This window comes from Bacillus sp. RB3 (assembly GCF_030164735.1).
In the GTDB taxonomy this organism is placed as follows: Bacteria; Bacillota; Bacilli; order Bacillales; family Bacillaceae_G; genus Bacillus_A; species Bacillus_A cereus.
This window is the reverse complement of sequence record NZ_JASNGE010000006.1, coordinates 57,672-115,342: the sequence shown is the minus strand read 5'-3', so window position 1 is coordinate 115,342 and position 57,671 is coordinate 57,672. Positions and strand designations below refer to the sequence as shown.

The following is a 57,671-nucleotide window of genomic DNA, read 5'->3' as shown; positions in this document are numbered from 1 at the left end:
GATTCTATTATGATCAAAATGTTCTCGCGTGACAAAGAAGATATTCCAATGCTGCAATCCTTGAAAAAAGGAATGTGGGTGAAAGCGCGTGGTTCTGTTCAAAACGATACATTCGTTCGAGATTTAGTAATGATTGCAAATGATATTAATGAAATAACAGGACCGTCTCGTAAAGATAAAGCACCAGAAGGCGAAAAACGAGTAGAGCTGCATCTCCATACTCCGATGAGTCAAATGGACGCTGTCACTCCAGTTTCTAAGCTTGTTGCTCAAGCTGGTAAATGGGGACATGAGGCTATTGCGGTTACAGATCATGCCGTGGCTCAGTCCTTCCCAGAGGCGTATTCTGCAGGGAAGAAGGCTGGTGTTAAAGTTATATATGGTGTAGAAGCAAATCTAGTTAATGATGGTGTACCGATAGCGTATAACGAAGCGCATCGTTTACTTGCAGAGGAAACGTATGTTGTTTTCGACGTTGAGACGACAGGTTTATCAGCTGTATACGATACAGTCATTGAGTTGGCTGCCGTAAAAGTAAAGGGTGGCGAAATTATTGATCGCTTTGAATCTTTCGCAAATCCACATCAACCATTATCAGCGACGATTATTGAATTGACAGGTATTACGGATGATATGTTAACTGATGCACCTGAAGTGGACGAAGTGTTTAAAAAGTTTGAGGAATGGATGGGCGACCATACACTTGTTGCCCATAACGCGAGCTTTGATATGGGCTTTATTAACGTAGGTTTTAAAAAGGCTGGACTAGAAAAAACGAATAATCCAGTTATTGATACGTTAGAACTTGCACGATTTTTATTCCCAGAAATGAAAAATCATCGATTAAATACGATGTGTAAAAAACTTGATATTGAATTAACACAACATCACCGTGCGATTTATGATACAGAAGCGACGGGATATTTACTTGTGAAAATGTTGAAAGACGTAATTGAAAAGGGATTTGAATATCACGATCAATTAAATGATAGCATGGGACAAGGGGATGCGTATAAGCGTGGCCGTCCAAGTCATATGACGTTACTTGCCACATCAGATGTTGGATTGAAAAATTTATATAAACTTGTTTCATATTCTCACCTTAATTACTTTTACCGTGTACCACGTGTGCCGAGATCACTATTAAAAAAATATCGTGAAGGGATTTTAGTAGGAACGGCTTGTGATAAAGGTGAAGTGTTCGAGGCAATGATGCAAAAGGCACCTGAAGAGGTAGAAGAAATTGCCCAGTTCTATGATTACATTGAAGTAATGCCTCCAGAGGTGTTGCGTCATTTAGTAGAACGTGAGCTTGTTCGAGACGAAGGTCAATTAAAAACAATTATTTCTAACTTAGTAAAACTAGGTGAGACGTTAGATAAACCAGTTGTTGCTACAGGAAACGTGCATTATTTAGACCCTGAGGATGCGATGTATCGTAAAATTTTAGTCAGTTCGCAGGGCGGAGCCAATCCGTTAAATCGACATTCATTACCGCCAGTACATTTCCGTACAACTGATGAGATGTTAGAATGTTTTTCATTCTTAGGTGAAGACAAAGCGAAAGAAGTTGTTGTAACAAATACACAAAAGATTGCGTCATTAATTGGTGATGTGCATCCAGTAAAAGACGATCTATACACACCGAAAATTGAAGGTGCTGATGATGAAACGCGTGATATGAGTTATAAAATGGCGCGTAGCATTTATGGTGAAGAGCTACCGGAAATTGTAGAAGCACGTTTAGAAAAAGAATTAAAAAGTATTATTGGGCATGGATTCGCCGTAATTTATTTAATTTCACATAAGCTTGTGAAAAAATCGTTAGTAGACGGATATCTAGTAGGTTCGCGTGGATCGGTAGGGTCATCATTTGTTGCAACGATGATGGAAATTACAGAAGTAAACCCATTACCACCACACTATGTATGTCCGAAGTGTAAGCAATCAGAATTCTTTAATGATGGTTCTGTAGGTTCTGGTTTTGACTTACCAGATAAAGAATGTCCTGCTTGTAATATTCCATATGTAAAAGATGGACATGACATTCCTTTCGAAACGTTCCTTGGATTTAAAGGAGATAAGGTGCCCGATATCGATTTGAACTTCTCCGGGGAATACCAACCACGTGCCCATAACTATACGAAAGTACTGTTCGGTGAAGACTATGTATATCGTGCAGGAACGATTGGTACAGTTGCGGAAAAAACTGCTTACGGATATGTAAAAGGTTATGCAAATGATCATAACTTAACGATTCGAAATGCAGAGATTGATCGCTTAGTAGCAGGGTGTACCGGTGTAAAACGTACAACAGGACAGCATCCAGGCGGTATTATCGTTGTGCCAGATTACATGGATATCTTTGATTTCTCACCAATACAGTACCCAGCTGATTCAATTGGTGCTGAATGGAGAACAACGCATTTTGATTTCCACTCGATTCATGATAATTTATTAAAACTTGATATACTAGGACACGATGATCCGACCGTTATTCGTATGTTACAAGATTTAAGTGGTATTGATCCGAAAACAATCCCAACGGATGATCCAGAAGTAATGAAAATTTTCTCTGGTCCAGAATCGTTAGGGGTAACGGAAGAGCAAATTAACTGTAAAACAGGTACACTTGGTATACCAGAGTTTGGTACAAAATTCGTAAGACAGATGTTAGAAGAGACAAAACCGACGACATTCTCAGAGTTAGTCCAAATTTCTGGACTATCACATGGTACTGACGTATGGCTTGGTAATGCAAACGAGTTAATTTATAACGGTACATGTACGCTGAGCGAAGTTATCGGTTGTCGTGATGACATCATGGTATATTTAATCTATCAAGGTCTAGATCCATCATTAGCCTTCAAAATCATGGAGTCGGTTCGTAAAGGTAAAGGTGTACCGGAAGAATGGGAAGAAGACATGAAAAATAATAATGTACCAGGTTGGTATATTGATTCATGTAAGAAGATTAAATACATGTTCCCTAAAGCCCATGCGGCTGCTTACGTACTTATGGCTGTACGTATCGCATACTTTAAAGTACATTTTGCACTGTTATTCTATGCCGCATATTTTACAGTTCGTGCAGATGATTTTGATGTAGAGGCAATGGCGAAAGGTTCAGCATCTATACGTGCAAGAATTGATGAAATTGCTCAAAAAGGATTGGATGCAGCGCCGAAAGAGAAAAGTTTATTAACAGTACTAGAAATGGCACTTGAAATGTGTGAGCGTGGATACTCATTCCAAAAGGTGGATTTATACCGCTCACATGCAACAGAATTTATTATTGATGGAGACACATTAATTCCTCCATTTAATGCGGTACCTGGTCTTGGTACAAACGCAGCTTTAAGTATTGTGGAAGCACGTAAAAATGGAGACTTCTTATCAAAAGAGGACTTGCAGCAGCGTAGTAAGGTTTCGAAAACAATTATTGAGTATTTAGATAGTCAAGGTTGTTTAGGAGATTTACCGGATCAAAACCAGTTATCACTGTTCTAGTAGGTAGGAAAAGTCTTTGCAAATCAACATTTCCTATGATATACTATTAACCGAGATAACCATGTCATGTATATTGTGTAAAGAAAAGAGTGGGGAAACCCACTCTTTCGTGTTACTATCTATGTTTTCTCTACGTAGATAGGTAAAAGATTTCTGTCGTATATACATATTTTGTTACAAGTTTTACTTCTTAAATTTGGTAATACTAAGACAGATAATCCCTGCTGAACAGCAGGGGCTTTTGTTAGCTAACGAGAAAGAATAAGATAGACCGTTTTTAAAGTGGCGGGGTCTTCTTCTTTTAAATGGTACATGACGGCAGGAAGGAGGCTGTTTATGGATAAGAAAGTCACAGAAGTTGTAGAAGCATTTGCGCAGCCGATCGTTGAAGAGTTAAATCTTGAACTTGTAGATGTAGAGTATGTGAAAGAAGGACAAGACTGGTTCTTACGCGTATTCATCGATTCTGAAAAGGGAGTCGACATTGAAGAATGCGGTGCGGTAAGTGAACGTTTAAGCGAAGCTTTAGATAAAGAGGATCCAATTCCTCATCTTTACTTTTTGGATGTATCATCTCCTGGAGCGGAACGCCCATTAAAGAAAGAAAAAGACTTCCAGCAAGCGGTAGGAAAACAAGTGGCAATTAAAACATATGAGCCGATTGATGGTGAAAAGATGTTTGAAGGAAAACTGCTTTCTTACGATGGTACAACAATAACATTATTATTAACAATTAAAACACGTAAAAAAGAAATCCAAATTTCGATGGATAAAGTCGCAAATGCGCGACTTGCTGTTACGTTTTAGTTAGAAGGGGGATCTTCATGAGCACTGAGTTATTAGATGCTTTGCTCGTATTAGAATCTGAAAAAGGCATTAGCAAAGACATTATTATTGATGCGATTGAAGCAGCTTTAATCTCTGCTTATAAGCGCAATTTTAATCAAGCACAAAACGTTCGTGTGAGCTTTAACCCAGAAGTGGGAACAATTCAAGTTTTAGCACGTAAAGACGTAGTAGACAATGTGTTTGATCCACGTCTTGAAATTTCTGTAGAGGAAGCAAGACAAATTAATCCAAACTACCAAGATGGTGACGTACTAGAAATTGAAGTAACACCAAAAGACTTTGGTCGTATTGCAGCACAAACTGCAAAACAAGTTGTCACACAACGAGTGCGTGAAGCAGAGCGCGGTGTTATTTACTCTGAGTTTAGTGACCGTGAAGAAGATATTATGGTAGGTATTGTACAACGTCAAGATGCTCGTTTCATCTATGTAAGCTTAGGAAAAGTAGAAGCTTTATTACCTGTAAGTGAGCAAATGCCTAATGAGCAATACAAACCACATGATCGTATTCGCGTATTCATTACGAAAGTAGAAAAAACGACAAAAGGACCACAAATTTACGTATCACGTACACATCCTGGTCTTTTAAAACGTTTATTCGAAATGGAAGTTCCTGAAATCTATGATGGAACTGTAGAAATTCGTTCTGTAGCACGTGAAGCTGGCGATCGCTCTAAGATCTCTGTATATGCAGAGAACACTGATGTTGATCCAGTTGGTTCTTGTGTAGGACCAAAAGGGCAACGTGTACAACGCATTGTAGACGAATTAAAAGGTGAAAAAATTGACATCGTCCGCTGGTCAAATGATCCAGTTGAATATGTTGCAAATGCATTAAGCCCATCACAAGTTGTTAAAGTACTTGTAGATGAAGAAGAAAAAGCGACAACAGTAGTTGTTCCAGACCACCAGTTATCATTAGCTATCGGTAAGCGTGGACAAAATGCACGTCTTGCAGCTAAATTAACAGGCTGGAAAATTGATATTAAGAGTGAGTCTGATGCGAAACAACTTGGTATTGTAACAGAAGAAGATAGCGTAATCGCATTTGGATTCGATTCAGTGGAAGACGAAATCGAATAGAGGTGATGAGTATGAGCAATCGAAAAGTTCCGTTACGAAAATGTGTTGCAACGCAAGAAATGAAATCAAAACGAGAGCTCGTTCGCATTGTTCGTTCCAAAGAGGGAGAAGTGTCCATTGATTTAACTGGGAAAAAATCAGGACGAGGTGCTTACTTGTCGAAGGACAAGGAGAGCATTCTTCAAGCTCAAAAGAAAAATGTTTTGGAACATCATCTAAAAGCGAAAATCGACGGTTCTTTATATGAAGAGCTTCTTGAGCTTGTTGAGAAGGAGTCGAAATAAGTGTCCGATTGGAAATCGTTTTTAGGACTAGCAAACCGGGCTCGGAAAATTATTTCGGGTGAAGAACTCGTTTTAAAAGAAGTACGAAGTGGCAAAGCAAAACTTGTATTGCTATCTGAAGATGCGTCAGTAAATACTACAAAACGCATCACAGATAAAACTACGTACTACAACGTACCAATGAGAAAGGTCGAAAATCGACAACAATTAGGGCATGCGATTGGGAGAGATGAGCGAGTCGTTGTAGCTGTGTTAGATGTAGGCTTTGCGAAAAAGCTGCGTAGCATGCTCGATACAAATTACCGGGGGTGAAGGTATGAGTAAAATTCGAGTGCATGAATATGCAAAAAAACATAATATCTCAAGTAAAGATCTTATGACAAAACTAAAAGAAATGAATATCGAGGTTTCGAATCATATGACAATGTTAGACGATGAAGTAGTAAATAAATTAGATAATGAATATCAAACTGAAAAACCTTCTGTTGCAGATGAGTTTGAAGTAGAAGAAAAAGTTGTTCGCAGTAAAAAGAACAGCAATAAGAAAAAGAAAAAAGGCAAAGGAAACGAAGACAAACGTCAAGAGAACTTTGCTGGTAGACAACAAACTCAAATTGTAGAAACACCAGATAAAATTACTTTCTCTGGAAGCCTTACAGTAGGAGATCTTGCTAAAAAATTAAGCAAAGAGCCATCTGAAATTATTAAGAAGCTCTTCATGCTTGGAATTATGGCAACAATTAACCAAGACTTGGATAAAGATACAATTGAGTTAATTGCTAACGACTACGGTATTGAAGTAGAAGAAGAAGTAATTGTAAGCGAGACTGAGTTTGAAACATTCATTGATGAGCAAGATGATGAAGAGAACTTAAAAGAACGTCCAGCTGTAGTTACAATCATGGGACACGTTGACCATGGTAAAACAACATTACTGGATTCTATTCGTAACTCAAAAGTAACTGCAGGCGAAGCGGGTGGAATTACTCAGCATATCGGTGCATATCAAGTTGAAGTAAACGATAAGAAGATTACATTCTTAGATACACCTGGTCACGCAGCATTTACAACGATGCGTGCTCGTGGGGCACAAGTAACGGATATTACAATCCTTGTTGTTGCAGCGGATGACGGTGTTATGCCACAAACGGTTGAAGCAATTAACCATGCGAAGGCAGCAGGAGTACCAATTATTGTTGCTGTGAATAAAATGGATAAACCAGCTGCAAACCCTGATCGCGTAATGCAAGAACTAACTGAATATGAATTAGTTCCAGAAGCTTGGGGCGGAGATACTATTTTCGTACCAATTTCTGCAATTCAAGGCGAAGGCATTGACAACTTACTAGAAATGATTCTTCTTGTAAGTGAAGTAGAAGAATATAAAGCAAATCCAAACCGCTATGCAACTGGTACAGTAATCGAAGCACAGCTTGATAAAGGTAAAGGAACTATCGCGACATTACTTGTTCAAAATGGTACGCTTCGAGTTGGAGATCCAATCGTTGTTGGAACTTCATTCGGACGTGTTCGTGCAATGGTAAGTGATATTGGTCGTCGTGTAAAAGTTGCTGGTCCATCAACTCCTGTTGAAATTACTGGTTTAAACGAAGTACCACAGGCTGGAGATCGTTTCATGGCATTTGCTGATGAGAAGAAAGCTCGTCAAATTGGTGAATCACGTGCACAAGAAGCGTTAGTTGCACAACGTGGTGAGAAATCTAAATTAAGCCTTGAAGATTTATTCCAACAAATCCAAGAGGGCGATGTAAAAGAAATTAACTTAATCGTAAAAGCAGACGTACAAGGTTCTGTTGAAGCGATGGCAGCATCACTTCGTAAAATTGATGTTGAAGGCGTAAAAGTTAAAATCATTCACACTGGTGTAGGTGCGATTACAGAATCTGATATCATTTTAGCTTCTGCATCTAATGCAATTGTAATTGGATTTAACGTACGTCCAGATGTGAACGCGAAGCGTACAGCTGAATTAGAGAACGTTGATATTCGTTTACACCGTATTATTTATAAAGTAATCGAAGAGATTGAAGCAGCTATGCAAGGTATGCTTGATCCAGAATTCGAAGAAAAAGTAATCGGTCAAGCAGAAGTTCGTCAAACGTTTAAAGTAACAAAAGTTGGAACAATCGCAGGTTGTTACGTAACAGACGGTAAAATTACGCGTGATAGTGGCGTACGTATTATCCGTGACGGCGTAGTAATTTTCGAAGGACAACTTGATACGTTAAAACGTTTCAAAGACGACGTAAAAGAAGTTGCACAAAACTATGAGTGTGGTATTACAATTGAGAGATATAATGATCTTAAAGAAGGGGACATCATTGAAGCGTACATTATGGAAGAAGTGAAGCGATGATTATCGCTTCACTCTCATTCGAGTGTATTATTTACGATGTGCATTCTTTAAAAGAGAAACGTGCAATTTTACAACGTGTGTTAACTCGTGTAAAACAGCGCTATAATGTAGCTGTTTCTGAAGTTGGGCACCAAGATGTATGGCAACGTACAGAAATTGCAATTGTTTCCGTATCCTCAAATCGTGTTATCTGTGAGAAAGAAATGAATCGTGTACTTGAGTACATCGATTCATTTCCTGAAATTGAACGTACAATAACACATTTGGAATGGTATTGAATGAGGTGAAGAGTTATGAAATTACGTGCGAACCGTGTGGGCGAGCAAATGAAAAAAGAATTAGGCGACATTATCAGTCGTAAAATTAAAGACCCACGTATTGGATTTGTTACAGTAACTGATGTACAAGTGAGTGGTGATTTACAAATTGCTAAAGTATATATTTCTGTTTTAGGTGATGAAGAACAGAAAGAAAATACTTTAAAAGGTTTAGCGAAGGCAAAAGGCTTTATTCGTTCAGAAATTGGCCAACGTATTCGTCTTCGTAAAACACCAGAAATTACCTTTGAGTTTGATGAGTCTATCGGATATGGTCATCGAATTGATACACTTTTACATGAAATTAATAAAGACGGTAAACGTGAAGAATAATGGATAGACATTTGTCTATCCATTTTTTCAATGCAAAATAAGTTTTGGATATTTACTACGAGAGAATTATGATGAGGTGAACATATATGGAAGGTGTAGTATTATTACATAAGCCAAAAGGCATGACATCACATGATTGTGTATTTAAATTAAGAAAGATATTGCGAGAAAAGAGAATTGGTCATACGGGAACATTAGACCCTGATGTAACAGGAGTATTACCAATTTGCGTTGGAAGAGCAACGAAAATTGCACAATTTTTAACAAGTGAAACGAAAACATATGAAGGTGAAGTAACATTAGGGTTTTCAACGACAACTGAAGATGCTTCTGGTGAGGTTGTTGAAACGAAAAATGTAGATCGTACTATTACTCGTAAGGAAGTAGAGAAAGTCCTTGCGGAATTAACAGGCACGATTGAACAAATGCCACCAATGTTCTCGGCTGTAAAAGTAAACGGGAAAAAATTATACGAATATGCAAGAGCAGGGCAAGAGGTGGAACGTCCAGTTCGTACAATTATAATTCATGAATTCATATTACTTGATGATCGTGAAGTTTTTGAAGGAGAAAATGTTTCATTCCGTTTCCGTGTAACGTGTAGTAAAGGAACATATGTAAGAACGTTAGCTGTAATGATCGGGGAAAAACTTGGTTTCCCATCACATATGTCGCACCTTATAAGAACGGCATCTGGTGAATTTTTATTAGAAGATTGCATATCATTTGAAGAAATTGAAGAAAACGTGCAAAATGGAACAGTAGAGTCTATCTTCATTTCAATTGATGAAGCATTAAGTAAGTTTCCAAAAATGGTTGTAGATGAAAAGCAAGCAGAGAAAATAAAGAATGGTATGTTCTTAAAAAATGAATTAGAAATAACAGCACCATTTATTACAGTGTTTGATAAAAATGATCGTTGCTTAGCAATTTATGAACATCATCCGAAACATCCTGGTATGTTAAAGCCGATGAAAGTACTTGTGAATAATCAAGAACTAAAGCTATAATGAATTATTGGAAGGATTATTACAGAAAAAGGTGAATTCAAGCGTGAAACTTATTCATTTAACTCATCCACATGAACAAAATAAATTAGAATTACCACCTACTGTAATGGCATTAGGATTTTTTGATGGCATTCATTTAGGACATCAATGTGTAATTCGAACTGCGAAAAAAATAGCGGACGACCGAGGATATAAAAGTGCAGTTATGACATTTCATCCTCATCCATCTGTTGTTTTAGGAAAAAAGGATGCGCATGTGGAGTATATTACACCGATGCGCGATAAAGAAAAAATAGTCGAAAGCTTAGGAATCGATATATTATATGTAATTAAATTTGATGAATCATTTGCAGGGTTATTACCGCAACAATTTGTAGATGATTATATTATTGGTTTAAATGTAAAGCATGTAGTAGCAGGGTTTGATTATTCATATGGACGTTTAGGAAAAGGAAAGATGGAGACTTTACCATTTCATGCAAGAGGGGAGTTTACACAGACTGTGATTGAAAAAGTTGAATTTCAAGAAGAGAAAGTAAGTTCTACAGCATTACGAAAGTTAATTCGAAATGGCGAAATGGAGCAAATTCCATCTATTTTAGGTAGAGCCTATACTGTAGCGGGAACAGTTATACACGGCGACAAACGTGGACGTCAAATTGGTTTTCCAACAGCTAATGTAGGTTTAAGTGATGAGTATTTATTGCCACCTGTAGGTGTTTATGCAGTGAGATTAAAAGTTCACGGTGAATGGTACGATGGTGTATGTAATATTGGATATAAACCGACTTTTAAAGAAGATGAGCGTCAATTATCAATTGAAGTGCATTTATTTGAATTTAACAAAGATATATACGATCAAAATGTTACAGTAGAGTGGCATATGCGTATAAGAGCAGAAAAGAAATTCAACGGTATTGATGAGTTAGTTGAACAAATCGCAAAAGATAAGAAAACAGCCCAAGAATATTTTGTGAGCGAAAAGAATATACTTGCTTTTTCAAATGAAAAGTAGTATTCTATGTTATGTACTTTATGACAACCATTGCTTGGCATTGCGACTCACCGACGCTTGCTAGGTAATTGGGGGTTTAATTAATAGGAGGTGAAATAGGATGGCTTTAACACAAGAGCGTAAAAATGAAATCATTGCACAATTTAGAACTCATGAGACTGATACTGGTTCTCCAGAGGTTCAAATTGCTGTCCTAACGGAGCAAATTAACACTCTAAACGAGCACTTACGTACTCACAAGAAAGATCATCATTCACGTCGTGGTCTATTAAAGATGGTTGGTAAACGTCGTAACTTACTAACTTACCTTCGTAATAGCGATATCACACGTTACCGTGAATTAATCACAAAGCTTGGCTTACGTCGATAGTCAAAGAAGCGGGAATATTCCCGCTTTTTTGTTAGGTAAAAATATATCTTCTACGCTTTATAGCTTACTTAATTTTAGGCAATACTAGAGGTAGAATATTGTGATATACTATCCATTTACATAGAAGAATTGAATACTTTAAATTGAGAGGGGTACTTAAATGAGTCAAGAAAAGCAAGTCTTCTCGATAGATTTAGCTGGTCGCCAGCTAACAGTTGAAACTGGTCAGCTTGCAAAACAAGCGAACGGAGCAGTATTAGTAAGATATGGCGATACAGCGGTTCTATCTACAGCAACTGCATCAAAAGAAGCAAAAAATGTAGATTTCTTCCCACTTACAGTAAACTATGAAGAGCGTTTATATGCAGTCGGAAAAATTCCTGGCGGTTTCATTAAACGTGAAGGTCGTCCAAGTGAAAAAGCAATTTTGGCAAGTCGTTTAATCGACCGTCCAATCCGTCCACTTTTCGCAGATGGATTCCGTAACGAAGTACAAGTTGTCAGCATCGTAATGAGTGTTGATCAAGATTGTTCTTCTGAAATGGCAGCTATGCTTGGTTCTTCATTAGCGTTATCGATTTCAGATATTCCATTTGAAGGTCCAATCGCGGGTGCAACAGTTGGTCGTATTAACGGCGAATTCGTTATCAACCCAACAGTAGAACAGCAAGAACAAAGTGATATTCACCTTGTTGTAGCTGGTACGAAAGATGCAATTAACATGGTTGAAGCAGGAGCAGATCAAGTGCCTGAGGAAACAATGTTAGAAGCAATTATGTTTGGTCATGACGAAATTAAACGTCTAATTGCATTCCAAGAAGAGATTGTACAAGCTGTAGGTAAAGAGAAATCAGAAGTGAAACTTTATGAAGTTGACGCTGATCTTAACCAAGCTGTACGTGAAATGGCTGAAGAAGATATGCATTCAGCAATTCAAGTACATGAGAAACATGCACGTGAAGATGCAATTAACGAAGTGAAAAAGCGTGTTATTGAGCATTACGAAGCGCAGGAAGCTGACGCTGATACATTAGGACAAGTAAATGAGATTTTATATAAAATTGTAAAAGAAGAAGTACGTCGTCTTATTACAGTTGAAAAAATCCGCCCAGATGGCCGTAAAGGTGACGAAATCCGTCCATTAGCATCAGAGGTTGGCATTTTATCTCGTACACACGGTTCTGGTTTGTTCACTCGTGGACAAACACAAGCATTAAGTATTTGTACATTAGGTGCATTAGGCGATGTGCAAATTTTAGATGGTCTTGGTGTAGAAGAATCAAAACGCTTTATGCACCATTACAATTTCCCATCATTTAGTGTTGGTGAAACTAGACCAATGCGTGGACCAGGTCGTCGTGAAATCGGTCACGGTGCACTAGGAGAACGCGCACTTGAGCCTGTAATTCCATCTGAAAAAGATTTCCCATACACAGTACGTCTTGTATCTGAAGTTTTAGAATCAAATGGTTCTACTTCACAAGCAAGTATTTGTGGTAGTACTTTAGCAATGATGGATGCTGGTGTTCCACTTAAAGCTCCAGTTGCAGGTATTGCAATGGGTTTAGTTAAAACTGGTGAGCATTACACAATTTTATCTGATATTCAAGGTATGGAAGATCATTTAGGTGATATGGACTTTAAAGTAGCAGGTACAGCACAAGGTGTAACTGCACTACAAATGGACATTAAAATCGATGGTCTATCTCGTGAAATTTTAGAAGAGGCATTACAACAAGCGAAAGTTGGTCGTGTGCACATTCTAAATCATATGTTATCTGTTATTCCAGAGCCACGCACTGAATTATCAGCGTACGCTCCAAAGATTATTACAATGACAATTAATCCAGATAAAATCCGTGACGTTATCGGACCGAGCGGTAAACAAATCAATAAAATTATTGAAGAAACTGGCGTTAAAATTGACATCGAGCAAGATGGCACAGTATTCATTTCTTCAATAAGCCAAGAAATGAACGACAAAGCTAAGAAAATTATCGAAGATATCGTTCGCGAAGTACAAGTAGGTGAAATCTACGAAGGAAAAGTGAAACGTGTTGAGAAATTCGGTGCTTTCGTTGAATTATTCAGCGGTAAAGATGGATTAGTTCACATTTCTGAACTTGCACTTGAGCGTGTAGGTAAAGTAGAAGACGTTGTAAAAATCGGTGACGTAATTACGGTTAAAGTTATCGAGATTGACAAGCAAGGTCGTGTTAATCTATCTAGAAAAGTATTGCTAAAAGAAGAGCAAGAAAAAGAAGCTGCTAAAGAAGAAAACAAACAAGAGCAGCAATAAGCGAAAGCCAGTTTAACTGGCTTTTTTTGTTATGTAAAAATATGATTTATATATATTTTTATGTCAGTATAGGTATAGTTTTCATTATAACGCTCAAATTAACAAAGATAAGAAGAAAAATGTTTTTTTATATAGTTAATTTGGGAGGGTTTATATGAAAGTTCGTATATTGGCATACATATGTATATTTTCTTTATATGTCAGTTTAGGCTCTTATTCTGTTTTTGCACAGGATAACTTATATGAAGAAATTCAAAAGCATGCAAAACAATATGAGATTGCACCTCAAAATGCGATGATTGATAAGATATGGAAAGCAACACCAGGATATAATGGAAGACAAGTTGATATGGAAGCATCCTATAACAATATGAAGAAGCTAAAGGAATTTGATCAAAAACACCTTGAATTTAAGGAAGTATCACCGAGTGTCCACTTAGAAGATTTATCACCTGCTCCAATTTATAGGGGGCATCCGAATAAAAAGATGGTGGGATTAACAATAAATGTGGCATGGGGAAACGAGTATTTGCCTCGTATATTAGAAATATTGAAAAAGCATGATGTGAAGGCGACTTTCTTTTTAGAAGGACGTTGGGTGAAAGAAAATTTACGATTTGCAAAAATGATTGTCGATGCAAATCAAGAAGTCGGAAATCATTCTTATACGCACCCTAATATGAAAACGCTATCGTCTGATGAAATACGAGAGCAGTTACAAAAAACAAATCGAATGATTGAAGCTGCTACGAATCAAAAGGTGAGATGGTTTGCCCCGCCGAGTGGAAGTTTTCGGGATGAAGTCGTGAAAATCGCTGATGATTTCCAAATGGGAACGATTATGTGGACTGTCGATACAATCGATTGGAAGCGACCTGAGCCAGATGTACTATTGCAGAGAGTAATGAGAAAAATACACCCAGGTGCTATCGTATTAATGCATCCTACTTCGTCAACGGCAGAAGCATTAGATACAATGATTAAAAAATTGAAGGAACAAGGATATAAAGTAGGGAATATAACAGAATTACTGGATGAAAAACGTGTGGATTAAATACATTTGCATGACATTCATCCTTAAACTTGTTATCATTAAATAATAGCACTTATTTAGAGAAACTGGCAGTAGGAGGAAAGTTTTTGATTAAAAAATATACTTGTAAAAATGGTGTAAGAATAGTTATGGAGAATATACCAACTGTAAGATCGGTTGCGATTGGTATTTGGATCCATGCGGGATCAAGAAATGAAAATGAAAAAAATAACGGGATTTCTCACTTTTTAGAGCATATGTTCTTTAAAGGGACAGAAACACGTAGTGCACGCGAAATTGCAGAATCATTTGATAGTATTGGTGGGCAAGTGAATGCTTTTACTTCAAAAGAGTACACTTGTTACTATGCAAAAGTGCTAGATGAACATGCTAAATATGCTTTAGATGTATTAGCTGACATGTTCTTTAATTCAACATTTGATGAAGAAGAATTGAAAAAAGAGAAGAATGTCGTATGTGAAGAAATTAAAATGTACGAAGATGCTCCAGACGATATTGTGCATGATATGTTAACGAAAGCAACATATGAAACGCATCCGCTTGGATATCCTATTTTAGGAACAGAAGAAACACTTGATACGTTTACAGGTGATACGCTACGCCAATATATTAAGGATCATTATACACCTGAAAATGTAGTTGTTTCAGTTGCAGGAAATATTGATGAAGCCTTCTTACAAACGGTAGAGCAATATTTCGGTAGTTATGAAGGAACAACAAACCGTGAACAAGTACATAGTCCAATTTTCCATTTTAACAAAGTAGCACGTAAAAAGGAAACAGAACAAGCTCATTTATGTTTAGGATATAAAGGCTTACAAATGGGACACGAAGATATTTATAACTTAATTGTATTAAATAACGTTTTAGGCGGTAGTATGAGTAGCCGTTTATTCCAAGAAGTACGTGAGCAACGTGGGTTAGCTTACTCAGTATTTTCTTACCATTCTTCTTATGAAGATACAGGTATGTTAACACTGTATGGTGGAACAGGTAGTCAACAATTAGATACACTGTATGAAACAATGCAAGAAACATTAGAAACATTGAAAAATACAGGTATTACAGAAAAAGAGCTTATTAATAGTAAAGAGCAATTAAAAGGAAACTTAATGTTAAGTTTAGAAAGTACGAATAGTCGTATGAGCCGTAATGGTAAAAATGAATTGCTACTTCGTAAGCATCGTTCACTTGATGAGATTATCGAAAGTGTAAACACTGTAACAAAAGAAAATGTAGATGGGTTAATTCGTAACATGTTTACAGATGAATTCTCTGCAGCATTAATTAGTCCAGATGGAAAACTTCCAAAAGGAATAAAACTATAATCAACTTTTACGATGTATCTGAAAATAACCTTCTCTCTTTTTAAATGAGAGAAGGTTATTTTTTTTATACATATAGAATAGGTACTAATTATAGACAATGCAAATGAAAAATTTAGTAGGGGAGTGGAGTGAGTATGCGATTAAGTGAATTAAGCGGTAAAGAGGTTGTAGATATAGAAAAAGCGGAAAAAATGGGAGCCTTAGGTTATATGGATTTAGAGATTAATGAGAAAGACGGACAAATACAAACACTTATAATACCTGTAGGGAAGTGGGGAGGTTTTAAAAAGGAACCACAAGAAGTAAGAGTGGCATGGAGTCAAATAAAGAAAGTCGGACACGATATGCTTCTTTGTGATAGTATAGATCGTTCAAATTCGGAGTGAAGGATGGCCATTTTGGTCATCTTTTTTTGTATCTACATAGAAACCTGATAAATCATATGTGCATTTGGATTTTCAATCACCATAAACTCGTACATTACATATGATGTGGAGGAAAAAGAAAAAGTAGGCACTTTTCTTATAAATGACAGAAAAAGAAGGTGAATTAGGGAATGTTGACTGAGATGCATATTGCTGTCATAGGAGGAGATGCAAGGCAGCTAGAAGTAATTCGTAAGCTAGTTGAATTGGATGCGAAACTTTCTTTGATAGGTTTTGATCAGTTAGATCATGGTTTCACAGGGGCAGCAAAAGAAAGTATACAAAATTTAGATTTCACTTCTGTAGACGCAATTATTTTGCCGGTTGCCGGTACAAATGCCAAAGGAGAAGTAGATACTATTTTTTCAAATGAAAAAGTTTCAATAACGAAAGAACAAATTGAAAATACACCAGAACACTTTACTATATATTCAGGTATTGGTACACCTTACTTGGAAAATCTCGTATCTACTACGAATCGAAAACTTGTTAAATTATTTGATCGTGATGATGTAGCAATATACAATTCTATTCCAACGGTAGAAGGTACATTAATGATGGTAATTCAACATACCGACTATACAATTCATGGGTCCAATGTAATGGTTCTAGGATTTGGGAGAACAGGAATGAGTGTTGCGAGAGCGTTTCAATCATTAGGAGCCCATGTCAAAGTTGGAGCAAGACGATCTGAACATATTGCACGTATTACAGAAATGATGTTTTCTCCTTTTCATATGCAAGACATAGAGAAAGAAGTAGGAAATATCGATATTGTAATTAATACGATTCCGCATCTCGTTGTAACAGCGAATGTTATTGCAAAAATGCCAGCTCATACGTTAGTGATTGATTTAGCTTCTAAACCAGGCGGTACCGACTTTAGATATGCGGAAAAAAGAGGAGTCAAAGCATTGCTAGCACCTGGATTACCAGGTATTGTTGCCCCAAAAACGGCTGGGCAAATTTTAGCAAATGTTCTTTCTCAGTTATTAGCAGCAGATGCAATTACAAAGGAGGAGGAAAAGAAATGAGTTTGAAGGGGAAACGAATTGGTTTCGGATTTACAGGTTCACATTGTACGTACGAAGAAGTAATGCCTCATTTAGAAAAATTAATTGCTGAGGGAGCAGAAGTACGTCCTGTTGTTTCTTACACTGTTCAATCAACAAATACTAGATTTGGAGAAGGAGCAGAGTGGATTAAGAAGATTGAAGAAATAACAGGTTTTAAAGCAATTAATTCAATCGTTGGTGCAGAACCACTAGGACCTAAAATTCCACTAGATTGTATGGTAATTGCACCACTAACAGGGAATTCTATGAGTAAATTTGCAAATGCAATGACAGACTCTCCAGTATTAATGGCAGCGAAAGCGACGTTAAGAAATGGCAAGCCTGTCGTATTGGCTGTTTCGACGAATGATGCTCTAGGGCTTAATGGAGTAAATCTCATGCGCCTAATGGCAACAAAAAACATCTACTTCGTCCCATTCGGTCAAGATGCACCAGAGAAAAAACCAAACTCAATGGTAGCTCGTATGGAGTTACTGGAAGATACAGTATTAGAAGCGCTGCAAGGGAAGCAATTGCAACCGGTGGTCGTAGAAAAATTCAGATATATGAATTAAAAAACGAAAAAAAACGGACAATTTTTGATGAAACCATCATTCTTACTGTAGAATATGATAAAATTAACGTTATTAAGATTAGAAGGGGTATTGTATACTCCTTCTGATTCTAAGTTATAGAAGGATTGGTATCTAGAAAGGGGCATAGTGATGGAAAAGCAAAAAACTTTTCATGTCGCTGTAGTTGGAGCAACCGGCGCAGTTGGTGAACAAATGTTAAATACTTTAGAGAAACGAGAATTTCCAATCGGGAAATTAACGTTACTTTCATCTAAACGATCTGCAGGTAAGAAACTTGTATTTAAAGGCGAAGAATTTACAGTTCAAGAGGCAACTCCTGAAAGCTTTGAAGGAGTAGATATCGCACTATTTAGTGCTGGTGGATCTGTATCGAAACAATTAGCGCCAGAAGCAGCAAAACGCGGTGCGATTGTTGTTGATAATACAAGTGCATTCCGTATGACAGAAAACGTGCCACTTGTTGTACCTGAAGTAAATGAAAACGACTTAAAAGAACATAATGGTATTATTGCAAATCCAAACTGTTCTACAATTCAAATGGTAGTAGCTCTTGAGCCAGTTCGTCAGCAATATGGTTTAAAACGAGTAATCGTTTCCACATATCAAGCTGTATCAGGTGCTGGTGCGGCAGCTATTGAAGAACTGCATGAACAATCACAAGCAATCTTAAATGGCGAAGAAGTTAAGGCAAATGTTCTTCCTGTATCAGGTGATAAGAAGCATTTCCCAATTGCTTTTAATGCGATTCCACAGATTGATAAATTCCAAGATAATGGATTTACGTTTGAAGAAATGAAAATGATTAACGAAACGAAAAAAATTATGCATATGCCTGAATTAGAAGTAGCGGCAACATGTGTACGTTTACCAGTTGTATCAGGACACTCTGAGTCTGTTTACATCGAAGTAGAAAAAGAAGGCGTAACAGTAGCAGAATTAAAGAGCTTACTTGCAAATGCGGAAGGTATTGTTCTGCAAGATAATCCAGAAGAGCAGTTATATCCAATGCCAGCTACTGCAGTAGGTAAAAACGAAGTATTCGTTGGAAGAATCCGTAAAGATTTAAATAACGATAAAGGATTCCATCTTTGGGTCGTATCTGATAACTTATTAAAAGGCGCTGCATGGAATTCTGTTCAAATTGCAGAGCGCTTAGTAAAATTACAATTAGTGTAAACGGCTAAGAGAAGGTGCAAAATATGAAAATAATTGTTCAAAAATTTGGTGGCACATCAGTACGTGATGATAATGGACGTAAGCATGCGCTTCATCATATAAAAAAATCATTAGCTGCTGGTTATAAAGTAGTTACTGTCGTATCTGCTATGGGCCGTAAAGGTGAACCATATGCAACGGATACGTTATTAAGTCTTGTAAATCAAGAGGAATCTACTATTTCTAAACGTGAGCAAGATTTATTATTATCGTGTGGAGAGTTAATCTCTGCAATTGTTTTCTCTAATATGTTGAATGAGAACGGTATAAAAGCAGCAGCATTAAATGGTGCACAAGCTGGTTTTGTAACGAATGATGACTTTACGAATGCAAAGATTATTGAAATGAATTGCGATCGTATACATGAAGAGTTAGAAAATGTAGATGTAATCGTCGTTACAGGATTCCAAGGGCAAACGAAAAAAGGTGATACGACAACACTTGGACGCGGAGGTAGTGATACTTCAGCTTCAGCATTAGGTGTTGCACTTCATGCTGAATACATCGATATATTCACTGATGTAGAAGGTGTTATGACTGCAGATCCTCGTATTGTAAAAGATGCACGTCATCTTCAAACTGTAACGTATAACGAAATTTGTAACATGGCTTATCAAGGTGCGAAAGTCGTTCATCCACGTGCAGTTGAAATTGCGATGCATGCAAAAGTGCCACTTCGTGTACGTTCTACGTATTCTGATAGTGAAGGTACGCTTATTTCAGCATATGACGGTGCTACAAAAGGGCAGGATGTAGAAGAACGTCCTGTTACAGGTATTGCCCACGTATCGAACGTAACGCAAATTAAAGTACTTGCAAAAGAAACGGCATACGACATACAGCAGCATGTATTTAAAGAAATGGCAAACGAAGGCATTAGTGTTGATTTAATTAACATTTCTCCTACTGGTGTAGCTTACACAGTAAATGATAATGTATCAGCTCGTGCTGTCGAAGTGCTAAAACAACTTGGATATGAGCCAATTGTGACAGAACATTGTGCGAAAGTATCTATCGTTGGAGCTGGAATGGCAGGATACCCAGGGGTTACTGCGAAAATCGTTACAGCTTTAGCGGAAAAAGGTATTCAAATCCTGCAATCGGCAGATAGTCATACAACAATTTGGGTTCTTGTAAAAGAGACTGATTTAGTGGAGGCTGTAAATGCATTACATAGTGCGTTTGAGCTTTCAAAAGAAAAGCAACTGGAACAATAAGGAGTGAGACCATGATAGATTTTGGGACAATTGCAACCGCGATGGTAACACCGTTTGATATAAACGGGAATATCGATTTTGCAAAGACAACGAAATTGGTAAATTATTTAATTGATAACGGTACAACAGCAATCGTGGTAGGAGGAACGACAGGAGAATCTCCTACATTAACTTCAGAAGAGAAAGTAGCGTTATATCGCCATGTCGTATCTGTTGTCGATAAAAGAGTGCCCGTAATCGCTGGAACAGGTAGCAATAATACGCATGCTTCTATTGACTTAACTAAAAAGGCAACAGAAGTTGGTGTGGATGCAGTAATGCTAGTAGCACCGTATTATAACAAACCGAGTCAAGAAGGAATGTATCAGCATTTTAAAGCAATTGCTGAAAGCACGCCGCTTCCGGTTATGCTATATAACGTTCCAGGACGATCTATTGTACAAATCTCCGTTGATACAGTTGTTCGTTTATCAGAAATAGAAAACATTGTTGCTATTAAAGATGCCGGCGGCGATGTGTTAACAATGACAGAAATCATTGAAAAAACAGCGGACGACTTTGCGGTATACAGCGGTGATGACGGTTTAACGTTACCAGCTATGGCAGTTGGAGCGAAAGGTATCGTTTCGGTAGCCTCTCATGTTATCGGAAACGAAATGCAAGAAATGATTACAGCATTTCAAGCAGGAGAATTTAAGAAGGCACAAAAATTACATCAATTACTTGTAAGAGTAACTGATTCATTATTTATGGCGCCAAGTCCAACTCCAGTAAAAACAGCGTTACAAATGGTTGGATTAGATGTAGGTTCTGTACGTTTACCACTTCTTCCATTAACAGAAGAAGAAAGAGTAACGTTACAATCTGTAATGCAATCTATCCCTCGTTAATAAAAAATGACCTAGTGTAGAACTAGGTCATTTTTTATTATATGCAAATCTTTTCCTCTTTTTCTCACTTATATGTGTTCTTATAAGAATATTAATCGCTTCTTCATTATGTGTATAAGAAAATAATTGTACCCCTTTAACTGAGTCAAAAAATGATAGATATTATGGCATAAACGTAATAAACTACGGTGTCTGTTTTTAGAGAAATCCCCTCAAATGTGACGTAATTCATAAAAAAACTCCATTTTGTAAGTGTTTTTGTTAGATTCTAGAAAAATAAATCTTGAAACTCCCTATTATGAAATGAATTTAGCGTATGTATGGCTAGTTTTTCAAAATAATATGGAGTATAAAATCGGAGTAAATATAAAGGAAATACGTTCGATACTTTTGTTGTCATTCCGTTCTTTTACTCTTTCTTTCGCACGATTTAACTTGTGTTCTATTTCTTGTATCAGGTATAATATGGCTAAGTAGCTTAGTACGGGTATGCTTAGCAAAATTGGGAAAAATTATAATTTAATTAAATTTTCATATCATATCGAATAAGATATTTGATTTATATAATGAAAGAGAGGTGAAACCTGGTTTAAAAAATAAACAAGGACATGATATCGCATAACGGTAAGGACATTCGTCTTGGACGGTGAAAATATGGTGGTTGTAGAGTTTCCCCTGGTGTCTCTGCAATTTTAGTGAAATCAGTGTTTGCAAGATTTTTAAACCAGGCAACAACATGAAGAGAAAAGAGAATGAGTCTGTTAAAGTATTTGCTCTTGGTGGAGTAGGTGAAATTGGGAAAAACATGTACTGTGTTGAAATTGATTCTGAAATCTTTATCGTAGATGCAGGGTTAATGTTCCCGGGAGATGAAATGTTTGGAATTGATATCGTTATTCCTGATATTACATATTTAGTGGAAAATCAAGAGCGAGTAAAAGGTTTATTTATTACTCACGGTCATGAAGATCATATTGGTGGAATTGTGTATGTACTTCGTAAATTATCTATTCCAGTCTATGCAACGAAATTAACAGTAGGACTTATACAAGAAAAACTTGGTGAAGCGGGCATGTTAGGCCGTGTAGACCTAAAAACAATCGATTCAAATTCAACAGTAGAATTTAACACTACAACGGTGTCATTCTTCGGAACGACACATAGTATTCCGGATTCTGTTGGCGTTTGTTTCCATACATCAAAAGGTGCAGTCGTATATACGGGAGACTTTAAATTCGATCAAACTCCAATTGGAAATAGTGGAGCAGACCTTGGGAAAATGGCGCAAATCGGAAATGAAGGCGTACTTTGCTTATTATCTGATAGTACAAACGCAGAGCGCCCAGGCTATACAGGTTCAGAAAAAGAAGTTGGTGTAGAAATCTCTAAAGTGTTCTACGGCGCAGAAGGTCGTATTATCGTTGCTTCATTTGCATCGAATGTACATCGTATTCAACAAGTATTTGATGCAGCTGCTGAAACAGGGCGAAAAGTAGCGGTAGTAGGACGTAGTATGGTGAAAGTAGTAGACATTGCAAGACGTCTTGGTTATTTAGATGTTCCAGAAGGTATGGTTATTTCATTACAAGAAGTAGACAACTTTCCAGAGAAGAAGGTAGCTATTTTAACGACAGGTAGTCAAGGTGAACCGATGGCTGCTCTATCTAGAATGGCAAAACAAGCACATAAACAAATTTCAATTCGTAAAGGTGATACTGTTATCATTGCTGCTTCGCCAATTCCGGGTAATGAAATATCTGTATCAAAAATTATTGATTTGTTATTTAGAGCTGGAGCTGAAGTTGTTTATTACGGCGAACGAAAAGTTCACGTGTCAGGTCACGGTAGCCAAGAAGAGTTAAAATTAATGTTAAATTTAATGAAACCAAAGTACTTTGTACCCGTACATGGTGAGTTCCGTATGCAAAAAGCACATGCATATTTAGCTGAAGATGTAGGTATTACAAGAGAAAATATCTTTATCGTAGAAAAAGGCGATGTAATTGCTTTTGGTGACGATGAAGCGAACTTAGTCGGTAAAGTACAAGCTGGTAATGTTTTAATTGATGGATTAGGTGTAGGTGACGTTGGTAATATCGTTCTTCGAGATAGAAAGATGTTATCTCAAGATGGAATACTAGTAGTTGTTGTAACGCTTGGTAAAGATGAAAAGAAAATTATCTCTGGTCCAGAAATCATTTCACGTGGTTTCGTATATGTTCGTGAATCAGAAGCGTTAATTGAACGATCTACAGAGATTGTACGTATGATTGTTGAGCAGTCAATTAAAGAATATTCAATTGAATGGTCAATGTTAAAACAAAATATTCGTGAATTATTAGGACAGTTCTTGTACGAAGAGACAAAGAGAAAACCTATGATTTTACCGATTATTATGGAAGTATAAAAAGATCACCCTTATGGGTGATCTTTTTTCTTTTTAACCCTATCGAATGAAATTTATAACTTAAGAAATAATAGTTATATACGAGTGAAAGGGGATGCGAAATGACAGAACGTGATCGATATACAAATGAAGAAAAAGAAGCTGAGCCAAAAGAAGCTGGAAAAGAGGCTTCAATAGTTGAAAAAATTCAACAGCTTGGACAGACAAATGTACCACAGATGAATGAATCACGTATTCATTGTTTAACGATTATCGGACAAGTGGAAGGTCATGTTCAATTACCACCGCAAAATAAAACAACAAAATATGAGCATATCATTCCACAAATTGTTGCGATTGAACAAAATCCGAAAATTGAAGGTTTGCTTTTAATATTAAATACGGTTGGAGGTGACGTTGAAGCTGGGCTAGCAATTTCTGAAATGGTAGCTTCACTTTCAAAACCAACAGTATCTCTAGTTTTAGGTGGGGGACATTCCATCGGTGTACCGATTGCTGTTTCTACTGACTATTCGTTTATTGCGGAAACTGCGACGATGACAATTCATCCAATTCGTTTAACAGGTCTTGTCATAGGTGTGCCACAAACATTTGAGTATTTGGATAAGATGCAAGAAAGAGTCATTCGTTTTGTGACGAAGCACTCGAAAGTAACAGAAGATCGTTTTAAAGAGCTTATGTTTGCGAAAGGAAATTTAACGCGAGATATTGGGACGAATGTAATTGGTGGGGATGCAGTAAAGTACGGTCTTATAGATGATGTCGGCGGTATTGGAAATGCAATTCGAAAATTAAACGAATTAATAGATGTTCGTGCGGAAGATAGTACAGAAGGGACAATGCTACAATGATTTTATATACAATTATGCCAGAGCAACTTGTGTATCCGGCCGATTATTCACAATGTGAAAGTCAAAAAGTTGTAAATATAAATGGTGTGGAATTAATGGTTTCTGAAGAGGAACATGGATGTTATTCTATTGTACGTGTGCTAAGTACGGACCCACTTCACTATTTAGAGTTTGAGCCCGGTCAGAAAATAACCTTTTAGCAAAAAGAAGGATTTTGTTTAGAAGCTATGGTATAATATAAAAAACAAGACGGTTGAGCAGCCATGAGTAGGCTGCTTTCTTCTGTTTATTTAGCATTTTACAAGAAGTGTAAAAATAGAAGATATAAAGACCTGAAAAATAGAGAAAACAGACATATAAATAGAGCATTTTGAGGGGAGCTTTATTTATATGTAGAACGCGAGGTGAAGAAATGGCAAAACAAAAGCAAAGAGGGACGAAGGCAAAGGCAAGGCGTACGATAAAGCCAACTTTGTATTATGAAATTGTCGGTTTAACTCTTTTTGCACTTTCAATCATTACGATTTTACAGCTAGGCGTTGTAGGAAAATCGTTTGTGTTATTTTTTCGCTTCTTCTTTGGTGAGTGGTACATAATTGGTGTGTTAGGTGTAATAGCTTTATCGGTTTCCTTTGTTATAAAACGCGGATGGCCGAACCTTTTAAATAAACGATTAATTGGATTTTATTTAATTGTATTGGCGATATTAATGTTTAGTCATATTACATTATTTAACCTTCTTACAAAAGATGGAGCAGTGCAAAATACTTCTGTTATTGTGAGTACGAAAGATAACTTCTTTCTTGAAATGAAAAAGGGGCCAGATAGCGTTCATTTAGGTGGTGGTATGTTTGGTGCGCTTATGTTCGCAACATGTTACTTCTTATTTGACGAAGTAGGAGCTTATATCATTGGTATTATTCTAGTTATTCTCGGTATACTTTGTATAACAAATAAGCATATTGGAGAAGTGTTAGCGCCAGTTGGTAGAATTCTTAGAAGTCAATTTCAAGTGATGCAAGGGGATTATAAAGATTGGAGAGCTAAAAGAACGGCTGAACAAACAGAAAAGAAAAAAACAACAAGAAGCACAAGAAGCAAACGTGCTGCAGAACAAGAAGAAATTATTGAGCCGATGGAAGAAATCTCAATTGATCCTCCGATTATTTCGAATTTCACTGAGAATTATCCTGTAAATGAAGAAGAGGATAAACGAATCGAAGTAGAGGAAGAAGATTTGATCACTTCACCGTTTATTGAAGAGACTCCGCCAATTGAAGAACCAAAGAAAAAGCGTGGAGAAAAAATTGTTGAATCGTTAGAGAGTGAAGCGCAAGCACCTCCTATGCAATTTTCAAATGTAGAAAATAAAGATTACAAGCTTCCTTCACTTGATATATTAAAATTTCCAAAGAATAAGCAAGTTACAAATGAAAATGCGGAAATTTATGAGAATGCTCGTAAATTAGAACGTACATTCCAAAGTTTCGGAGTGAAAGCGAAAGTAACAAAAGTACATAGAGGTCCTGCAGTTACAAAATATGAAGTGTATCCTGATATGGGGGTAAAGGTAAGCAAAATTGTCAGTTTAAGTGATGATTTAGCCCTTGCTTTAGCTGCAAAGGACATTCGTATTGAAGCGCCAATTCCCGGGAAATCAGCTGTAGGGATCGAAGTTCCGAACTCAGAAGTTTCGATGGTAACACTGAGGGAAGTGCTTGATTCTAAGGCTAATAACCATCCGGAAGAGAAGTTGTTAATTGGTCTTGGCCGAGATATTACAGGTGAAGCTGTATTAGCCCGTCTAAATAAAATGCCCCATTTACTCGTAGCTGGTGCGACAGGTAGCGGGAAAAGTGTATGTATTAACGGTATTATTGTTAGTATTTTAATGCGTGCAAAACCACATGAAGTAAAATTAATGATGATTGACCCGAAAATGGTAGAGTTAAATGTATATAACGGTGTGCCTCATTTGTTAACGCCAGTTGTAACTGATCCGAAAAAAGCATCGCAAGCATTGAAAAAAGTTGTGAGTGAAATGGAACGTCGTTATGAATTGTTTGCTCATAGTGGTACACGTAACATTGAAGGATACAACGATTATATAAAAGAGCATAATAGTCAATCAGAAGCGAAACAACCCGAATTACCTTATATTGTAGTAATTGTGGACGAGTTAGCAGATTTAATGATGGTTGCTTCGTCTGATGTAGAGGATGCGATTATGCGTCTAGCGCAAATGGCTCGTGCTGCTGGTATTCATTTAATTATTGCAACGCAACGTCCGTCAGTTGACGTTATTACGGGTGTTATTAAAGCAAATATTCCATCACGTATTGCATTCGCTGTATCTTCTCAAACAGATTCTCGTACAATTCTTGACGGTGGTGGTGCAGAGAAGCTACTAGGTCGTGGAGACATGCTGTTTATACCAATTGGTGCATCGAAACCTGTACGTGTACAAGGCGCATTTTTATCAGATGATGAAGTTGAGAGAGTTGTAGAATATGTCATTGGACAGCAAAAAGCACAATATCAAGAAGATATGATTCCGCAAGATGTTCCTGATACGAAGCAGGAAGTAGAAGATGAATTATATGATGAAGCGGTTCAACTTGTAGTGGAAATGCAAACAGCATCTGTTTCTATGTTACAACGTAGGTTTAGAGTAGGTTATACGCGAGCTGCTCGCCTAATTGATGCAATGGAAATGAATGGTGTAGTAGGTCCATATGAAGGTAGTAAACCGAGAGAAGTGCTCATTAATGATGTACAAGAAAAAAGTTCTTAAAAAAAGCCTAATTGTTTTTACAATTAGGCTTTTTTATATAGTGTTTTTGTTATATACTATACTCAGTAATAAAGAAAGGGCTTACATTCAGGGGTGCTCTTTAGAATACGAATACTTTGAGTATGTTTTATGTAAATGTTCGATATTTAATGCAGAAAAATGTTAGATTTTGTTGACACGTATGAGAGCAAGTGGTAAGATTACTTCGAAAAGAATCACTGCCTCATATAATCTTGGAGATAAGGTCCATAAGTTTCTACCTGGCAACCATGAATTGCTAGACTATGAGGGGAAAAGTGTGTAACAAAGGATGTAAAGGATCTTTGTGCCGAACTTTTTCTCGAAATGAGGAATGTTTATGGTGCAAAGTTTTTTTTATGCAATAAAGAGTGAAAATTTCATTTAAAAAAATTATTATTATTTATTCGACAATTACGCTTATTTTGGTGTTTAGTCATTTGTACTATGTTGTAAGTTGAAAAAAGAGAAAAGAAGTCTTACATCAGAGGTCGAATAATTGAAATGCGGGGGAGTCTTATGTCAGTAAAATCCGATAGTCGTCACCTATATCTACGGGTGATTGATCACATCAAAGAAAAAATTAAAGATGGGGCTTATAAAGAACGACAAAAGTTACCATCAGAGTTTGATTTAGCGAAAGAACTTGGCGTAAGTAGAGCGACTTTAAGGGAAGCGTTGCGTATTTTAGAAGAAGAAAATGTTGTCATTCGTAGACATGGTGTAGGGACATTTGTAAATGCAAAGCCATTATTTTCTTCTGGAATAGAACAACTTTCTAGTATTACAGATATGATTTCTAGTGTGGGGAAAACACCAGGAACAATCTTTTTATCATCATCTACTACAACTTTAACAGAAGAGGAAAAAGAGAAGTTTAATAGTGAAGATGGTTTTAATGCAGTGATGATTGAACGCGTGCGTACAGCAGATGGGGAACCTGTTGTGTATTGTATCGATAAACTTGCAAAAGAAATATTGCCAGATTTATCGGGTTACAATGAGGAATCATTATTAACGGTGATACATAATAACACACATAAGCGCATAACATATGCGGTTGCCCACATTGAGCCAATTGGCTATCACCCTAAAATCTCACCGATTTTAGAATGTGAGCCTGAAACTGCACTGCTTGTATTAAAACAAATGCACTATGATCAAAATGATGAGCCAATCTTATATTCTATCAATTACTTTAGAGCTGATAAATTTAGCTTCCACGTATTAAGAAAGCGTATGTAGGTAAATTCCTTTTTAGGGAGGTGACAGCAAGAAGTAAGGAACAGCAGCGTAAGAATAAATAAATATATATCATTTTTGGAGGGGTTTCTAGTATGAAGAAAAAAGCAGGCCTTTTATTATCATTAACATTAGCAGCAAGTACAGTGTTAGGTGCATGTGGTAACTCGGATAAGGCGAGCAGTGACAAGAAAGACACGAAAGACAATAAAGACTTCAAGGTTGGTCTTGTAACGGATGTTGGGGGCGTTGATGATAAGTCATTCAACCAATCTTCTTGGGAAGGGTTACAAAAGTTTGGTAAAGATAATGGTTTAAAAGAAAAGACAAATTATCGTTACCTTCAGTCTGAAAAAGAGGCTGATTATATTCCAAATTTAAAAAAATTCTCGAAAGATAAATATGATTTAACATTCGGAATTGGTTATAAATTAGAGGGTGCAATTAAAGAAGTAGCAAAAGAATCGTCAAAACAACAATTTGCAATCGTAGATACTGTTGTAGATGCACCGAACGTAACGAGCATTACGTTTAAAGATCATGAAGGATCATTCCTTGTAGGTGCGGTAGCAGCTATGTCAACAAAATCAAATAAAGTAGGATTTGTTGGTGGAATGAAAAGTGATTTAATTAGTAAATTTGAAAATGGATTTAAAGCTGGTGCAAAGGCAGTAAATCCAAACATTGAAATCGTATCTGAATATGCAGAAGCATTCGATAAGCCTGAAAAAGGTACAGTTCTTGCTTCAGCAATGTATGGTCAAGGCGTAGACGTAATTTATCATGCTGCTGGTGGTACAGGCAACGGTGTGTTCACAGAAGCGAAAAACCGTAAGAAAAAAGGTGAAAATGTATGGGTAATCGGTGTTGACCGTGACCAACATCAAGAAGGTATGCCTGAAAATGTAACATTAACTTCAATGATTAAACGTGTTGATGTAGCTGTAGAAAAAGTAGCTAAAGAAGCAAAAGATGGAAATTTAAAAGGTGGGAAAATTGAAGAGTTTGGCTTAAAAGATGACGGTATTGGTATTTCAAAAACAACTGATAACGTGAAAAAAGTTAACCCTGAAATTTTAACAAAAGTAGAAGAGCTTGAAAAGAAAATTACAGCCGGTGAAATTAAAGTGCCAGCTACAGATAAAGAGTATAAAGAATACGAAGCTTCTCTAAAAAAATAAATAGAGAAATAGCAAAGGTTAGTTCATAGAACTAACCTTTGTATGTATAAAACTTCCGAATTGCTTAATAAGTTAATAGTGTAATAGGGAATGTTCCCTGTTAAAAGGAGGAACACAATGGAATACGTAATTGAGATGAATAACATTACGAAAGTATTCCCAGGCATTGTAGCGAATGATGATATTACGCTGCAAGTAAAGCAGGGTGAGATACATGCTTTACTTGGAGAAAATGGTGCAGGGAAATCCACATTGATGAATGTACTATTTGGTTTGTACCAACCAGAGCAGGGTGAAATTAAAATTAAAGGTAAACCTGTAAAAATCACAAATCCGAATATAGCAAATGACCTTGGTATTGGAATGGTCCATCAACACTTTATGCTTGTTCATAATTTTACAGTTACAGAGAATATTATTCTCGGAAATGAACCGAAGAAAAAAGGGAAAATTGCTGTTGAGGATGCTGCTAAAGAAATTCAAAAACTGTCTGAACAATACGGTTTGGCTGTAGATCCATATGCGAAAATACAGGATATTTCAGTGGGTATGCAACAGCGTGTTGAGATTTTGAAAACTCTTTACCGCGGTGCAGAAATTTTAATATTTGATGAACCGACAGCTGTGTTAACACCTCAAGAAATTCATGAGCTAATTCAAATTATGAAAAAGCTTGTACAAGAAGGAAAATCTATTGTTCTTATTACACATAAGTTGAAAGAAATTATGGAAGTTTGCGATCGTTGTACGATTATTCGTAAAGGAAAAGGGATTGGAACGGTTGACGTTGCAAATACGGATGAAAATAAACTTGCAGAATTAATGGTCGGACGTCAAGTGAATTTTAAAACAGAAAAAATAGACGCGAAGCCAAAAGAAGAGGTACTTTCAATTGAAAACCTTGTTGTTCACGATGCACGTCAACTACCTGCTGTAAAAGGCCTTGACTTAACTGTTCGTGCGGGGGAAATTGTTGGGATTGCAGGGATTGATGGAAACGGACAAAGTGAATTAATAGAAGCGGTTACTGGTTTACGAAAAGTTGAGTCAGGTTCTATTGCAATTAAAGGAAAAGAAATAACAAATTGGCCTGTTAGAAGAATAACAGAAGAAGGAATTGGTCATATTCCAGAAGATCGTCATAAACACGGACTCGTTCTTGATTTTTCTGTTAGAGATAATATAGTTCTTCAAACGTACTATAAAAATCCGTTTTCAAAGAAAGGGATTTTAAATTTCAGCAAAATTACAGAAAAAGCAAAGGCTCTTATTGAACAGTTTGATGTACGTACACCTAGTGAGCAAACGTTAGCACGCGCTCTATCTGGGGGCAATCAACAAAAAGCAATTATTGCACGTGAAGTAGACCGAAATCCAGATTTATTAATTGCGGCACAGCCAACACGTGGTTTAGATGTAGGAGCAATTGAATTTATTCATAAGAGATTAATAGAGCAAAGGGATAAAGGAAAAGGTGTATTACTTTTATCATTAGAGTTAGATGAAATCTTAAATGTTAGCGATCGAATTGCTGTTATTTATGAAGGGGAAATTGTAGCAATAGTTGATGCGAAAGAAACGAATGAACAACAGCTTGGATTGTTAATGGCTGGAGGAACAAAGAAGGAGCAGGTGGGTACAAATGGCTAAAAAACTTTTAACAGAACGAACGATAAATATTTTAGTCCCAGTACTATCCGTTATTTTCGGCTTACTTGTAGGAGCGATTGTAATGCTAGTTAGTGGCTATGATCCAATTGTTGGTTATAGTGCACTTTGGACAGGAATGTTCGGCAGCGCAAGTGCGATTGGTGAAACGCTCCGTACAATGATACCGCTTATTCTTGCTGGCTTATCGGTGGCGTTTGCATTTCGTACAGGTTTATTTAATATCGGGGTAGAGGGTCAATTGTTAGTTGGTTGGCTTGCGGCGGTTTGGTTCGGTTATGCAGTCTCACTACCAGCGTTCCTTCATATTCCATTATCGATTTTATTTGCCGCATTGGTGGGCGGAATTTGGGGCTTCATTCCGGGATATTTAAAAGGGAAGTTTCAAGTGAATGAAGTTATTGTAACTATTATGATGAACTATATTGCGTTGTATGTAACGTATGACATCATTAAGCGTTTCTTACATGCGGGTAATGACAAAACGTATGATATTAAAGAGAGTGCGTCACTATCTTCAGACTGGCTTGCTTCTATTACTGACGGTTCACGTCTACACTGGGGAATTATTGTAGCAATTTTAATCGCTATTTTAATGTGGTTCTTATTAGATCGAACAACTTTAGGTTACGAATTAAAGTCTGTAGGATTTAATCAGCATGCTTCTCAATATGCAGGTATGAAAGTTTCTCGTAATGTAGTATTCTCTATGACAATTGCTGGTGCATTTGCGGGGATTGGTGGAGCGATGGAAGGATTAGGGACATTCCAGAGTATGACAGCGATGTCTTCGTTTACAGGAGTAGGATTTGATGGGATTGCCGTAGCATTACTTGGAGGGAATAATCCGTTTGGTATAATCCTTTCAGCTTTATTATTTGGTGGTTTGAAAAGTGCTTCCCCTCAAATGAACTTTGAGGCAGATGTACCGTCAGAGCTTATTAATGTAATTATTGCATGTATCATCTTCTTTGTTGCATGTAGTTATGTGTTAAGATGGGCGCTTACACGCATGAGCAAGGAGGGGAAATAAATGAGCTTTTTAGATATATTAGCCATTCTTGTGACGGGTACGTTATATACATCGGCACCTATCATTTTCACAGCACTAGGTGGTGTATTTAGTGAACGATCAGGTGTTGTAAATATCGGATTAGAAGGACTAATGCTATTTGGTGCATTTATTGGAGTTGTTACAAACTTATTAATGGGTGATACTTGGGGAACGATGACTCCATGGATTGCGTTATTATTTGCGGCAATTGGTAGTGGATTATTTGCATTACTTCATGCGGTAGCTTCTATTACATTCCGAGCAGATCAAGTTGTAAGTGGTGTAGCCATTAACTTCTTATCTCTTGGTTTAACAGTATTTGCAATTAAGAAGATTTTTGATAAAGGGCAGACTGACTTTATTCAGTATCGTATTGAAAAGATTGATATTCCAGGCCTTTCGGATATTCCGGTTTTAGGGAAAATATTTTTCTCGAACGTACCAATAACGTCGTATATTGCCATTATTTTAGCATTTGTTGTTTGGTATGTTATTTATAAAACACCGTTCGGTCTTCGTCTACGTGCTGTTGGTGAACACCCAATGGCAGCGGATACGATGGGGATTAATGTATATAAAATGCGTTATATTGGAGTCTGTATTTCAGGAGTGTTTGCTGGAATCGGTGGAGCGATTTTTGCAATGTCAATTTCTAATAACTTCTCAGGGGCAACTATTACAGGACAAGGTTTCTTAGCTTTAGCTGCTATGATTTTTGGGAAGTGGAATCCACTAGGCGCATTAGGTGCAGCTCTATTCTTTGGTTTTGCGCAATCTCTAAGTGTAACGGGCGGAACAATTCCTGTATTAGATCAAATTCCAAGTGTTTTATTAACGATATTGCCATATGTATTCACAATATTAGCGCTTGTTGGTTTTGTAGGTCGTTCTGAAGCTCCGAAAGCATTAGGAACTCCTTATGAAAAAGGAAAACGATAAGTATTTTATAAGTATAAAAAAGCTCGCACATTAGTGTGGGCTTTTTTACATAGAATATATTTAATACGGAATTTTACTATGTTCCTTACATATTAAAGTTTTTAGAAAGAATCATATGTAAGCATAATAAGGGAGAAAAGTTGATTTTTTATTTCTAAAAACTGTATATTGAAGAGGAATATTCCTATATACGTAAAGGAGGGCTATAAATGAAACTAATGGAACAACAACTACATGAGTTAGATGGTTTGCGCGTACATATTATTCCGACTGATAAATATAAAACGAATACCTTTGTATTTCGTTTTAAAGCGCCTTTAAATGAGGAGACGGTGACAGAGCGTGCCTTATTGCCATACGTATTGCAAAGTGCGACAGAAAAATTACCTTCTGTAATTCGTCTTCGTCAATATTTAGAAGAATTATACGGATCTTCTTTAGCGGTAGATGTAAGTAAAAAAGGGGAAGACCATATTATCTCCATTTATGTAGACATTGCAAATGAAGTTTACTTACATGATGCACCACCGTTATTTGAAAAAGCGCTTTCTATGTTGTCAGATATTGTGTTACATCCAGCAACGGAGGGCAACGGTTTCCTATCTTCTATCGTAGAAAGTGAAAAAAGAGCACTGTTACAGAGAATTGAAGCTACTTATGACGATAAAATGCGTTATGCAAACGAGCGTTTAATTGAAGAAATGTGCAAAGTAGAACCGTATCGTTTAAGTGCAAATGGAAAAAAAGAGAGTGTTATGTCTATTACAAATGAAAGTCTGTATCAATATTATCAAAAGGTGTTAGCGGAAGATGAAATGGATCTATATATTATTGGTGATATTTCAGAAAACGCCGTTGATCTTGTAAGTAAGTATTTTTCTATTTCAGCTCGTCCAGTGAGAGAAAGAAATGTACTCCTTCATAGACGAAATAATGAAGAAAAAGAAGTTGTTGAAAAACAAGAATTAAAACAAAGTAAATTACACATCGGTTATCGTACATTTGTCACATATAAAGATGAAGATTATTTTGCATTGCAATTGTTCAATGGATTGTTTGGTGGCTTTTCTCATTCGAAGTTATTCGTAAATGTGCGTGAAAAAAATAGTTTAGCGTACTATGCAGCATCGCGCTTTGAAAGTCATAAAGGTTTATTATTTGTTATGTCAGGAATTGAAGCGAAAAATTATGAAAAAGCAGTTGAGATTATTAAAGAACAAATGCTTGCGATGCAAAACGGAGAGTTTTCTGAAGAAGAAATACATCAAACAAAAAGTGTCATCCAAAATCAAATATTAGAGGCAATTGATACACCACGTGGCTTTGTAGAAATGCTATATCATGGTATTATTTCAGATCGTACACGTCCAGTTGAAGAATGGCTTACAGGTATAGAAAGTGTGACAAAAGAAGAAATTGTAAAAGTTGCTAAAAATATTGAACTAGATACAATTTACTTTTTACAAGGAACGGAGGGAGAGTAAGTGGAGAAAATTGTTTATGAGCAATTAAAAGAAACACTCTATTATGAAAAACTTCCTAATGGATTAGATGTATATGTTTTACCGAAACAAGGATTTAATAAAACATTTGCAACGTTTACGACGAAATATGGTTCTGTAGATAATACATTTGTACCATTAGGGAAAGAAGAAATGATTCGTGTGCCAGATGGGATTGCACATTTTCTTGAGCATAAATTATTTGAAAAAGAAGATCATGATGCTTTCCAATTGTTTAGTAAACAAGGAGCATCGGCAAATGCTTTTACATCCTTCACACGAACAGCTTACCTTTTTTCAGGTACTTCAAACGTAGAACAAAATTTAAATACATTGCTAAACTTCGTACAAGAGCCCTATTTCTCTGAAAAAACGGTTGAAAAAGAGAAGGGGATTATTGGGCAAGAAATTCAAATGTATCAAGATAACCCAGATTGGCGTTTGTACTTTGGGTTAATTGATAGCTTATTTGTAAAACACCCAATTAAAATTGATATTGCGGGGACAATCGAATCTATTAGTAAAATTACGAAAGATTTATTATATGAATGTTATGAAACATTTTATCATCCGAGCAATATGTTATTATTTGTTGTGGGTGCAATTGATCCAGAGAAAACAATGGATTTAGTACGTGAAAATCAATCGAAAAAAGATTATAAAAACCAGCCAGAAATTGTGCGTTCATTTGAAGAAGAACCAAATGAGGTAAATGAAAAGAAAAAAATTATTTCAATGCCTGTGCAAACACCGAAATGTTTAGTTGGTATTAAAGCGACTAATTTAAAAGAAAAGGGGCAAGCGCTTTTAAAACAAGAAATTGCGCTTACGTTACTTTTAGATTATTTATTTGGAAAAAGTTCTGTTCATTACGAAGCTTTATATAATGAAGGACTTATTGATGATTCATTCTCGTATGACTATACAGAAGAAAATAACTTCGGTTTTGCAATGGTTGGTGGTGATACGAAACAACCTGATGAATTGGCAGATCGTTTAAAAGATATTTTATTAAAAACAGATTATGATCAATTAGATGCGACGGCATTAGAACGAGTGAAGAAAAAGAAAATTGGTGGTTTTTTACGCTCGTTAAATTCACCAGAATATATTGCAAATCAATTTACACGATACGCGTTTAATGAATCTAGCCTATTTGATGCATTGACTGTATTAGAAGGACTAACCGTTCAAGACTTACAAGAAGTAGCGGGATTATTGTTATCAGAAGAAAAAATGAGTGTTTGTCAGGTGTTACCGAAAAAATAAAATTTTAAAGATACCCTCATCTTATCATTGAAAAATTGTAAGATGAGGGTATTATTTAGTTGTGTGAAAATTGAAGTTGTAGAGATAAGAGAGGGAATTTATGAAAAAGTATGCGTTAGTAACTGGAGGGAGCGGAGGGATTGGCTCTGCTATTTCGAAACAATTAATTCAAGATGGATATACAGTTTATGTTCATTACAATAACAGTGAAGAAAAGGTATTGGAATTGCAGAAGGCATGGGGAGAAGTTATCCCTGTTCAAGCTAATTTAGCTTCTAGTGATGGAGCAGAACGATTGTGGGGACAAATTGAACATCCTATTGATGTTATTGTATACGCAGCGGGGAAGAGTATTTTTGGATTAGTAACAGATGTAACAAACGATGAATTAGATTATATGGTAGAACTTCAAGTGAAGAACGTATATAAATTACTTTCAATGGCACTTCCGCCTATGATTGAGAGAAGAAGTGGTAATATTGTAATTGTTTCATCTATATGGGGACAAATAGGGGCTTCTTGTGAAGTGCTTTATTCAATGGTAAAAGGGGCGCAAAATTCATATGTGAAAGCTTTAGCGAAAGAAGTTTCTTTAAGTGGATTACGTGTGAATGCAGTAGCACCAGGAGCAATTGAAACGGAAATGTTAAGTGTTTTTTCTGAAGAAGATAAAATGGGAATTGCTGAAGATATACCATTAGGTAGAATAGGATTACCAGAAGAAGTAGCGAAAACAGTTTCATTTCTCGTATCACCAGGAGCGTCTTACATAACTGGACAAATTATCGGAGTGAATGGCGGTTGGCACTGCTAAAAAATTCTTACATAAAAAATGAATAGTTGCACAAATTAAGGATGATTTTATTACTCAATAGTGAGGTGCTTAATTATGTCAGTATTAGATAATTTTGATCAGTGGAAGAGCTTTTTAGGAGAACGTTTAGAGCAAGCGCAAGACAAAGGTTTAGATGGCGGTGCGGTATCAGATATGGCATTTCGTGTTGGCGACTATCTTGCTAATGAAGTAGAAGGACGCAATGACCAAGAGAAATTATTAGCTGAGCTTTGGAAAGTTGCTGATGAACAGGAGCAACATACAATTGCAAATTTAATGGTTAAGTTCGTACAACATAAGTAAAAGTAGAGAGGAGATTCTCCTCTCTACTTTTTTTGTATAATAATTACACAGGATAGATTATACATTTAGCTTCCCTATTAGGGTGAAATCATATAATATAGTACGTAGGTGTAAAGTAAGCAAGGGGAGTGATCTTGGATGATTGAATGGTATTTTGAATATGAAATACATAAAAACCGACCTGGCTTGCTTGGTGACGTTTCTTCGTTAATCGGTATGCTCGGCATTAATATTGTCACAATTAATGGTGTAGATAATGCACGACGTGGGTTACTTCTTATGTGTGATAATCAAGAGCAAATCTCTAGACTTGAATCAATTTTAAATACGATGGATAACATAACGGTAACGAAATATCGTCCGCCCAAGCTAAGAGATAAACTAGCGGTTAGGCATGGTAGGTACATACAACGAGATGCAGATGATAAGAAAACATTTCGATTTGTGCGTGATGAATTAGGCTTACTTGTAGACTTTATGGCAGAAATCATGAAAAAAGAAGGCCATAAACTAATTGGGATACGTGGAATGCCTCGTGTCGGAAAAACAGAATCCATTGTTGCTGCAAGTGTTTGTGCAAATAAAAGGTGGTTATTTGTATCATCTACTCTTATTAAGCAAACTGTTCGCAGTCAATTAATTGAAGATGAGTATAGCGATGACAATATTTTCATCCTAGATGGAATTGTGTCAACGAAGCGTGCTAACGAAAGACATTGGCAGCTCGTTCGTGAAATTATGAGATTGCCTGCAACGAAAGTTGTGGAACATCCTGATGTATTTGTGAGTCAGTCAGAATACACATTGGATGATTTTGATTATATTATCGAGTTGCGTAACGATTATGATGAAGAAATTCAATATAATTTAGTAGATGAAATTGAGCAAGGTACGCAAAATAATTTCTCTATGTTTGACTTTTAAAGAAATATTGAGGTGTTAGTAGTGACGGAATTGGGACAAAAGCTGAAAGAAGCAAGAGAAGCGAAAGGCTTGACTATTGATCAGCTGCATGAGATTACAAAAATTCAAAAACGCCATTTAGTGGCAATTGAAGAAGGCAATTATGATGTATTGCCAGGAGCTTTTTATGCGCGTGCATTCATTAAACAATACGCAGATGCGGTTGGATTAAATGGAGAGGAACTGCTCGTAGAACATCAGAGTACGATACCACAATCTGAAAAGCGTGAAGTTCCACAAGTATCAACGGGACAAAAAACACAAGAAACAATGCAAAAATCTTCATCATGGCCAATTGCAGATCACATGCCGAAAATCTTAGTTGCGCTGTTAGTCATCGCAGTTGGAGTGGTAATCTGGTTTGTGTTTCAAGCGTTAACTGGAAAAGATGATGAAAAAGTTCCAAGCGCTCAAAGTGAGAAAATTGAAGTTCAAAAAGCGAAAGATTCTCCGTTAGATACGAAGAAAGATGAAGTGAAAGCGGAAGAGCCAAAAAAAGAGGAACCAAAGAAAGAAGAACCAAAGAAAGAGGAGCAACCAGCACAACCAACTGGACAGCAAGAAGTGAAAGTAGTTGGAACAACTGGAAAGGTATCTACTTTGGAAATTCATAATAATAAAACATTAGAACTGGAAATTTCAGCTAAGGGTACAAGTTATGTAGATGTTAAGGATGATGCGGGTAACGAAATTCTAAACACTACAGTACAAAGCGGTCAAACAGAGAAACGCGATGTATCAACATTAAAAGAAGTACGACTTAATATTGGAAGTGCACCGAATGTTGAAATTAAACTGAATGGCCAAGTGCTTGCTTTCCCGTTAGATCCACAAAAAGAATATCACCAAAGATTGGTGATTAAAAACCAAGGGATAGAGCAACCAGCACAATAACAGTCATCGCTTCGATGACTTTTTTTCGATGAACAAATGTTTTTGATATGATGGAGGAATAGCTGTGAATTTACCAAATAAAATTACAATATCTAGAATCTTCTTAATTCCAATTTTTATGGTAATTATGTTAGCGCCCTTTGATTGGGGTTCATACAAAATTGGTGATGTTGATTTGCCAATTCAACATTTAGTGGGGGCACTTATCTTTATCATTGCTTCAGCTACAGATTGGATTGATGGACATTACGCAAGAAAGTATAATCTTGTAACGAATTTAGGGAAGTTTCTTGACCCGTTAGCTGATAAATTGCTTGTTTCGGCAGCACTTATTACATTGGTAGAGATGCAATATGTACCGGCTTGGATTGTTATTGTAATTATCAGTCGTGAGTTTGCGGTAACAGGTTTACGTCTTGTACTTGCTGGAACAGGGGAAGTAGTTGCAGCAAACCAGCTAGGAAAAATTAAGACGTGGACACAAATTATTGCAATTGCAGCATATTTATTACACGATGTACCTTTAAATTTAATCCATATTCCAGTTGCAGATATCTTCATATGGATTGCATTAATCTTTACTGTTATTTCAGGATGGGATTATTTCTGGAAAAATAGAGCTGCTTTTGTAAACTCAAAATAGAAGTTTATGGGGGAATTGGGATGAATGCTGAGATTATTGCGGTTGGAACCGAATTATTACTTGGACAAATTGCAAATACAAATGCCCAGTTTTTATCTGAAAAGTTAGCTTCAATCGGAATTAACGTGTACTATCATACTGTTGTTGGTGATAATAATAAGCGATTGCAAAAGGCGATTGAAGCTGCGGAAGAACGTGCTGATATACTTATTTTTACAGGTGGATTAGGACCAACAAAAGATGATTTAACGAAAGAAACGATAGCTGCTAGTTTAGATGAAGAGCTTGTGTATGATGAAAAGGCATTAGCCTTAATAAGTAATTACTTTAAGCGTACAGGCCGTGAATTTACGGAGAATAATAAAAAGCAAGCGCTCGTTTTAAATGGAGCAACAGTATTTGCAAATGACCACGGTATGGCGCCTGGTATGGGGGTAAATAAGAACGGAAAAGTTTATATTTTATTACCAGGGCCGCCAAAAGAAATGAAACCAATGTATGTAAGTTACGTAGAGCCTTTTTTACGTAATTTTACAACAGGAGAAAACATTTATTCTCGTGTGCTTCGTTTCTTCGGTATTGGGGAGTCCCAATTAGAGGTGAAAGTGCAAGATTTAATTGATGGACAAACAAACCCAACAATCGCCCCGTTAGCAAATGATGGAGAAGTGACATTACGTTTAACCGCTAAGCATCAAAATGTTAGCGAAGCGGAGAAACTAATTCAACATGTGGAAGATTTGATTTTAGAAAGAGTAGGAGAATTTTTCTACGGATATGACCAAGAATTTTTGCATTATAAGGCAATCGAGTTATTGAAGAGAAAAGGGTTAACTTTAGCGTGTGCAGAAAGTTTAACAGGTGGTCTTTTTGGAAATCAAGTAACTGAAAACGCTGGTGTTTCTTCTGTGTTTAAAGGCGGTGTCATTTGTTATCATAATGATGTGAAGCAACATGTTTTACGTGTGCCTGAAGAAGTGTTGCATACTGATGGTGCAGTTAGTAAAGAATGTGCTCGTTATCTTGCTGAAAATGTTAAGGATGTATTAAAAGCGGATATCGGAATTAGTTTCACTGGGGTAGCAGGGCCAGATGCTTCAGAACAGAAAGAACCAGGAACAGTATTTGTTGGGCTTTCGATTAAGGATGAACCAACTGTGGTCTTTCCTCTTAATTTAAGCGGAAGTCGTCAACAAATTAGAGAACGAACAGCAAAATATGGATTTTATCATTTATATAAAAAGCTAGAAGAGATATAAGTTTCTTCTAGTTTTTTTTACGGTTAAATTTAGATATTATTTGATAGAAAATAAAAAAATCGAATAAATGTTCGATTTTTGTTGGCAAATTGAATTGAAAATAGGTATAATAAGATTAGCAATTCAGTTAAGGAGGAATTTTGAATGAGTGATCGTCAAGCAGCGTTAGATATGGCGTTAAAACAAATAGAGAAGCAATTCGGTAAAGGTTCAATTATGAAATTAGGAGAACAAGCGGAGCGTAGAGTTTCTACGGTTTCTAGTGGTTCTTTAGCACTTGATGTGGCACTAGGAGTAGGCGGATATCCACGTGGCCGTATTATCGAAATTTACGGACCTGAAAGTTCAGGTAAAACGACAGTTTCATTACATGCAATTGCAGAAGTACAACGTCAAGGTGGACAAGCAGCATTCATCGATGCGGAGCACGCAATGGATCCTGTATATGCACAAAAATTAGGCGTTAACATAGATGAATTACTATTATCACAGCCTGATACAGGGGAGCAAGGATTGGAAATCGCGGAAGCACTTGTACGAAGTGGTGCGGTTGACATTATCGTAATTGACTCTGTAGCAGCTCTTGTACCGAAAGCAGAGATTGAAGGCGATATGGGTGACTCACACGTAGGTTTACAAGCGCGTTTAATGTCACAAGCACTTCGTAAGCTTTCAGGAGCAATTAACAAATCAAAAACAATTGCAATCTTTATTAACCAAATTCGTGAAAAAGTTGGGGTTATGTTCGGAAATCAACTACAAGTTGCTTAATCGAAAAGATTAAGGAGTTTACCATGGGTTTCCCTTGCTAGTGATAGCATGTTAAAAAACCTTGTGAACCTTATTGCCTAAGGGTGTAACTATCCATATAGTTGCTAACGGTGAAGCCCACCATTATTTAGGGTAATACCGTGCCAAGCTCCATAGTGATATGGGGAAGGTGTAGAGACTACCGAAAAGGACTTTTAGTTAACTGAGTAGGGTACGGCAGATGATAGGCTACTGCTGGAAGTGCAAGGCTCTCTATAAAGAGATGAAGAGATAGTCCAGACTATAGAGATGGAAAATCTATAGATAGTGCCAGAAACAACTCCAGGTGGTCGTGCGTTGAAATTCTATTCAACTGTTCGTCTTGAAGTGCGTCGTGCGGAGCAATTAAAGCAAGGTAACGACATCGTTGGTAATAAAACAAAAGTAAAAGTAGTGAAAAATAAAGTAGCACCACCATTCCGTGTTGCGGAAGTTGATATTATGTACGGAGAAGGTATTTCAAGAGAAGGTGAAATCTTGGATATGGCTTCTGAGCTTGATATTGTTCAAAAGAGCGGTGCTTGGTATTCTTATAATGAAGAACGCCTAGGACAAGGTCGTGAAAATTCGAAGCAGTTCTTAAAAGAAAATACAGATTTAAGAGAAGAAATTGCCTTCTTTATTCGTGAGCATCACGGAATTAGTGAAGATTCTGGTGCTGAGGGCGCAGAAGATTCAACTCTTCTTGATTAAAAAAATAAAAGACACGGCCTCGTGTCTTTTATTTTTTTATCTACTATTAAGGAGCATAATACTATAGATAAAAATATTTTTTTACTTCAAATGGGTTGTGTAAAGAGGGATATTTAAATATTTTAAGGAAAAGAAATGGGAATTACTAAGGTTTTCCAGTATAGTAGGCTCCTTACTTTTTAAATTTAGGTCACATTCAAGGCTGAAGGTAAAGAAAGTAAAAGTAGACAACGCTTGACAATGAAAATTACGATAGATACAATGAGAATGTATATTTTTTCTTATATACAATATACTCTTCTCAAGAAGAGAAGTAATATTCGGAGTAAGGTTTAAATCTTACCGAAATAATAATATGACATTTTAATTGTGAAATGAAGAAAGTCCCTTAAAAAAGCGGGACGACGGTCTTTGCTGTATGTTGTAATTCAATGTACATGCCGACAGTCTTTTTTCATTCATAGCAAGGGGAGGTGAAATCATGACGAGTACAGTTTGGATACTCATCTCCATTTTGCTTGCAACAGTCGGTGCAGTTGTTGGCTTTTTTGTTCGAAAGTCTATTGCTGAAGCGAAGATTAATGGTGCAGCTAATGAAGCGAGACGTATTTTAGACGAAGCGAATCGTGATGCTGAAGCACTTAAGAAAGAAGCGCTTTTAGAAGCAAAGGATGAAATTCATACACTTCGTACAGAAGCTGAATTAGAAATTCGTGACCGTAGAAGCGAATTACAAAAACAAGAAAATCGTTTAATGCAAAAAGAAGAGAACCTTGATCGTAAAGACGAAACGCTCGATAAACGCGAGCAACAGTTAGAGAAGAAAGAGGAATCTCTTGTAGCGAGACAACAACAGATTGAAGAGTTGGAAAGCAAAGTGGGAGAGTTAGTTCAAAAGCAACAAACAGAATTAGAGCGCATTTCCAATCTGACACGCGAACAAGCGAAAGCAATTATTCTTGGTAAAGTAGAAAGTGAAGTTTCTCATGAAATCGCTGTTATGGTAAAAGAAAGTGAAGTTCGCGCGAAAGAAGAAGCGGATAAGAAAGCAAAAGAGATTTTATCTCTTGCAATGCAAAGATGTGCAGCTGATCATGTTGCTGAAACAACCGTTTCGGTTGTAAATCTTCCAAATGACGAAATGAAGGGACGTATTATCGGGCGTGAAGGTCGTAATATTCGTACGTTAGAAACGTTAACGGGTATTGACTTAATTATCGATGATACACCAGAGGCGGTAATCCTTTCTGGATTCGACCCAATTCGTCGTGAAACAGCTCGTATCGCTCTTGATAAACTAGTACAGGACGGACGTATTCACCCAGCGCGTATTGAAGAGATGGTCGAAAAATCAAGACGTGAAGTGGACGAGTATATTCGCGAAGTCGGAGAGCAAACAACGTTTGAAGTAGGTGTTCACGGATTACATCCAGATTTAATTAAAATTTTAGGTCGTTTAAAATACCGTACAAGTTATGGTCAAAACGTCTTAAAACACTCTATGGAAGTTGCATATTTAACTGGACTTATGGCGGCAGAGCTTGGCGAGGATGAAAAACTAGCAAGACGTGCAGGTCTATTACATGATATCGGAAAAGCGATTGACCATGAAGTAGAAGGAAGCCACGTTGAAATTGGTGTTGAACTTGCAACGAAATATAAAGAGCATCCTGTAGTTATAAACAGTATCGCATCTCACCATGGTGACACAGAACCAACTTCTATCATTGCAGTTTTAGTTGCAGCAGCAGATGCTTTATCAGCTGCAAGACCGGGAGCTCGTAGTGAAACACTTGAAAACTATATTCGTCGTCTTGAAAAGTTAGAAGAGATTTCAGAGTCTTATGAAGGCGTTGAAAAATCATTTGCAATTCAAGCAGGACGTGAAGTTCGTATTTTGGTAAAACCAGATACAATCGATGACTTAGAAGCTCATCGTTTAGCTCGTGATATCCGAAAACGTATTGAAAATGAACTGGATTACCCAGGACATATTAAAGTAACTGTTATTCGTGAAACACGTGCAGTGGAATACGCAAAATAAAGTGGTGAAACACCACTTTATTTTTTTGTGTTGGAATTGGATAAAATAAAGACAGTTAGTTATATAGCATAAAAGTGAAACAAACTTATAATAAAGATATTATAAGGAATTTACTTGATGCTATAGCAATAAAAAATGCAGTACATAGAAAGGGTAAGACATATGAGAATATTATTTGTTGGGGATGTAGTAGGATCTCCTGGTAGAGGTATGATTCAACAATACGTACCGGCATTAAAGAAAAAATATACACCTACAGTAACAATCATTAATGGAGAAAATGCAGCAGGTGGCCGTGGGATTACAGAAAAAATATATCGAAACTTTTTAGAGTGTGGGGCGCAGGCAGTTACACTTGGAAACCACGCTTGGGATAATCGTGAAGTATTTGAATTCATCGATGATGCAAAATATCTTGCAAGACCAGCTAACTTTCCAGAAGGAACTCCAGGAAAAGGACTTATCTTTGTGAACTGTAATGGAACAGAAGTTGCAGTTATTAATTTACAAGGACGTACTTTCCTTCCTCCAATTGATTGTCCATTCCGTAAAGTGGATGAATTAATTAATATTGCGAAAAAACGTACGAATATTATATTTGTTGATTTCCATGCGGAGACTACAAGTGAAAAACAAGCGCTAGGTTGGTATGTAGATGGACGTGCTACAGCAGTAGTAGGTACGCATACGCATGTCCCTACAGCGGATAACCGTATTTTACCAAGCGGAACGGCATATATTACAGATGTTGGGATGACAGGGCCGTATGACGGAATATTAGGTATGGACAGAGAAGCAGTATTGAAGAAGTTTTTAACAAACTTACCAGTACGATTTGAAGTAACAAATGGCAGAACGCAATTAAGTGCAGTGTTAATTGATGTGGATCCAAATACAGGAAAAGCAAAGAAAATTGAACGTATTTTAATTAATGACGATCAACCATTTTTTGAGTAAATTTCCGTCAAATTTTAGATAAGTTATTATATTTTAATTTTTTAGAAAAATTACGAAAATTTAGCAGGAATACGCGCCATTCCTCGTGAATATAAGTTAAAGTGAAATAATTGCTAATACTTTTTAAAGAAACGAGGAGGAAACGCGGAATGGAAATATTAAAAGTTAAAGCAACGTCGGTCCCTAATTCTGTAGCTGGTGCACTTGCAGGTGTTATTCGCGAACGCGGAACAGCAGAAATTCAAGCTATTGGTGCAGGTGCATTGAACCAAGCTGTAAAGGCAGTAGCAATCGCAAGAGGATTTGTAGCGCCTAGTGGTTTGGACCTGATTTGTATCCCAGCGTTTACAGATATTATGATTGATGGCGAAGAGCGTACAGCAATAAAATTAATTGTAGAACCTCGTTAAGTTTAAACAACCTGTTTGCAGTATGCAAACAGGTTGTTTTTATAATGGAGGAATGAAAATGAAAATTTTTGATGCTCATTGTGACGTGCTTCTTCAGTTATGGAGTGCACAAGGGAAAAGGAATTTTAAAGATGATTCACAATTACATATTACATTTGAACAGTTAAAGAGAAGAAAAGGAAGTATACAATGTTTTGCTATATATGTACCAGAAACAGTGGCATATGAAAACCGATTTGAAGTAGCATTACAAATGGTAGATATTTTTTATAATGAAATTTTATCCTTACCAGGTGTGAAGTTTATTCAGACAAAAGATGATATTAACATATTAAAACAGGACGAGATTGGAGCGATATTAACAATAGAAGGATGCGAAACAATTGGAAAAGATGCAATGAAATTACGGTTGTTGTATCGCCTAGGAGTACGTTCTTTTGGACTAACATGGAATTATGCCAATCTCTTAGCTGATGGTGCGCTAGAGACACGTGGGGCGGGTTTAACGACTTTTGGTAAACATGTTGTACAAGAACTGAATACGTTACATGTATGGACTGATGTGTCTCATTTGAATGAAAGAAGTTTTTGGGATGTTATAGAGATTGCAAAAAATCCTATTGCTTCCCACTCAAATTGTATGAAACTTTGCGAGCACCCACGTAATTTGAATGATGAACAACTTAAAGCTCTTATAAAGAAAAATGGCATGATCGGTGTCACTTTTGTAACGCAATTTCTAACAAGCGAAAGGCAAGCAAATATAACAGATATAATAAAACATATCGAATATATTTGCTCGCTAGGTGGAGAAAACAATATAGGGTTTGGTTCAGATTTTGATGGGATTGTAGATACAGTTGTAAATGTATCAGCTTATCGAGATTATGAAAATGTAATGAATGAGCTTTGTAAACACTATGCTGCATCAACTGTAGAACGATTTTTATATAATAATTTTGTTGAACATATAAGTTTTTAAGTTTTTGATTTAAAATTCAGAAAAATCAAAATTAATTCATTTGATTTTATTGCTTTTTTTAAGACCTAATACTAGAATGAAAAACAAAATAGCTTTATACTAAAGATTCAGGGAAATCAGAAGAGGCATAATTTGCGTCCGTTGTAGTTTATTTGCATAAAAAATGCTAAACTATTACTGTAAAAAAATACACTACAATGAATGCAGCCAAAAGGGGTGTAGGAGATGATTAGTCAACTTTCATGGAAAGTTGGAGGCCAACAAGGTGAAGGAATTGAAAGTACAGGAGAAATCTTCTGTATTGCATTAAACCGATTAGGATATTACCTATACGGTTACCGCCACTTCTCATCACGTATAAAAGGCGGCCATACAAATAATAAAATTCGTGTAAGTACAACAGAAGTACGAGCGATCTCAGATGATTTAGATATTTTAATTGCTTTTGACCAAGAAACAATTGATTTTAATTTCCACGAACTACGTCCAGGTGGAATTGTAGTTGCGGATGCGAAATTTAATCCAACAATACCTGACAATACAGATGTAAATCTATATGTGATACCGTTTACAGATATTGCTTCAGAATTAGGCACATCATTAATGAAAAACATGGTTGCTGTAGGAGCATCAAGTGCAGTATTAGGATTAGATGAAACAGCTTATTTAGATGTTGTTGAAGAAATCTTTGGTCGTAAAGGAGAGCAAGTCGTTCAAAAGAATATGGACGCAATTAAACGCGGCTCTCAATATATGAAAGAATTACTAGGTGAGAAAGTAAACATGATGCAGCTTGAAAAAGCTGATGGTAAAAAACGCATGTTTATGATTGGAAACGATGCAATCGCATTTGGTGCGGTAGCTGGTGGTGCTCGTTTTATGTCAGCATACCCAATCACACCTGCATCAGAAATTATGGAATACTTAATTAAAAAATTACCGAAAGTCGGCGGAACAGTAATCCAAACTGAGGATGAAATCGCAGCTTGTACAATGGCAATCGGTGCAAACTATGCTGGTGTTCGTACATTAACGGCATCTGCTGGTCCTGGTCTTTCATTAATGATGGAAGCAATCGGTTTAGCAGGTATTACAGAAACCCCATTAGTAATTGTTGATACACAACGTGGCGGCCCAAGTACAGGATTACCAACGAAACAAGAACAGTCTGACTTAATGGCGATGATTTACGGTACGCATGGTGAAATTCCAAAAATCGTAATGGCGCCAAGTACAGTTGAAGAAGCTTTCTATGACATTGTAGAAGCATTTAACTTATCTGAAGAATATCAAGTTCCTGTTATTTTCTTAACAGATTTACAGCTTTCGTTAGGAAAACAAACAGTAGAACCACTTAAATTAGATAAAGTGGAAATTCGTCGTGGTAAGCTTGATTTAGAAGCAGAATTACCAGAACGTGAAAATAAAGCATACTTCAAGCGTTATGAAGTAACAGAAGACGGCGTTTCACCACGTGTTTTACCTGGTATGAAAAATGGTGTTCACCATGTTACAGGTGTAGAACATGATGAAACTGGAAAACCATCGGAATCAGCAATAAACCGTAAAGATCAAATGGACAAACGTTTCCGTAAAATGGAGAACTTGAAGTTTAATACCCCTGTTTATAAAAATGTTAAGCATGAAGAAGCAGACGTATTGCTTGTTGGATTTAACTCAACTCGTGGTGCGATCGAAGAGGCAATGACGCGTTTAGAACAAGAGGGTATGAAAGTAAACCATGCTCATGTGCGTTTAATTCACCCGTTCCCAACAGCTGAAATCGATCCACTTGTGAAAAAGGCGAAGCGTGTTGTAGTAGTAGAAAACAATGCAACAGGTCAGCTTGCTAACATTATGAAAATGAATCTTGGTAATGGTGAGAAAATTTCTAGTCTTTTAAAATATGATGGAAACCCATTCTTGCCGAAAGAGATTTACAACGAATGCAAAAAAGGGGTTGTATTAAATGGCAACATTTAAGGACTTTCGTAACAGTGTAAAGCCAAACTGGTGCCCAGGTTGCGGAGACTTCTCAGTGCAAGCTGCAATTCAACGTGCGGCAGCTAACGTTGGCCTAAATCCAGATGAACTTGCTGTTATTTCTGGTATCGGCTGTTCAGGCCGTATTTCAGGTTATATTAATTCATATGGTGTGCATAGTATTCATGGTCGTGCCCTTCCGATTGCACAAGGTGTGAAAATGGCAAATCGTGATTTAACAGTTATCGCTTCAGGTGGTGACGGTGATGGATTTGCGATTGGTATGGGACATACAATCCATTCTATTCGTCGTAATATCGACATTACGTACATCGTAATGGATAACCAAATTTATGGATTAACAAAAGGGCAAACTTCACCACGTAGTGAAGCTGGATTTAAAACGAAAAGCACACCACAAGGTTCAATTGAACCATCACTAAATGTAATGGAAATGGCCTTAACAGCTGGTGCGACATTTGTGGCGCAAAGCTTTTCGAGTGATTTAAAAGAATTAACACAAATTATTGAAGCTGGTATTAACCATAAAGGATTTTCATTAATTAACGTATTTAGCCCATGTGTTACTTACAATAAAGTAAATACTTACGATTGGTTTAAAGAGAACTTAACGAAACTAAGCACAGTAGAGGGATATGATCCATCTAATCGCATGATGGCTATGCAAACTTTAATGGAAAATAACGGTTTAGTAACAGGGTTAATTTATCAAAATACTAAGCAACCATCATATCAAGAACTTGTTAAAGGCTATAGTGAAGAGCCTTTAGTGAAATCTGATTTAAATATGGATCAGAAAATGTTTGATGAGCTTGTTGCTGAATTTATGTAATGTAAGAAAAAAAGGTTGCCGATTTGGCAACCTTTTTTTATGTACAAAAATATAGGGTAGTCTTATTTACTTAGAAAATTCAGAATGATAAAATAATATATAAATCGTTGTATGAAAATGGCAAGTTCATTGCTTATGAAATGTAAGGTAATAAAAGGCCTTTGTATTGTTAAAATTGGCGAAACACGTCATACTATGGTAATGTTTATAGGGATAAAGCAATATGCTTTTGGGTAGGACAACAAGAAATGATAAAAAGGGAATGTCTATTTGCGTGGGGAAGACTTCATTCTTATGAATGATTAGATTGATTACTCAAGTTTCAAAGGACAAGTTATCTCTCCAGCTATCTAACCATTTTTGAGGTGAGTCTAAGCGCATTAAAATGGACTATAGAGTGTGTATAGTTAAGGGTGAAAGGAGATTACCGATGAACGAGCAACAACGATTAGCAAGTCAACAAGCAAATTCCTCTACGAAAAAAGAAGAGAAAGATTATAGTAAATACTTTGAAAGTGTATATCAACCACCTTCCTTAAAGGATGCGAAAAAGCGTGGGAAAGAAGAAGTTAAAATTGAACGGGATTTTGGCTTACCTGAAGAGTTTCGCAATTTTGGTACAGGAAGAAAGTTCTATATTCGTACATATGGTTGTCAAATGAATGAGCATGATACGGAAGTAATGGCAGGTATTTTCACAGCACTTGGATATGAACCAACTTTTTCAACTGAGGATGCAGATGTAGTTTTATTAAACACTTGTGCAATTCGTGAAAATGCTGAAAATAAGGTGTTTGGTGAGCTAGGCCATTTAAAGTCACTCAAACGAAGAAATCCAGACCTTTTAATTGGTGTATGTGGTTGTATGTCTCAAGAGGAATCTGTTGTAAATAAAATTATGCAAAAAAATCAGCATGTAGATATGGTATTTGGAACGCATAATATTCATAGACTACCGTATATTCTAAAAGATGCGATGTTCTCGAAAGAGACGGTAGTTGAAGTTTGGTCAAAAGAAGGTGACGTAATTGAAAACCTTCCGAAAGTACGTCGTGGTGATATTAAAGCGTGGGTAAATATTATGTATGGCTGTGATAAATTCTGTACGTATTGTATTGTACCGTATACACGCGGAAAAGAGCGAAGTAGACGTCCAGAAGATATTATCCAAGAGATTCGTCATTTAGCTGCAAATGGTTATAAAGAAATTACTTTACTTGGACAAAACGTAAATGCATATGGTAAAGACTTTGAAGATATAGAATACGGTCTTGGCGATTTAATGGACGAACTTCGTAAAGTTGATATTGCCCGTATTCGTTTTACAACGAGCCATCCACGTGATTTCGATGATCACTTAATTGAAGTGCTTGGAAAAGGTGGCAACCTAGTAGAACATATCCATTTACCAGTTCAATCTGGAAGTACAGATATGCTGAAAATTATGGCACGTAAATATTCGCGTGAGCATTATTTAGAACTTGTAAGAAAAATTAAAGAAGCAATTCCAGATGTAGTATTAACAACAGATATTATCGTTGGTTTTCCAAATGAAACAGATGAGCAATTTGAAGAAACGATGTCGTTATATCGTGAAGTAGGGTTTGATACTGCCTTTACATTCATTTATTCTCCTCGCGAAGGTACACCAGCTGCAAAAATGAAAGATAATGTACCGATGGAAGTAAAGAAAGAACGTCTTCAGCGCTTAAATACACTAGTAAATACGTTGGCAATTGAAAAGAATAGTCGTTACAAAGGTCAAATTGTAGAAGTGTTAGTTGATGGGGAAAGTAAAAATAATCCGGAAGTACTTGCAGGTTATACTCGTACGAATAAACTTGTAAACTTCGTCGCTTCAAAATCTTTAATTGGTCAGCTTGTGAAAGTGAAAATAACGGAAGCAAAAACTTGGTCTCTTAACGGGGAATTAGTTGAAGAGCCGATTGAGGTGAAATAATAGATGAAAGTATATTCGAAAGATGACATTGTTGAACAAGCGAAAGAATTAGCAAAAATGATTTCTGAAACAGAAGAAGTTGATTTTTTTAAGAAAGCAGAGGCGCAAATTCATAAAAATGAAAATGTAAAGCGCGCAATCGATGAAATTAAAGCACTGCAAAAACAAGCAGTAAACTTGCAACATTACGGGAAATGGGAAGCTTTAAAAAAGGTAGAAGCTGAAATTGATGCATTGCAAGATAAGTTAGACAGTATTCCAGTCGTACAACAATTTAAATCTTCACAAACATACGTAAATGACTTATTACAGTTAGTTGCTAGTACAATTTCTAACAACGTAACAGATGAAATATTAATTTCAACTGGTGGCGATGTACTAAAGGGTGAAACTGGCGCAGCGGTAGAAAGTAAAAAAGGAAATTGTGGTTGTTAAAGAGATGTCATATTGACATCTCTTTTTTTTTTGTGGATTAAACGTAAGTTCTTCTCAAAAAAAGAATGACACATTCCGCTATTGTCACGCATATGATTAAGTGAATAGTGATTGAGGAGGGTTACGAATGTCCGAATTTAGAGAGATTATTACAAAAGCAGTGGTTGGAAAAGGACGTAAGTATACAAAGTCAACGCATACATGTGAATCGAATAATGAGCCAACAAGTATTTTAGGGTGCTGGGTAATTAACCACTCGTACGAAGCAAGAAAGAATGGAAAACATGTGGAAATTGAAGGTTTCTATGATGTGAACACTTGGTATTCATTTGATGGAAATACAAAGACTGAAGTTGTAACAGAACGTGTGAACTACACGGACGAAGTAAGTATTGGTTATCGTGATAAAAACTTTTCTGGTGACGATTTAGAAATTATTGCTCGTGTTATTCAGCCGCCAAATTGTTTAGAAGCACTTGTATCACCAAATGGTAATAAAATTGTTGTAACTGTAGAACGTGAATTTGTAACAGAAGTAGTTGGAGAAACGAAAATTTGTGTAAGTGTAAATCCTGAAGGCTGCGTAGAATCAGATGATGATTTCCAAATTGCTGATGATGAATTTGAAGAATTAGATCCGAACTTTATAGTTGATGCAGAAGAAGAGTAATAGAAAGCTAGGGAGAAGTTCTTCCTAGCTTTTTACTTTACATAAGTGGGGCTGAATGAACATGATTCTTTATGAAATATGTTATAATGAAGAAAGACTCCTGAAATAGGAGATAAGAGTGTCCGTGAAATGCGACATATATGAAAATAGATTATCATGTAAGAATTATGGAGGAAAAGTATGACTCAATATACGCCTATGATACAGCAATATTTAAAGGTTAAGGCAGATTATCAAGATGCCTTTTTATTTTTTCGCTTAGGCGATTTTTATGAAATGTTCTTTGAGGATGCTGTAAAAGCAGCTCATGAACTTGAAATTACATTAACGAGCCGAGATGGCGGTAGTAGTGAACGTATACCAATGTGCGGTGTACCGTATCATGCGGCTAAAAACTATATTGAACAACTTGTTGAAAAAGGATATAAAGTAGCTGTTTGTGAGCAAGTAGAAGATCCGAAAACAGCTAAAGGTGTAGTACGTCGTGAAGTAGTACAATTAATTACGCCAGGAACGATGATGGAAGGGCGTACAATTGATGAGAAAGAAAATAACTTCTTAGCCGCATTAACACATTTTGAAGATGGATCATATGCATTAGCTTGTAACGACTTAACGACTGGACAAAATACAGTAACGTTATTGACTGGTTCAGTAGAAGATATTTTATTAGAAGTGTATGCAACTGGTTCGAAAGAAATTGTTGTTGATTCTTCATTTTCTAAAGATGAACTAAACAAGTTAACTGAAACATTGAAAATGACGATTTCGTATGAAGATGCAACGGCAATTCCGGAAGGATTAGAACATCTTGTGAAAAATGTTTCACAAGCAAAATTAATTAAAGCAGTTGGACGTTTATTTAACTATGTAATAAGAACGCAAAAACGTTCTTTAGATCATTTGCAACCAGTAGAAATTTATTATACGAATCAATTTATGAAAATTGATGTACATTCAAAGCGAAATTTAGAACTGACAGAAACACTTCGAACGAAAGAAAAAACAGGATCACTATTATGGTTATTGGACAAGACGAAAACAGCTATGGGTGGTCGTATGTTAAAACAGTGGATGGAACGTCCACTTATACAGAAAGAAAGAATTGAAGAGCGTTTAGAAATGGTTGAAACGTTTGTAAATGATTACTTCTTACGTGAAGATTTAAAGGAAAAGTTAAAAGAAGTATATGATTTAGAACGCTTAGCAGGAAAAGTTGCATTTGGTAACGTAAATGCAAGAGACTTATTACAATTAAGACGTTCATTGCTTCAAGTACCAGCTATTTTAGAAGCAATTAGTTTGTTAGATAACGCTTATGCATCGAGATTAATTCAAGGTGCAGATCCATGTGAAAGCTTAACAGAATTACTAGGAAGAAGTATTCAAGAAAACCCACCGCTTTCGATTAAAGATGGAGATATTATTAAAGATGGTTATAATGACAAGCTTGATCAATATCGTTACGTTAGTAAAAACGGGAAAACGTGGATTGCTGAGCTTGAAAAAAGAGAACGTGATATTACCGGAATTAAATCATTAAAAATCGGATACAACCGTATTTTCGGTTACTACATTGAAGTAACGAAAGCGAATCTTGCAGCACTTCCAGAAGGTCGCTATGAGCGTAAACAGACGCTTGCTAATGCTGAACGTTTCATTACAGATGAACTAAAAGAAAAAGAAACGTTAATCTTAGAAGCTGAAGAAAAAATTGTACAGCTAGAATACGATTTATTTACAGCACTTCGTGAAGAAGTAAAAGTATTTATTCCGAAATTACAACATTTAGCGAAAGTAATTAGTGAATTAGACGTACTGCAAAGTTTTGCAACAGTTAGTGAAGAAGAACAGTTTGTAAAACCTGTACTGACAACGAAGCGCGAAATCTTTATTAAAGATGGTCGTCATCCTGTTGTTGAAAAAGTATTGAACGGGAAATTGTATGTACCGAATGATTGTATTATGCCAGAGAATATGGATGTCTTTTTAATTACAGGGCCGAACATGTCTGGTAAAAGTACGTATATGAGACAATTAGCACTTGTAACGGTTATGTCGCAAATCGGTTGTTTCGTACCAGCAACAGAAGCAGTATTACCTGTATTTGACCAAATCTTTACGAGAATTGGTGCAGCGGATGATTTAATTTCAGGTCAAAGTACATTTATGGTCGAAATGTTAGAAGCGAAAAATGCAATTGCAAACGCATCAGAAAGAAGTTTAATTTTATTCGATGAAATTGGACGCGGTACATCTACGTATGATGGTATGGCACTTGCACAAGCGATTATTGAACATATTCATGACCAAATTGGTGCAAAAACGTTATTCTCTACGCATTATCACGAATTGACGGTGTTAGAAGAGAGTTTAAATCAACTGAAAAATGTACACGTTTCAGCAATTGAAGAGAATGGAAAAGTAGTATTCCTTCATAAAATTCAAGATGGAGCAGCTGATAAAAGTTACGGAATTCACGTTGCGCAACTTGCGGAGCTTCCAGATAGCCTAATCGCTCGTGCGAAAGAAGTGTTAGCACAGCTAGAAGGACAGGAAGAAATTATTATTCCAAAGCGAGTAGAAGTGAAAGTACAAGAAGCTACTCCAGAACCTGTAGTTGTAAAAGAAGAAATAGCAGAAATACAGGAAACGAAAGTAGAGACTGAAGAAGAATCGCAACTATCTTTCTTTGGAGGAGAACAGTCTTCGAAGAAACAAGAAAAGCCTCTGCTAGATCAAAAAGAAACAGCAGTACTGGCGCAAATTAAAAAAATCGATTTACTTGATATGACACCTTTAGAAGCGATGAACGAATTGTATCGCTTACAGAAAAAGTTAAAGAAAGGATGAGTAAGTAGATGGGGAAAATTCGCAAACTCGATGACCAACTCTCTAACTTAATTGCGGCAGGGGAAGTAGTAGAGCGCCCTGCTTCAGTCGTAAAAGAACTTGTGGAAAATTCTATCGATGCGAATAGTACATCTATTGAAATCCACTTAGAAGAAGCTGGGTTATCGAAAATTCGTATCATTGATAATGGTGATGGTATTGCAGAAGAAGACTGTATCGTCGCTTTTGAACGCCATGCAACGAGTAAAATTAAAGATGAAAACGATCTGTTCCGCATAAGAACACTCGGTTTCCGCGGTGAGGCATTGCCAAGTATTGCCTCAGTTAGTGAATTAGAATTAATTACTAGCACAGGTGATGCGCCTGGTACACACCTTATTATTAAAGGTGGAGACATTATAAAGCAAGAGAAGACTGCGAGCCGAAAAGGAACAGATATTACAGTACAAAACTTATTCTTTAATACACCAGCACGTCTTAAATATATGAAAACCATTCATACAGAGCTCGGAAATATTACAGATATCGTGTATCGTATTGCAATGTCACATCCAGAAGTATCGTTAAAACTATTTCATAATGAAAAGAAATTGCTTCATACGTCAGGTAACGGTGATGTAAGACAAGTACTTGCATCGATTTACAGTATTCAAGTTGCGAAGAAGCTTGTTCCAATTGAAGCTGAATCTTTAGACTTTACAATTAAAGGTTATGTAACATTACCAGAAGTAACGAGAGCATCTCGTAATTATATGTCAACGATTGTAAATGGTCGTTACGTTCGAAACTTTGTATTAATGAAAGCAATTCAGCAAGGATACCATACATTACTGCCAGTTGGCCGGTATCCAATTGGTTTCTTATCGATTGAAATGGATCCAATGCTAGTTGACGTTAACGTACATCCAGCGAAATTAGAAGTTCGTTTTAGTAAAGAACAAGAATTGCTAAAGCTGATCGAAGAAACATTGCAAGCTGCATTTAAAAAAATACAGCTTATTCCAGATGCAGGTGTAACAACGAAGAAAAAAGAAAAAGACGAAAGTGTGCAAGAACAGTTCCAGTTTGAGCATGCGAAGCCGAAAGAACCATCTATGCCGGACATCGTTTTACCGACTGGCATGGATGCAAAACAAGAAGAACCGCAGGCTGTGAAACAGCCTGCGCAGCTTTGGCAACCACCGAAGCAAGAATGGCAACCACCACAGTCGCTCGTGAGAGAAGAACAAAGTTGGCAACCATCCACTAAACCGATAATCGAAGAGCCAATTCAAGAAGAGAAATCGTGGGACAGTAATGAAGAGGACTTTGAACTAGAGGAATTAGAAGAAGAAGTTCGGGAAATAAAAGAGATTGAGATGAACGGGAATGACTTACCACCGCTTTATCCAATTGGACAAATGCATGGAACATATATTTTCGCTCAAAATGATAAAGGATTATATATGATTGACCAGCATGCCGCGCAGGAACGTATTAATTATGAATACTTCCGTGATAAAGTAGGAAGAGTAGCGCAAGAAGTACAAGAGTTACTTGTACCGTACCGTATTGATCTATCTCTTACTGAATTTTTACGTGTCGAAGAGCAGTTAGAAGAACTAAAAAAAGTCGGGCTATTTTTAGAACAATTCGGCCATCAATCCTTTATCGTCCGCTCGCATCCAACATGGTTCCCGAAAGGACAAGAAACAGAAATCATCGATGAAATGATGGAGCAAGTTGTTAAACTAAAAAAAGTTGATATTAAAAAGTTACGTGAAGAAGCAGCCATCATGATGAGCTGTAAAGCATCCATTAAAGCGAATCAATATTTAACGAACGATCAAATATTTGCTTTACTGGAAGAACTACGTACAACAACAAACCCGTACACATGCCCGCACGGAAGACCAATTCTTGTGCATCATTCTACTTATGAGTTGGAGAAGATGTTTAAGAGGGTTATGTAGAGTGAATAGATTACATATGAA

The 57,671-nt window shown here is 36.6% G+C and carries 48 protein-coding genes, 2 pseudogenes and 1 riboswitch (1 of these 51 only partly in view); all 50 genes and pseudogenes read left to right on the top strand.

Annotated features, from left to right (window positions below; translation table 11 throughout):
• Positions 1–3,510 carry the 3' portion of a PolC-type DNA polymerase III gene (locus tag QO049_RS10875; RefSeq protein WP_098283099.1) on the top strand. It extends 792 nt beyond the left edge of the window, so the window shows 3,510 of its 4,302 coding nt (coding positions 793–4,302); its start codon lies off the left edge, out of view; the stop codon is at positions 3,508–3,510.
• 336 nt (positions 3,511–3,846) lie between these two features.
• Positions 3,847–4,317: a ribosome maturation factor RimP gene (gene rimP / locus QO049_RS10870; RefSeq protein WP_000359096.1), complete on the top strand. Its 471-nt coding sequence runs from the start codon at positions 3,847–3,849 to the stop codon at positions 4,315–4,317.
• Positions 4,318–4,334: 17 nt separating this feature from the next.
• Entirely contained in the window at positions 4,335–5,441 is a 1,107-nt protein-coding gene (gene nusA, locus QO049_RS10865) for a transcription termination factor NusA (protein WP_000102604.1), read from the top strand.
• 11 nt (positions 5,442–5,452) lie between these two features.
• Positions 5,453–5,725 (top strand): RNase P modulator RnpM, encoded by a 273-nt coding sequence (gene rnpM / locus QO049_RS10860; RefSeq protein WP_000071127.1) that lies wholly within the window; start codon positions 5,453–5,455, stop codon positions 5,723–5,725.
• Entirely contained in the window at positions 5,726–6,037 is a 312-nt protein-coding gene (locus QO049_RS10855) for a YlxQ family RNA-binding protein (RefSeq protein WP_001286524.1), read from the top strand.
• Positions 6,038–6,041: 4 nt separating this feature from the next.
• Positions 6,042–8,102: a translation initiation factor IF-2 gene (infB, locus tag QO049_RS10850; RefSeq protein WP_000036343.1), complete on the top strand. Its 2,061-nt coding sequence runs from the start codon at positions 6,042–6,044 to the stop codon at positions 8,100–8,102.
• Complete coding sequence (locus QO049_RS10845) at positions 8,099–8,380, top strand: DUF503 domain-containing protein (protein ID WP_246961010.1); 282 nt, start codon at positions 8,099–8,101, stop codon at positions 8,378–8,380. Before infB ends, QO049_RS10845 begins: the two co-directional genes overlap by 4 nt.
• A 15-nt stretch (positions 8,381–8,395) precedes the next feature.
• Positions 8,396–8,752, top strand: coding sequence for a 30S ribosome-binding factor RbfA (rbfA, locus tag QO049_RS10840; RefSeq protein WP_000776437.1), 357 nt, complete (start codon positions 8,396–8,398; stop codon positions 8,750–8,752).
• An 86-nt stretch (positions 8,753–8,838) separates the two neighbouring features.
• Positions 8,839–9,762, top strand: a complete 924-nt coding sequence (gene truB / locus QO049_RS10835; protein ID WP_098283100.1) for a tRNA pseudouridine(55) synthase TruB — start codon at positions 8,839–8,841, stop codon at positions 9,760–9,762.
• Between the two features lie 43 nt (positions 9,763–9,805).
• A complete protein-coding gene (gene ribF, locus QO049_RS10830; protein WP_000766704.1) occupies positions 9,806–10,777 on the top strand; it encodes a bifunctional riboflavin kinase/FAD synthetase in 972 nt (323 codons plus the stop codon).
• 100 nt (positions 10,778–10,877) lie between these two features.
• A complete protein-coding gene (gene rpsO / locus QO049_RS10825) occupies positions 10,878–11,147 on the top strand; it encodes a 30S ribosomal protein S15 (RefSeq protein WP_001229392.1) in 270 nt (89 codons plus the stop codon).
• A 160-nt stretch (positions 11,148–11,307) separates the two neighbouring features.
• Positions 11,308–13,446 (top strand): polyribonucleotide nucleotidyltransferase, encoded by a 2,139-nt coding sequence (gene pnp, locus QO049_RS10820; RefSeq protein WP_284489273.1) that lies wholly within the window; start codon positions 11,308–11,310, stop codon positions 13,444–13,446.
• A gap of 154 nt (positions 13,447–13,600) precedes the next feature.
• On the top strand, positions 13,601–14,500 hold the full coding sequence (locus QO049_RS10815; RefSeq protein WP_000868232.1) for a polysaccharide deacetylase family protein: 900 nt from the start codon (positions 13,601–13,603) through the stop codon (positions 14,498–14,500).
• An 86-nt stretch (positions 14,501–14,586) separates the two neighbouring features.
• Positions 14,587–15,828, top strand: coding sequence for a M16 family metallopeptidase (locus QO049_RS10810; protein WP_000592989.1), 1,242 nt, complete (start codon positions 14,587–14,589; stop codon positions 15,826–15,828).
• Positions 15,829–15,962: 134 nt separating this feature from the next.
• On the top strand, positions 15,963–16,214 hold the full coding sequence (locus QO049_RS10805; protein WP_001239756.1) for a YlmC/YmxH family sporulation protein: 252 nt from the start codon (positions 15,963–15,965) through the stop codon (positions 16,212–16,214).
• A gap of 170 nt (positions 16,215–16,384) precedes the next feature.
• Positions 16,385–17,287 (top strand): dipicolinic acid synthetase subunit A, encoded by a 903-nt coding sequence (dpaA, locus tag QO049_RS10800; protein ID WP_246961007.1) that lies wholly within the window; start codon positions 16,385–16,387, stop codon positions 17,285–17,287.
• Positions 17,284–17,883 carry a dipicolinate synthase subunit B gene (gene dpaB / locus QO049_RS10795; RefSeq protein ID WP_000053596.1) on the top strand — a complete coding sequence of 200 codons (600 nt, stop codon included), beginning with the start codon at positions 17,284–17,286 and terminating at the stop codon, positions 17,881–17,883. The genes dpaA and dpaB overlap by 4 nt, the downstream gene beginning before the upstream one ends.
• 150 nt (positions 17,884–18,033) lie before the next feature.
• Positions 18,034–19,080 (top strand): aspartate-semialdehyde dehydrogenase, encoded by a 1,047-nt coding sequence (asd, locus tag QO049_RS10790; RefSeq protein ID WP_000414846.1) that lies wholly within the window; start codon positions 18,034–18,036, stop codon positions 19,078–19,080.
• A gap of 23 nt (positions 19,081–19,103) precedes the next feature.
• Positions 19,104–20,336 carry an aspartate kinase gene (dapG, locus tag QO049_RS10785; RefSeq protein ID WP_000692449.1) on the top strand — a complete coding sequence of 411 codons (1,233 nt, stop codon included), beginning with the start codon at positions 19,104–19,106 and terminating at the stop codon, positions 20,334–20,336.
• A gap of 11 nt (positions 20,337–20,347) precedes the next feature.
• Positions 20,348–21,226 (top strand): 4-hydroxy-tetrahydrodipicolinate synthase, encoded by an 879-nt coding sequence (gene dapA, locus QO049_RS10780; RefSeq protein ID WP_000564763.1) that lies wholly within the window; start codon positions 20,348–20,350, stop codon positions 21,224–21,226.
• Positions 21,227–21,962: 736 nt separating this feature from the next.
• Positions 21,963–23,633 carry a ribonuclease J gene (locus tag QO049_RS10775; RefSeq protein ID WP_000823096.1) on the top strand — a complete coding sequence of 557 codons (1,671 nt, stop codon included), beginning with the start codon at positions 21,963–21,965 and terminating at the stop codon, positions 23,631–23,633.
• Between the two features lie 101 nt (positions 23,634–23,734).
• Positions 23,735–24,484 carry a translocation-enhancing protein TepA gene (gene tepA / locus QO049_RS10770; RefSeq protein WP_000139806.1) on the top strand — a complete coding sequence of 250 codons (750 nt, stop codon included), beginning with the start codon at positions 23,735–23,737 and terminating at the stop codon, positions 24,482–24,484.
• Positions 24,481–24,684 (top strand): YlzJ-like family protein, encoded by a 204-nt coding sequence (locus QO049_RS10765; protein ID WP_000605020.1) that lies wholly within the window; start codon positions 24,481–24,483, stop codon positions 24,682–24,684. The genes tepA and QO049_RS10765 overlap by 4 nt, the downstream gene beginning before the upstream one ends.
• Before the next feature lie 212 nt (positions 24,685–24,896).
• The gene (locus tag QO049_RS10760) at positions 24,897–27,278 is read left to right on the top strand and encodes a DNA translocase FtsK (RefSeq protein WP_001118776.1); all 2,382 of its coding nucleotides are present in this window, start codon (positions 24,897–24,899) and stop codon (positions 27,276–27,278) included.
• A 203-nt stretch (positions 27,279–27,481) separates the two neighbouring features.
• A riboswitch (purine riboswitch) is annotated at positions 27,482–27,583 on the top strand.
• Positions 27,584–27,815: 232 nt separating this feature from the next.
• On the top strand, positions 27,816–28,541 hold the full coding sequence (locus tag QO049_RS10755) for a GntR family transcriptional regulator (RefSeq protein WP_000114182.1): 726 nt from the start codon (positions 27,816–27,818) through the stop codon (positions 28,539–28,541).
• Between the two features lie 92 nt (positions 28,542–28,633).
• Positions 28,634–29,719 carry a BMP family lipoprotein gene (locus tag QO049_RS10750; RefSeq protein WP_000725771.1) on the top strand — a complete coding sequence of 362 codons (1,086 nt, stop codon included), beginning with the start codon at positions 28,634–28,636 and terminating at the stop codon, positions 29,717–29,719.
• Between the two features lie 117 nt (positions 29,720–29,836).
• On the top strand, positions 29,837–31,369 hold the full coding sequence (locus QO049_RS10745; protein ID WP_246961004.1) for an ABC transporter ATP-binding protein: 1,533 nt from the start codon (positions 29,837–29,839) through the stop codon (positions 31,367–31,369).
• Complete coding sequence (locus QO049_RS10740) at positions 31,362–32,420, top strand: ABC transporter permease (protein WP_001085254.1); 1,059 nt, start codon at positions 31,362–31,364, stop codon at positions 32,418–32,420. The genes QO049_RS10745 and QO049_RS10740 overlap by 8 nt, the downstream gene beginning before the upstream one ends.
• Positions 32,421–33,380: an ABC transporter permease gene (locus tag QO049_RS10735; protein ID WP_000008857.1), complete on the top strand. Its 960-nt coding sequence runs from the start codon at positions 32,421–32,423 to the stop codon at positions 33,378–33,380.
• A gap of 209 nt (positions 33,381–33,589) precedes the next feature.
• Positions 33,590–34,864, top strand: a complete 1,275-nt coding sequence (gene yfmF / locus QO049_RS10730; RefSeq protein WP_000772405.1) for an EF-P 5-aminopentanol modification-associated protein YfmF — start codon at positions 33,590–33,592, stop codon at positions 34,862–34,864.
• On the top strand, positions 34,865–36,151 hold the full coding sequence (gene yfmH, locus QO049_RS10725; RefSeq protein ID WP_284489272.1) for an EF-P 5-aminopentanol modification-associated protein YfmH: 1,287 nt from the start codon (positions 34,865–34,867) through the stop codon (positions 36,149–36,151).
• A gap of 100 nt (positions 36,152–36,251) precedes the next feature.
• Positions 36,252–36,965 carry an elongation factor P 5-aminopentanone reductase gene (gene ymfI, locus QO049_RS10720; protein ID WP_000759606.1) on the top strand — a complete coding sequence of 238 codons (714 nt, stop codon included), beginning with the start codon at positions 36,252–36,254 and terminating at the stop codon, positions 36,963–36,965.
• A 75-nt stretch (positions 36,966–37,040) separates the two neighbouring features.
• Positions 37,041–37,289 carry a DUF3243 domain-containing protein gene (locus tag QO049_RS10715; RefSeq protein WP_000114450.1) on the top strand — a complete coding sequence of 83 codons (249 nt, stop codon included), beginning with the start codon at positions 37,041–37,043 and terminating at the stop codon, positions 37,287–37,289.
• A gap of 138 nt (positions 37,290–37,427) precedes the next feature.
• Positions 37,428–38,213, top strand: a complete 786-nt coding sequence (locus tag QO049_RS10710) for a DUF3388 domain-containing protein (RefSeq protein ID WP_000574107.1) — start codon at positions 37,428–37,430, stop codon at positions 38,211–38,213.
• A 21-nt stretch (positions 38,214–38,234) separates the two neighbouring features.
• The gene (locus QO049_RS10705; RefSeq protein ID WP_000137476.1) at positions 38,235–39,146 is read left to right on the top strand and encodes a helix-turn-helix domain-containing protein; all 912 of its coding nucleotides are present in this window, start codon (positions 38,235–38,237) and stop codon (positions 39,144–39,146) included.
• Between the two features lie 64 nt (positions 39,147–39,210).
• Positions 39,211–39,789, top strand: a complete 579-nt coding sequence (pgsA, locus tag QO049_RS10700) for a CDP-diacylglycerol--glycerol-3-phosphate 3-phosphatidyltransferase (protein ID WP_001052967.1) — start codon at positions 39,211–39,213, stop codon at positions 39,787–39,789.
• A 20-nt stretch (positions 39,790–39,809) separates the two neighbouring features.
• Positions 39,810–41,048 carry a competence/damage-inducible protein CinA gene (gene cinA / locus QO049_RS10695; protein WP_000990688.1) on the top strand — a complete coding sequence of 413 codons (1,239 nt, stop codon included), beginning with the start codon at positions 39,810–39,812 and terminating at the stop codon, positions 41,046–41,048.
• 144 nt (positions 41,049–41,192) lie between these two features.
• Positions 41,193–41,801, top strand: a pseudogene (gene recA, locus QO049_RS10690) (recombinase RecA); the annotation flags it as partial.
• Positions 41,802–42,128: 327 nt separating this feature from the next.
• A pseudogene (locus tag QO049_RS10685) lies at positions 42,129–42,551 on the top strand (recombinase RecA family protein); the annotation flags it as partial.
• A 481-nt stretch (positions 42,552–43,032) separates the two neighbouring features.
• Positions 43,033–44,595 carry a ribonuclease Y gene (gene rny, locus QO049_RS10680; RefSeq protein ID WP_000204911.1) on the top strand — a complete coding sequence of 521 codons (1,563 nt, stop codon included), beginning with the start codon at positions 43,033–43,035 and terminating at the stop codon, positions 44,593–44,595.
• Between the two features lie 162 nt (positions 44,596–44,757).
• Positions 44,758–45,552, top strand: a complete 795-nt coding sequence (locus QO049_RS10675) for a TIGR00282 family metallophosphoesterase (protein ID WP_001221095.1) — start codon at positions 44,758–44,760, stop codon at positions 45,550–45,552.
• 149 nt (positions 45,553–45,701) lie between these two features.
• Positions 45,702–45,962: a stage V sporulation protein SpoVS gene (spoVS, locus tag QO049_RS10670; protein WP_000404341.1), complete on the top strand. Its 261-nt coding sequence runs from the start codon at positions 45,702–45,704 to the stop codon at positions 45,960–45,962.
• A 58-nt stretch (positions 45,963–46,020) separates the two neighbouring features.
• Positions 46,021–46,944, top strand: coding sequence for a dipeptidase (locus QO049_RS10665; RefSeq protein ID WP_246961001.1), 924 nt, complete (start codon positions 46,021–46,023; stop codon positions 46,942–46,944).
• A gap of 225 nt (positions 46,945–47,169) precedes the next feature.
• Positions 47,170–48,927: a 2-oxoacid:acceptor oxidoreductase subunit alpha gene (locus QO049_RS10660; RefSeq protein WP_000625417.1), complete on the top strand. Its 1,758-nt coding sequence runs from the start codon at positions 47,170–47,172 to the stop codon at positions 48,925–48,927.
• Complete coding sequence (locus QO049_RS10655) at positions 48,914–49,780, top strand: 2-oxoacid:ferredoxin oxidoreductase subunit beta (protein WP_000190155.1); 867 nt, start codon at positions 48,914–48,916, stop codon at positions 49,778–49,780. Before QO049_RS10660 ends, QO049_RS10655 begins: the two co-directional genes overlap by 14 nt.
• A 430-nt stretch (positions 49,781–50,210) precedes the next feature.
• Entirely contained in the window at positions 50,211–51,740 is a 1,530-nt protein-coding gene (miaB, locus tag QO049_RS10650; RefSeq protein ID WP_001005388.1) for a tRNA (N6-isopentenyl adenosine(37)-C2)-methylthiotransferase MiaB, read from the top strand.
• Between the two features lie 3 nt (positions 51,741–51,743).
• Entirely contained in the window at positions 51,744–52,175 is a 432-nt protein-coding gene (locus QO049_RS10645; RefSeq protein WP_000870461.1) for a YlbF/YmcA family competence regulator, read from the top strand.
• A 127-nt stretch (positions 52,176–52,302) separates the two neighbouring features.
• Complete coding sequence (cotE, locus tag QO049_RS10640) at positions 52,303–52,845, top strand: outer spore coat protein CotE (protein ID WP_001288799.1); 543 nt, start codon at positions 52,303–52,305, stop codon at positions 52,843–52,845.
• Positions 52,846–53,025: 180 nt separating this feature from the next.
• Positions 53,026–55,698 (top strand): DNA mismatch repair protein MutS, encoded by a 2,673-nt coding sequence (gene mutS, locus QO049_RS10635; protein ID WP_000196029.1) that lies wholly within the window; start codon positions 53,026–53,028, stop codon positions 55,696–55,698.
• 8 nt (positions 55,699–55,706) lie between these two features.
• Positions 55,707–57,650, top strand: a complete 1,944-nt coding sequence (gene mutL / locus QO049_RS10630) for a DNA mismatch repair endonuclease MutL (RefSeq protein WP_000516463.1) — start codon at positions 55,707–55,709, stop codon at positions 57,648–57,650.
• Positions 57,651–57,671 lie beyond the last annotated feature (21 nt).

Coding starts and splice junctions, on each gene's coding strand:
- rimP (WP_000359096.1), top strand. CDS start 3,847: ATGGATAAGAAAGTCACAGAAGTTGTAGAAGCATTTGCGCAGCCGATC.
- nusA (WP_000102604.1), top strand. CDS start 4,335: ATGAGCACTGAGTTATTAGATGCTTTGCTCGTATTAGAATCTGAAAAA.
- rnpM (WP_000071127.1), top strand. CDS start 5,453: ATGAGCAATCGAAAAGTTCCGTTACGAAAATGTGTTGCAACGCAAGAA.
- infB (WP_000036343.1), top strand. CDS start 6,042: ATGAGTAAAATTCGAGTGCATGAATATGCAAAAAAACATAATATCTCA.
- QO049_RS10845 (WP_246961010.1), top strand. CDS start 8,099: ATGATTATCGCTTCACTCTCATTCGAGTGTATTATTTACGATGTGCAT.
- rbfA (WP_000776437.1), top strand. CDS start 8,396: ATGAAATTACGTGCGAACCGTGTGGGCGAGCAAATGAAAAAAGAATTA.
- truB (WP_098283100.1), top strand. CDS start 8,839: ATGGAAGGTGTAGTATTATTACATAAGCCAAAAGGCATGACATCACAT.
- rpsO (WP_001229392.1), top strand. CDS start 10,878: ATGGCTTTAACACAAGAGCGTAAAAATGAAATCATTGCACAATTTAGA.
- pnp (WP_284489273.1), top strand. CDS start 11,308: ATGAGTCAAGAAAAGCAAGTCTTCTCGATAGATTTAGCTGGTCGCCAG.
- QO049_RS10815 (WP_000868232.1), top strand. CDS start 13,601: ATGAAAGTTCGTATATTGGCATACATATGTATATTTTCTTTATATGTC.
- QO049_RS10805 (WP_001239756.1), top strand. CDS start 15,963: ATGCGATTAAGTGAATTAAGCGGTAAAGAGGTTGTAGATATAGAAAAA.
- dpaA (WP_246961007.1), top strand. CDS start 16,385: ATGTTGACTGAGATGCATATTGCTGTCATAGGAGGAGATGCAAGGCAG.
- dpaB (WP_000053596.1), top strand. CDS start 17,284: ATGAGTTTGAAGGGGAAACGAATTGGTTTCGGATTTACAGGTTCACAT.
- asd (WP_000414846.1), top strand. CDS start 18,034: ATGGAAAAGCAAAAAACTTTTCATGTCGCTGTAGTTGGAGCAACCGGC.
- dapG (WP_000692449.1), top strand. CDS start 19,104: ATGAAAATAATTGTTCAAAAATTTGGTGGCACATCAGTACGTGATGAT.
- dapA (WP_000564763.1), top strand. CDS start 20,348: ATGATAGATTTTGGGACAATTGCAACCGCGATGGTAACACCGTTTGAT.
- QO049_RS10775 (WP_000823096.1), top strand. CDS start 21,963: ATGAAGAGAAAAGAGAATGAGTCTGTTAAAGTATTTGCTCTTGGTGGA.
- tepA (WP_000139806.1), top strand. CDS start 23,735: ATGACAGAACGTGATCGATATACAAATGAAGAAAAAGAAGCTGAGCCA.
- QO049_RS10765 (WP_000605020.1), top strand. CDS start 24,481: ATGATTTTATATACAATTATGCCAGAGCAACTTGTGTATCCGGCCGAT.
- QO049_RS10760 (WP_001118776.1), top strand. CDS start 24,897: ATGGCAAAACAAAAGCAAAGAGGGACGAAGGCAAAGGCAAGGCGTACG.
- QO049_RS10755 (WP_000114182.1), top strand. CDS start 27,816: ATGTCAGTAAAATCCGATAGTCGTCACCTATATCTACGGGTGATTGAT.
- QO049_RS10750 (WP_000725771.1), top strand. CDS start 28,634: ATGAAGAAAAAAGCAGGCCTTTTATTATCATTAACATTAGCAGCAAGT.
- QO049_RS10745 (WP_246961004.1), top strand. CDS start 29,837: ATGGAATACGTAATTGAGATGAATAACATTACGAAAGTATTCCCAGGC.
- QO049_RS10740 (WP_001085254.1), top strand. CDS start 31,362: ATGGCTAAAAAACTTTTAACAGAACGAACGATAAATATTTTAGTCCCA.
- QO049_RS10735 (WP_000008857.1), top strand. CDS start 32,421: ATGAGCTTTTTAGATATATTAGCCATTCTTGTGACGGGTACGTTATAT.
- yfmF (WP_000772405.1), top strand. CDS start 33,590: ATGAAACTAATGGAACAACAACTACATGAGTTAGATGGTTTGCGCGTA.
- ymfI (WP_000759606.1), top strand. CDS start 36,252: ATGAAAAAGTATGCGTTAGTAACTGGAGGGAGCGGAGGGATTGGCTCT.
- QO049_RS10715 (WP_000114450.1), top strand. CDS start 37,041: ATGTCAGTATTAGATAATTTTGATCAGTGGAAGAGCTTTTTAGGAGAA.
- QO049_RS10710 (WP_000574107.1), top strand. CDS start 37,428: ATGATTGAATGGTATTTTGAATATGAAATACATAAAAACCGACCTGGC.
- cinA (WP_000990688.1), top strand. CDS start 39,810: ATGAATGCTGAGATTATTGCGGTTGGAACCGAATTATTACTTGGACAA.
- rny (WP_000204911.1), top strand. CDS start 43,033: ATGACGAGTACAGTTTGGATACTCATCTCCATTTTGCTTGCAACAGTC.
- QO049_RS10675 (WP_001221095.1), top strand. CDS start 44,758: ATGAGAATATTATTTGTTGGGGATGTAGTAGGATCTCCTGGTAGAGGT.
- spoVS (WP_000404341.1), top strand. CDS start 45,702: ATGGAAATATTAAAAGTTAAAGCAACGTCGGTCCCTAATTCTGTAGCT.
- QO049_RS10665 (WP_246961001.1), top strand. CDS start 46,021: ATGAAAATTTTTGATGCTCATTGTGACGTGCTTCTTCAGTTATGGAGT.
- QO049_RS10660 (WP_000625417.1), top strand. CDS start 47,170: ATGATTAGTCAACTTTCATGGAAAGTTGGAGGCCAACAAGGTGAAGGA.
- QO049_RS10655 (WP_000190155.1), top strand. CDS start 48,914: ATGGCAACATTTAAGGACTTTCGTAACAGTGTAAAGCCAAACTGGTGC.
- miaB (WP_001005388.1), top strand. CDS start 50,211: ATGAACGAGCAACAACGATTAGCAAGTCAACAAGCAAATTCCTCTACG.
- QO049_RS10645 (WP_000870461.1), top strand. CDS start 51,744: ATGAAAGTATATTCGAAAGATGACATTGTTGAACAAGCGAAAGAATTA.
- cotE (WP_001288799.1), top strand. CDS start 52,303: ATGTCCGAATTTAGAGAGATTATTACAAAAGCAGTGGTTGGAAAAGGA.
- mutS (WP_000196029.1), top strand. CDS start 53,026: ATGACTCAATATACGCCTATGATACAGCAATATTTAAAGGTTAAGGCA.
- mutL (WP_000516463.1), top strand. CDS start 55,707: ATGGGGAAAATTCGCAAACTCGATGACCAACTCTCTAACTTAATTGCG.